Source organism: Enterococcus sp. DIV1083b, from assembly GCF_051713705.1.
Classification (GTDB): Bacteria; Bacillota; Bacilli; order Lactobacillales; family Enterococcaceae; genus Enterococcus_D; species Enterococcus_D casseliflavus.
The window spans coordinates 2188357-2246027 of the sequence record NZ_JBIOQJ010000001.1 but is presented as its reverse complement, the minus strand read 5'-3'; the positions used below and the strand labels follow the sequence as shown (position 1 = coordinate 2246027).

The following is a 57671-nucleotide window of genomic DNA, read 5'->3' as shown; positions in this document are numbered from 1 at the left end:
CGTTGTGGGACTGATAGCCGTTGGAACGGGTGTACTGTTTCATTTAGCTGTTCCCAAAGCGCAACCACTGCTGACCCCTGTGGATAAGCTAGCAGCCAATGATTCGAAAAAATCCGCCATTGAATACCTCGCACTTGGGGATTCATTGACAGAGGGTGTTGGGGATGAAACAGCTCGGGGCGGCTTTGTGCCTATTTTGGCAGGAGATCTAGAGGACCGCTATGATCTGAGCAATTTAGTAACCAAAAATTATGGGGTCGCTGGTGAACGAAGCGACCAGATTTTAAAACGAGTCAAAAATGATGAAGACTTGCGCCAAGACCTTAGTCAAGCGGACCTGATTACTTTGACCGTCGGCGGAAATGACGTCTTAAAAGTGATCCAAAGCAATTTCTTCGGTCTGAGTATCGAGACGTTTACGGAACCGATGGCAGAATATAATGAACGCTTAAAAGATTTATTCGCTCAAATCCGTGAACTAAATAACGATGCCCCAATCTATGTTTTGGGTATTTACAATCCATTTTATCTGAACTTTCCAGAGATCACCGACATGCAGACGATCATTGATAACTGGAATAAACAGACGGAAACGTTCGTCAATCAGCAAGAAAATGCCTTTTTTATTCCTATCAACGATTTGCTCTATAAAGGGTTAAGTGATGAGGTCGGTATTGCGGATACAGAAGAAGACGCAACTGAGGAAACAACACAAACAACCGACACTGGAAGTTTACCTGAGTCATCGGCGCCAAATGCTGATGAGACACAAAGCAGCACGTCGGCGACTACCGACTCATCGCAAGCTGTCGGGAATAATATCACCAACAATGTTTTGTATGAAGGCGACCGCTTCCATCCCAATAATCTTGGGTATCAACTGATGGCGAATGCCGTTCGCGATGAAGTGATCAAAACACAAAACTATTGGTTGCTAGAGGAGGAAGCAAAATGAAACCAAGCGAATCAAAGAAGCAGCTGGAAAAAACAGCTGCAAGCACTAAAAAATCGATCAACTACTGGAAAATTGCTTTTCTAGTTCTGGTCGGCATCCTTTTGGGGACAACGGTTTTCTTTGCTTCAAGAATTTTTCAGCAGCGAGAAACTGGCTTAAATGAAAGTGCTGAACTTGTTCAACGGGAGGGCAGTCCTGTTCTGACCGTTAACAGCAACAAAAGCCAAGTCAATCAATTGATTGATTTTTATCTATCTGATTTTCAAAAGGATCAAGAGGTAAAATATAATTTTGAGCTGAGAAACGAAGCACTCTTAACAGGCGAGTTTCAAGTATTAGGGTTTCCTATCACGTTTTATCTCTATTTTGATCCTTATGTGACAGAAGAAGGCAATGTCCAATTAAAAGCCAAAAGTTTATCGATTGGCACCTTGGATTTGCCCACCAGTGAAGTAATGAAAATGATCAAACGTAGTTTTAAATTTCCCGAATGGATCGATGTCAATGCCGATGAACAAATTATACTGATACGATTGGATCAATTCCGCATGCAAAACGGATTGTTCATCAAGGCAAACAAAATCAATCTTGTAGATGATGAAATTCAAATGAGCTTATATTTACCAGCTGAAACGGAGGATGAATAATGGAACGAGCAATTTTTGCAGGTGGGTGTTTCTGGTGTATGATCCAGCCCTTTGATGAACTCGAAGGGGTGCATTCGATTTTTTCTGGCTATACCGCAGGACATACCGAAAATCCAACCTATGAAGAAGTCAAAAGCCATCAAACAGGGCATACTGAAGCAGTAGAAATCATTTTCGACCCAGAAAAAATCAGTTTTGAAGAGCTCTTGACGATTTATTGGCAGCAAACAGATCCAACGGATGCTTTTGGCCAATTTGAAGATCGCGGCGACAATTATCGTCCGGTTATCTTCTATTTTAACGAAGAGCAGCGAAAAAAAGCCGAAGCCAGCAAAGCAGCACTTCAGGCTTCCGGTCGCTTTACCGATCCGATCGTGACTACGATCGAACCAGCGCAACCCTTTTATTTAGCGGAAGAAGAACATCAAGAGTACTACAAAAAGAATCCTGAAAATTTTGCTCGCAATCATGCCCGTCGAGCAGCCTTTTTAGAAGATCATTGGGAGCAAGAACATGCGTAAAAGTTTTTATAGCTATTTAATGGCAGTCAAAGGTCCGAGTCATACAGATGAGGCTCAGATCTTTGCCACTCATGCGAGTCATGATATTCAGTTTCCAAAGCACAGTGATGATTATGATGAAGTCTCTTCTTATCTGGAACTAAACGTTGATTATTTGCCATCCATGGATATTTTTGATCGTATCTGGGCAGAGTATCTCGAAAATAACAAATAAAAACGTCCTTCGTTTTGCCTGCACAAATGCTCAGAACGAAGTTGTTTTTTCTCAGAGAGGTGTTGTGAATGAAAAATGTAACGACAAGCCGATATATCGTTTCTCTTGTCTGTGTCGCGATTTTGTCGGGAGGCGGTGTCTATTTATGGCAAACAGCCCAGCAAAATCAGCAGACGACACAACCTGCGACAGAAACGACGACAGAAGCCAGCGGGATGGAGAAAATCCAGTCGTTGTATGACAAGATCCTTGCGAATTATTACCAAGAAGTCGATGAGGATGCATTGATTGAGGGTGCTCTTCAAGGGATGACCGATGCGCTTGACGATCCTTACACGACGTATCTAAACCAATCAGATGCGGATAACTTGGATCAGTCCCTCTCAGGAAGTTTTGAAGGGATCGGTGCTACTTTGTCGATCGTGGAAGACTATCCAGAGGTCGCACAAGCGCCAATCAAAAACACCCCTGCAGAAAAAAGTGGTCTGCGCATGAATGATCGAATCGTCAAAGTTGATGGGGAAGATACGCAAGGACAGGAATTGTCTGAAGTCGTGAGTAAGATTCGAGGGGAAAAAGGCACGCAGGTGACCTTAACGATTCAGCGTGGAGCAGATACCTTTGATGTGGAAATCACTCGGGACGTGATCCCAATCGAAACAGTCCATGGTGAACTGGTTGAAAATGATGATACGATTGGTCGAATTGATATTACCTCCTTTGCCGAAAACACAGCAGCTGAGTTGAAAGAAACGATCACCGAGTTGCGGGAAGACGGTGCGAAGTCGTTTGTTCTTGATCTAAGACAAAATCCTGGTGGATTGCTGGATCAAGTCCAGATCATGGCAAGTATGTTTTTAGAAAACGGCCAAACGATCGTGAAGTTTGCCAACAATCAAGGGGTTGTCAGTGAGACCAAAGCGAGCGAAGCATTGGATGAAGGATTCAAAGTCACAGAGCCAGTCGTTGTTTTAGTCGACGGCGGCAGTGCCTCCGCAGCTGAGATTTTTGCCGCAGCCTTGCAAGAATCAGCGGATATCCCAGTCGTTGGTACGGAAACCTTTGGTAAGGGGACCGTTCAAAATGTGAAAGATCTGGGGGATAATAGTGAATTAAAAATGACGGTCATGAAATGGCTGACACCGAATGAAAATTGGGTCAACGATCAAGGTGTGATGCCGGACTATGAAGAGGATAATCCAGAATATGCGTATTTCCCGCCATTACCTCGTGATAATGCCTTAAAAGCTGGACAATCGTCAACGGCTGTCAACAATCTGAATCAATTTCTTAAAGCGTTAGGGTATGCCACGAGCGGAGATACCTTCAATGACGAGACGACTGCAGCTGTGAAAGCCTTCCAAGAAGACCATGACCTAAAGGCAACTGGTGAAGTCGATGCCGACACTGCCCAAGCAATTGAAAAAGAAGTAGCAGAAAAACTCAAAGCAGAGGACCCAGCGTACTTAAAAGCACTGTCCTTGCTTTCAGAAAAATAAGTAAGGAATAAATCGGAGAGGAGGTAGATTTGTGAACGCCAAGAAACAGTGGATTGATCGTTTTTGGCTAGTTGTGAAATATGCCTTGATCGCCTTTGCAACAGCCTTCTTGATTCGGGCATTTTTACTGATTCCGGTTCCTGTTGAAGGGAACTCCATGGAAGGAACGTTGCAACAAGGAGATATGGTAGTCATCGAAAAGATTTCCCCGATCCAGCGTTTTGATGTCGTTGTTTTCCAGCTGCCAGATGGTTCGACCTATATCAAGCGGGTGATTGGCTTGCCGGGTGAGTCGGTAAAATATGTCAATGATCAGCTTTACATTGATGATGAACTGGTAGATGAAGATTTTCTAGTGAAAAACCGCAGCAACGATCATGAGTCTGCCTCTTATACCAATGATTTTGATTTGGAATCTTTATTGGGCGTGGAGAAATTAGGCAAAGACAGTTATTTTGTCATTGGTGATAATCGACGTGCCTCTAAAGATAGCCGATCCTTTGGTCCTATATCAGGCGATGCGATTTTAGGCAATGCCCGCTTTGTTTATTATCCATTGACTCATATTCGGCTGATTTAGACTGAGAAAAATAGAATATTCTTAATAAACATCCCCCCTTGGAATCATCTGTTGATTCCAAGGGGGGATTTTGTATAGCAATGATCCTTTTTCAAAAGGATTTGGTTTGTATCGAGAAAAGGGTGGACTTAGGCGCTATTGGCAGTTATTCTTTGTATTTTTTCATTAAAAGCAGCCAAGAGTTTCTGACATAGATTCGTTTCAAAATCACGGTAGCGGCAAAAATCAATGATCGCCGTGTTTTCCTCGGTTGTAAAAGGAGGTAAAAGCTGTGGGGAACTCAGAATATAAAAATCAAAAGGTTCCTCTGTGGGCAGCGTGATCCGTTCAATTTCAACATAGGGCAATCGTTCACATATATTAAACACTTCCATTGAGACCAAGTAATTGGATACATAGACAAAAGCAACTTTAAGCTTATATTTCTGTTCCTTTTTGATGTAAATGGGGTAAAGCAAACACGCTTGATAAAAAGCAAGATCCGTATAACAGGCTTTTAACCACTCGTAGCCTTTGCGGTTTGCTATTTTACGCCAAAAACTCTGAATCGTATTTGTCAAAATCGTATGTAATGGGTACTTATCTTTGATTATAGTAGCTTCAAAAAAATTTAAAATAGGGACTTTTTGCTTGAATATGCAGAACTTCAGCAATGTAAGATATGTATTCATATAAAGAAACGATTGATGGTCGAAATCAAAATCACAGAGAAATTTTTGGCAGTGTGCTTCAAATTCAGCCATCAGTTCCTTTAACTCCGATTTTTCATGCTTGTAACAGTCTTGAATGATCGGAAGGCGCACGTCTGCTGCTGAAGTTAGCATCGGCCAGTAATAAAAAAGGAAAAACAAAGCATTGATCTCAAGAATATCTATCGCTGAATCAATGATTTCAAAAAAAGCTGAAAAGAAATCAAGATTTTCACCACTGGGAATAAAGGACTGGTTCGTTAACTGATAAAGATTTGTCACGTGGCCATTCTTGATACGAAATAGACAGATTTTGCAATGAAGCAAGGCTTCTTTTTTGCCAATCTCATACTTGCTTTTGTACTTCGTTCCTTCGTAAGTCACAAAAAGCTCTTCGATCTCTTGATCAAATGCCCTCGCCAAACTATCTCCTAAAGAAATGTGCCAGATAAAATTAAATAATAAGATGCGAATTACCATCTCCGAACCTGTAAGTGCCATAGCGGACTGATTTAACGTCACGTTGAATTCTTTCAAATGGTCTTGCAGCTTCTTTGTTTGCCGAAAGCAAGTCGAACGACTGATATAGTTTCTTTGGCAAAATGCCAGTAAATTTTCATCTTGATTGGTCAAGATGCTTAACAATAATTTGTAAGAAATGCTTTCTTGCGCTAAAAATTGCTGATATTGGTTGTATTCAATCAAATTTTTAGGAAGATTCAGGGTGTTTTTATGTAATGAAAGATTTACTGGGGAGAGGTTTTGCAAGTCGAGTTGGATCGAGGAAAGTAAACTTTTCAATCGTGTTGTACTTAAGTGGGTCAGATTTTTCACGAACTCTAGGTTGTATTCACCCGGAGCAATTGATAATAGTTTTCCGTAGAGTCCGATTTTGTCTAACGCTCGGGTATCTAAGAGTATTTTTTCAATCAAATGATCACCTTCTTGTTTTATTAATAACGTATTTATATAACGGTGTAAAGACACGTCTCAAAACTTTTGCTTTTTTTTAGAAAAATTGAGACAAATTTTTCATAGAACTGTCTCATAAAGAACAAAAATAGAAATCGCAGGTGAAAAACGATAGTTTTTTTACATTATTAAATAACGTATCGATAATGAATTAACTTTAAAATAACCAACTTTTTTTTCTTATGAATAACTACAGGTGTGCCAATTGTTTCAATTTTTCAGAAAATAAAAAAAAGAGGTGCCTTTTGCTTCTTTCTTGTATGATCAGCTTGTAATTTTTGATTCTTTGAAAGGAGGTCTTTTTATGTTTTTGACAAAGAGACACCACTGGTTCTCTTTCATTTTCTGTATGTTAGGGGGGATATTATTTTTCATTTATTCGAGTTTGCAAACAAACGGGACTGCAAGTGCACAAGAAGAACATACGATCACTATTGCTGAAACGAAGCAGATCAAACTGACTGGTCACCAAGAGGACCATCAATTTTCTTTATGCTATCAACTACCGCAAAAAAACAAACAGCAGCGTCTCTGGGTACAACTATACGCGATCGATGAAACGAAGGAACAGTCGTTATTAAAAACAAGCAATGAAGAGATGACTCAAGTCAAGGATGATTCCGCACAGTCTTGGCTTACAACCCAAGCTTTCTTGCAAACACCAACGGAACAAGAACTAATCTTTCAGCTGCCTGAAGAAACGAAAAAGCTAAAATTGATGATTCAGATCGAAGAATATGACAAGGAACGTGAAGAATCGTACAACCTACTGTCTTTGAATGAATCAGTTTTTGAAATCCCACTTGCCACAAATTCTGCTTCTTCAGAAACGTCAGAAGTCAATTCTGGCACTGGATCCTCTTCAGAAGCCGTGAGTGAGTCGACCTCGGAGCAAGCGTCGACTGAAAGTTCAAAAGAAGTTTCGAACGAAGAAACGAAGGAAGAGACAAACGAGACAGGAACGGCGACAAGTGCTTCTGAAGAGGAAACGCTCATTGAACCATTTAAACAAGAACGTCTTTATCAAAAAACGACTGTTTCACAAACTTTTGCTTCGATTGAACCAGATTATACGACAGACCAAAGCGGGACGTATCCTGCGGCGAACTGGAAAACTGATGAGAACAGTAACGTCTTAAATCATCAGGGGAACAAGGATGCAGGCGAAACGTGGGACGGCATAACTACATGGAATGGCGATCCAGCAAATTTGACCCATTCATATATTGAATATGGTGGTGTAGGAGACGAAGCAGATTTCGCGCTACGAAAATTTGCCAAAGAGACGAATACCCCAGGACTATTTGATGTCTACCTAAATGTACGAGGGAATGTTCAACGTCAAATTGATCCCATCGATGTCGTGTTGGTAGTGGATTGGTCAGGCAGTATGAATGAGATGGGACGGATCGCAGAAGTGAAAAAAGGCGTGGATCGCTTTTTGAATCAAATTGAAGGAAGCGGCATTCAGGATAGTGTCTACATGGGCTATGTCGGTTATTCCAGTGATGGCAGCAATTATCAAAACAAAACCTGCCAATTAGGAAAATTTTCTGAAGTCAAAGAGACGATCCGAACGATGACGCCAGAAACAGCAGCGGGGGGGACCTTTACCCAAAGAGGGCTGCGCCAAGCAGGGGATATGCTATCGACGCAAAATGGACATAAGAAAGTCATCGTTTTGCTAACGGATGGCGTTCCTACTTACAGTTATCATGTGTCTAAAGTGCATACCCAGGCAGACGGCAGTTATTATGGAACCGCCTTTTCTCTTACTCAAGACCAACCGATGAATACATCGTTTCTCTACAATGGCTATTTTGCGTTTGATCAACAGAACAATTATAAATGGATCAACAATACCTTTATCGCCACGATTGGTGAAGCGATGGCGTTAAAAGAACGTGGTATCGAGATTCATGGGTTGGGGATTCAACTGCAAGGAGATCAAACGGCTGGGTATACAAAGGCCGATGTCGAGAAAAAAATGAGACAGATGGTTTCTGCTGATGAAGACGGCCATCTTTATTATGAGTCAGCGAATGAAGCAGCGGATATTGCCAACTATCTCGAGAAAAAAGCCCTTCATATTTCGGCAACCGTCACCGATGGCGAGATTACTGACCCCATTTCGCAGCCATTTGTCTACGAAGAAAATAGCTTATCCATCAAAAGTGTCGGTTCTGCTGATCTAACGGTGCAGCCTGACATTTCGATATCTGACAATACACTCAACGCTTCTGGTCTTTATTTAGGCGAAGGACAGGAACTGCAAATTCATTATCAAGTGCGGATTCAAACAGAAGCAGCGGATTTTAAACCAGATACTTGGTATCAAATGAATGGTGAAACGGTGTTTTATCCGAATCATCAATCCGATCAAAAGGCATTGTTTGGTGTGCCATCTGCCAAAGCACCTGGGAAGGAGGTGACGATCAAAAAGCACTGGGAAGAATACGATGGCGATACCTCCAGTCGTCCTGAAACGATCTATTTTGAAATAAGCAGGAGTCCTGTCAGCAATGAGAAAAGCTGGCAAACAGGGTATCTCAAACTTACTGAGACCGATGCCCAAGACCAGACAACTTGGGAACGAAGCAAGGTTTACGCGCTTTCTGAAAAGGATGGGGCGGAGTACGAAGAAACCCGTTTACTACCGCTGTATAACAATCAAGGAGAAACTTTTGATTATCAAGTCACAAATGAACGAGCAGTGGCAGGTTATGAAGCGACAAAAGTGGACGCTTATACATGGAAAAACACAAAGGCGTTTGTGCCCTTGGCATTAAACCTGATCAAAAAATCCGCTGTAGGAGAGGTGAAGCTGACAGGTGCCGTTTTTGAATTAACGGGGGCAGGAGAGACAGTGACCCTTGTGGATCAAGGGGATGGAACGTATGGGCTGCCAGCAGATACTGTGTTGCAAAAAGATCAGACCTATCGTTTGGAGGAAGTCACTGCACCGGCGGGACATCATTTGTCTAAGCAGACAGAGTGGCTAATTCATATCGATGCGCAAGGGAATACGACGATCAATGGGCAACCCGTCACAGTGGACGATCATACGATTACGCTGGAGATCACCAATCCGTTTACAGAAATTCCAGTTGCTATTCGAAAATATACGGTACAAAAAGAGCAGCAAGTACTGTTAGCTGGGGCTGTCTTTTCTCTGCAACAAAAAACAGCAGCGGGAGATTATCAAGAAATTGCCTCAGAAACATCGAATGATGTGGGGATGGCTGAATTTACGATTCTTGAGCCGGGCGCTTATCGCATCTCAGAAACAGCTGGTCCGCTTGGATACGATACGATTGCTGGTGATTATGAGTTTGTCGTTGGTTCAGACGGAAAGATCCAGTATCAAGGGGAAAACGTCGCTGCAGATGCCAACTGTTGGACTCTTACCCATGGCAATCAGTTAAAACCTTTTGATTTGGTGGTCAATAAACAGGATGAACTGGGACAAGCGCTTGAGGGAGCAAAATTCCGCTTAAGCGGAAACGGTCAGACGATAGAATTACCAGAATCCCAAGAATCGCTAGCGGTATTTCATTTCCATGATCTAACACCAGGCAGCTATACCTTAGAAGAAATTGTTACGCCTACAGGCTATGCTGGTTTAACAGCACCTGTGAAAATTAGGATCGAAGAGGATGGCAGTGTCTTGATTGACGAAAAATTGCAGCCGAATCTTCTTGTTTCTGGAGAAAAGAACAATCAAATAGAATTGATCGTCACCAATCAAGTGAAAGTGTCTCTTCCTGAAACAGGAGGGAATTGGCATGGGTGGCTGGCGATTCTTTCAGCAGGTCTGCTAGTCCTTTTAGCAGGTAGCTATCTGTACGTTACGCGCAAAGATAAGCCTTCATTAAAGCAATTTGACCGTTCGTGAAATAAACGAAAATATCAAACATAGAAGAGAGGAAAGAACAATGAAAAAGATTTTTAATCATACGAAAATGGTTTGTCTCCTATTTTTACTTCTGCCATTTGTCTTTTTTGGAACGAAAAATCAGCAAGTATCCGCAGAGAGCAATTTGGCACAGGTCCATCTGCATAAAAAGAAAATGGTCAATCTGCCAGGTTCATTGATTCAAAATAGTGGGACTGAGATGGCAGAGTTTGATCAATACCAAGGCTTAGCCGATGTCACTTTTTCTGTCTATGATGTGACCACAGCATTTTATGAAAAACGATCTGCAGGGGCATCCGTTGAAGAAGCTAAGCGTCAAGTCCAAACCTTGACGCCTGGTTCCCCTGTAGCTAGCGGGAAAACAGATGCAGCCGGTGATTTGGTTTTTGAATTGCCGAAAAAACAAGCCGATCGGGATGCAGTTTACACCATTGTAGAAGACCCTAAAGACGGTGTTACCACTGCTGAGAACATGGTGATCGCCTTTCCTGTTTACGAAATGATCCAACAAGCAGACGGGTCGTATGCTTACGGGGAAGAAGAATTAGACACGATTCATCTTTATCCTAAAAATACTGTCACAAATGAAGGAACGCTCCTTGTGAATAAACGAGGAACGGGGGAAAACGAACCACTGAATGATGCGGAATTTGTCATCTCAAAGCAAGAAGGAAACGCACAGACCAAGAAATATATTTTAAGTGCAGCCGATGGACTTTATACGTGGACGACTGACAAACAAGCAGCGTACCGCTTTTTAACAGGTAAACAATATGCTGCTGGAGCAACGACCATCGATGTTGAAGAAAACCAAAAAGGACAGTTAAAAGTTGAGCAGTTAGAAACAGGCACCTATCAATTAGAGGAAACGAAAGCCCCAAGTCAAGCCGCTTTGATCGAACAAGAAACCATCAAGGATTTTTCGATCGCAGCAGGCAATGACGTCACGGTTGAGCTAACAGTCAAGAATGACACGACAAATGTTACCAAAACAACACCACAATTAGACGGCAAAGACGTGGGAATCGGCGAAAGAATTCAATATCACCTAACGGTCAATATCCCATTAGGTATCCAAGACAAAGTAGGAGCAGAAAACAAATACAAACAGTTCCAATTGATTGATGCGCACGATCCAGCGTTGACTTTTGAAAATACAGCAGAGGGAGAAACTGGCTATGCGTTGTATGATGGAGAAAAGAAAATCGATTCAACGAACTATCAAGTAGCGGAAAAAGAGCATGGCTTTACGGTAACCATCAATCCAGAATTTGTGCCGCAATTAACGCCAGGAAATCAATTGCGCTTTGTGTATTATATGTATTTAAATGAACAGGCTATGCCTATCAATGGCTTTAAGAATGAAGCAAATGTAGAAACAGATTTCATGACGGATCAAACGCCGCCAAGCGTGGAAGTTTTGACAGGGGGCAAACGCTTCTTAAAAGTCGATGGGGCTGTGACCACTACCGAAGCGCTGGCAGATGCAGTTTTTGTTGTACGAGATCAAGACCGTGATGATGCCAACTACTTGAAAATCGAAGAGGGAACCAAACAGGTATCTTGGGTGCAAACAGCGGATCAAGCGACGAAATTTACCACAGGAACAGATGGATTAGTTGATATCATCGGGTTAAAATTTGGCACCTACTATTTGGAAGAAGTAAAAGCACCAAAAAATTATGTACTGCTAACAAATCGCATCGCTTTTGAAGTACATGAAACGTCTTATGGAACGAAAGAGCAAATGGGAGATCCAGAAAAAGTCCCTAACCGCCGCAAAGGAACCTTACCAGCAACTGGTGGTGCCGGCACGTATTTAATGGGCGCAATCGGAGTGGTGATCGTTGGTTTAGCAGGGGGTTATTTTGTAAAACGGAAAGGGTAAGTAAATGAGATGAAAAAGCACGATGAGTATCAGACGAAGAAATGGCGCAAAAGCACCAACTAGAAAAGTAACTTTGTTGGATTTTTTGATGGGTATTCTGCTGCTGCTAGGGGTTTTGATCATCAGTTATCCTTTTGTAAGTAATCAGCTCAACACGTTTTTGGATCAACAGTTGATCAGTTACTACCAAAGCCAAGCCAAAAAAATGAGTGAAATAGAAAAACAACAAAAAAGGAACCAGTTGGAACGAGCAAATCAAGAGCTGGCACAGCAGCCCAGCAATCCTGGAATCAAAGAAACGCAAGATTTATCAGAAACAAGGGACTCAGAATCAGTTGATACACCTGATTACTATGAACGACATACGATCGGCGTTTTAAATATCCCCGTAATTGGTGTCGCTCTCCCGATTTTTGATCAAACCACCGATACGTTGTTAAAAAGAGGCGCAACATTATTGGAGGGCGCTTCGTATCCAATAGGTGGTGAAGATACCCATGCGGTTCTTTGTGGGCACCGTGGGTTAACGAGTGCAACGCTCTTTACTGATCTGCCTAAGCTGCAGATCGGTGATGAGTTTTATATCGAAACGTTTGATGATACATTGGCGTATCAAGTAGATCAGATAAAAACGGTCGACCCTGATGATACTCAGGCATTAAAAATTGTGAAAGGCAGCGATTACGTCACGCTGTTGACCTGTACCCCCTATATGGTCAATAGCCATCGTTTATTGGTACGGGGCAAAAGAATTCCTTATGTTGAAGAAAAAGAAACAGCCGCCGCCAAAAAAGCACAGCAGCAAAAAGTAGGATTGATGCTAGGCGTGATCACTGTTCTTATCCTCCTCTTGGTGATTAGTAACAGGATTCAGCGGAAAAAACGTCTTCATTCGAATGCTTCCATTGATGAAAAGTAAGGATCGTTCGTTTTTCTCAATAAGTAGAAGAAAATGACTTTTTAACCTAAGTCAGAATGAAACATGTCGTGTGAAATATGGTACAATAACTAAGATAAAAGATAGCAAAAAAGCAGTCAGACTATTGTGAGTGTGTTAGGAAAACCAAAATAAAGCGGTAAGGATGCTTCATTCAACCACTTCCCCAAAATTAAAAGTCAAGGAGCGTTGAAACAAACGCGCTCGAAGCTTTTCCTATGCATCAGGTTGGAAAAAGAACCTTGATCCGCAAACAGTTCAGCTAGTTTGCTGCACTGATGGGATTCGCTGACTCAAAAAAGCAAGTAGCCTTCGTTCTTGTCACCTATAGACTACACGAATATAAAAACGACTGTCTTTTTTATCAATTCGAAGAAGTACCAAGGAGGAAAACGTTCAAATGACCATTCAATGGTTTCCAGGCCATATGGCGAAAGCCAGACGTGAAGTAAGTGAAAAATTAAAGTTCGTGGATATCGTTTTTGAACTCGTGGACGCACGCTTGCCGATTTCATCCCGCAATCCCATGTTAGATCAATTATTACAACAAAAACCACGATTGATCTTGATCAATAAAGCGGATCTCGCAGATCCCGTTCAAACCAAAAAATGGGAGCATTATTTCCAAGCACAAGGCTATCTAGCACTGGCAATCAACGCCCAAGACAATCAAGGGGTTAAAGCCATTGTTCCTACAGCAAAACAAGTCTTGAAGGAAAAAATTGCTCGCGACAAAGCGAGAGGCTTGAAGCCTCGTGCGATTCGAGCAATGGTGATCGGCATCCCGAATGTCGGAAAATCGACCTTGATGAACCGCTTAGTAGGGAAGAAAATCGCTCAGACGGGCAATAAACCCGGCGTGACGAAAGGGCAGCAATGGCTGCGTTTTGGGACTGATCTAGAGCTTCTAGATACGCCCGGGATCTTATGGCCAAAATTTGAAGATCCTGAGATCGGCAAGAAGCTGGCATTGACCGGAGCGATCAAAGACCAGCTGATCCATTTGGATGATATCGCATTGTATGGACTTGATTTTTTTGCCCGCTACTATCCTGAAAGAATCGCGAATCGTTACCAACTAAAAGCGGAAGAAGAGGCGTTGTTAGCGCCCAATCTGTTGATGAAAATCACGGAAAAACGTGGCTATAAAGACAATTACGATCGAGGAAGCGAACTCGTTGTTTTCGACATTCGGCAAGGGAAATTGGGCCGATATACACTAGATCGAGTGGAGGAAATGGAAAGCCAAGATGAAACAACCGATTAAGACAATCAAAGAGCGATTATTTGATCCAGCTTTCAATGACCAAGCGTATTTGCAGGCGCTGCAAGCAGATGAACGAGCGGGGGTCCAAAAGCTGCTGCAACAATACGAGAAACAGCGAGTGAAACACCAACTATTGCAGGAAAAATACGAAGAAATGATGCGTTTTGAAAACGAAGCATTTCAGCAAGGCGCCCGTTTTATTGCTGGTTTAGATGAAGTGGGGCGCGGACCATTAGCAGGACCCGTTGTGTCAGCTGCGGTCATCTTGCCTAAGGAATGTCAGATCTTAGGTCTAAATGATTCCAAACAGCTTTCTGCGAAGAAAAGAGAAGAGCTGTTTATCGAAATTCAAAACAAAGCCGTTGCTGTCGGTATCGGTGTGGTCAGTCCAGAAGAGATCGATCGGATCAATATCTATCAAGCCAGTCGTCTAGCAATGAAAGAAGCCTTGATCGACTTAGCAGTCAAGCCCGAATATTTACTGATCGATGCGATGACGATCGATACGGAAATCCCTCAACAAAGCTTGATCAAAGGAGATGCCCGTTCCATTTCCATTGCCGCAGCAAGTATCATCGCCAAGGTATATCGAGACAATTTAATGAAAGATTTTCATGATGTCTATCCTTTTTATGGGTTTGATCAAAATGCTGGGTATGGAACCAAAGTCCATTTAGAAGGGCTAGCTGCCCATGGAATTTGTCCCATTCATCGAAAAACATTTGCGCCAGTAAAACAATATCTATAAATTTCATCCATCCCTCTTTTTTTAGCGAATCTTATAAGTAAGATTACTAAGAAAAGAGGGCTTTGTTTATGAAGTATCAACAAGCAACAGATTTTGAAAAACAGTTGATAAAACTGTACTACTGTCAGGGAATTGGTCTGCAAGGTTGTTGGAAGATCATTTGGCATTGGTTGGAAACAAAAGAGATGAATTGTTCGCTGGAAGAGATGATTGCCATCGGGGTCCTTCCACAGCACCGTGCGATTTTTCGGCGATCATGGGAGCGATTGACGGACGAACACATCGCACAAAAGATGGGCGCACAAAACTACCTCACTTTCTTCTCGGCGGAGTATCCGATGCTTTTACGACAAATCGCGGACCCGCCATTGATGCTTTTTTATGAAGGGAATCTGCAATTGCTACAAACGACCATGATTGGCTTTGTTGGTGCAAGAACGGCGTCCTTATACGCACGAAAAGTTTGCGAAAAGCTGATTCCACCTCTAGTGACGGAAAATTATACCATCGTTAGCGGATTGGCCAATGGTGTCGACAGCTTTGCCCATGAATCAGCCATCAGAAATCGTGGACAAACCATTGCTGTGATTGCTTCTGGGATGGACCATTGTTATCCGTCATCTTCCTACCGTTTGTTCCAGCAGATCCGTCAAGAACATCTGGTGCTAAGCGAATATCCGCACGATACCAAACCGCAAAGATACCACTTTCCGCTGCGCAATCGCATTATTGCGGGGATCTCAAAAGGGGTCTGCGTAATTGAAGCCAAGGAAAGAAGCGGTTCTTTGATTACGGCACAGTTAGCGATGGAAAACGGACGAGAAGTTTTTGCAGTACCTGGTGAAATGATTTCGGATCAGTCAAAAGGTTGTCACCGCTTGATTCAAGATGGTGCAAAATGTACGATTAGTGTGTCGGATATTTTACAAGAGTTAGCCTTTTTTTAATTTTTCCAATCAACCTTCCTTGACAAACCTTTTCTTGAAAGCTATGATAAGCTACGATTTGTATGTTTCATCTGCATACGATAGGTTCACTGATTGATAGAATATAATAGTAGGAAAAATTCAGGAAGGAGCCATTCTTTATATGGCATATAAATATTTAGTAATCGTGGAATCGCCAGCAAAGGCGAAGACCATTGAAAAATACCTTGGACGAAATTACAAAGTCGTCGCAAGTGTCGGTCATATTCGTGATCTCCCTAAAAGTAAAATGGGGATCGATGTCGAAAATGACTATGAACCGCATTACATTTCGATCCGCGGAAAAGGTGACGTGATCAAAAGTCTCCGTTCCGCTGCGAAAAAAGCTGAAAAAGTTTACCTCGCAAGTGACCCGGATAGAGAAGGAGAAGCCATTGCTTGGCATTTAGCTTTTCTACTTGGACTAGATTTAAAAGATAAGAATCGGGTCGTCTTTAATGAAATCACCAAAGATGCGGTCAAAGCAGCCTTCAAAGAGCCAAGAACGATCGATGTGGATCTCGTCGATGCCCAACAAGCACGGCGGATCTTAGACCGATTAGTCGGGTATTCATTGAGTCCGATCCTTTGGCGCAAAGTCAAAAAAGGATTAAGTGCTGGCCGTGTTCAATCGGTGGCGCTTAAGATCATTATTGATCGTGAAAAAGAGATCCGTGATTTTGTTCCTGAAGAATATTGGAGCATTGATGGAAACTTTAAAAAAGCCACGAAGAAATTCAAAGCCAATTTTTGGGGCTTAGATGGCAAAAAGAAAAAATTACCGAATGCTGAAAGTATTAAAGAAGTCACCGATCGCCTTTCTGGTAAAGACTTTCAAGTGACAAAGGTTGAAAAGAAAGAACGCAAACGGAATCCAGCTGCACCATTTACCACCAGTAGTTTGCAACAAGAAGCAGCCCGTAAACTGAACTTTCGAACGCGGAAAACCATGATGGTTGCACAGCAGCTCTATGAAGGGATCGCCCTTGGCAAACAAGGCACCGTCGGTTTGATCACCTATATGCGTACCGACTCGACGCGAATCGCGGACACAGCCAAAGGCGAAGCAGCAGAATTTATCGAAAACACCTATGGTTCAGAGTTCTCCGCTCACGGTGGCAAAAAACGCGCCAATGCACAAGGGGCACAAGATGCCCATGAAGCGGTAAGACCAACCAGTGTGATGCGTACGCCAGAAGACATGGAGAAATTCTTAGACAAAGACCAACTAAAATTGTATCGCTTGATCTGGTCTCGCTTTGTGGCTAGTCAAATGACGCCTGCTATTTTGGATACGATGAAAGTTACTTTGGATCAAAATGGTGTCATCTTTATTGCCAATGGTTCAAAGATCAAATTCAAAGGATTTATGCAGGTCTATGTGGAAGGTCGCGATGATGGCAAAGAAGACAAAGAGAACATCTTGCCAGAGTTAGTCGAAGGAGATGTCGTTCAATCCGTATCGATCGAACCGAAACAGCATTTCACCCAACCACCTGCTCGTTACAGCGAAGCAACGTTGATCAAAACCCTTGAGGAAAACGGTGTGGGTCGTCCTTCAACCTATGCACCGACGTTAGAAACCATTCAGCGGCGTTATTATGTGAAATTGACGCAAAAACGTTTTGAGCCAACTGAACTTGGTGAGATCGTCAATTCGTTGATCGAGGAATTCTTCCCGCAAATTGTTGATATGCATTTTACTGCTGAAATGGAAAATAGCTTGGATAGCATTGAAGCTGGGAAAGAAGAATGGGTCAAAGTTGTCGATCAGTTTTATCGCCCATTTGAAAAAGAATTGACAACTGCAGAAGAAAGTATCGAAAAAATTCAAATCAAAGATGAACCTGCAGGCTTTGATTGCGATCTTTGTGGTCATCCGATGGTGATCAAATTAGGCCGCTACGGAAAGTTTTATGCTTGCAGTAATTTCCCAGATTGCCGCAACACAAAACCAATCGTGAAAGAAATCGGCGTTGAGTGCCCTGTCTGTCATCAAGGGCAAGTCGTTGAACGCAAATCGAAGAAAAACCGGTTGTTTTATGGTTGTACCCGCTACCCTGAATGTGACTTTACTTCTTGGGACAAACCAGTGGGTCGTAATTGTCCGAAGTGTGATAATTATTTAGTCGAAAAGAAAGTCAAAGGCGGGAAACAAGTCGTTTGTATCAAAGGCGACTATGAAGAAAATGTGCAAAAATAACTAGCAGGATATCCTGTTAAAAAAGAATCGGCGTATTCTCTTGAACGGTCAGCCTCATCGTTGGCTGACAAAAGAAAGCGCCGGTCCTTTTGATTAATACAAGCTGTTTCTTATGAAAAGAGACGAGCTTTTGAAATAAAAGGAGAGCACTATGAAAGAAATCAATGTTATTGGTGCCGGTTTAGCCGGAAGCGAAGCTGCTTGGCAAGCAGCGCAAGCAGGTGTCGCAGTAAAGCTTTATGAAATGCGTCCTAAGAAATCGACAGAAGCCCATCACACAAATAATTTTGCTGAACTTGTTTGTACGAATTCACTTCGGGGCAACAATTTAACGAATGCGGTCGGTGTTTTGAAAGAAGAAATGCGCCGCTTAGATTCAGTCATTATTACCTCTGCAGACAAAACAGCTGTTCCAGCAGGGGGTGCTTTAGCTGTGGATCGTGATGATTTCTCAGAGTTAGTAACCAAACGTGTAAAAGAACATCCTTTAGTCACTGTCATCGAAGAGGAGATCACTGAAATTCCAGAAGGGATTACCGTGATTGCAACTGGACCTTTGACTTCTGAACCTTTATCAAAAGCGATCCAAGCTTTTAACGGATCAGAAGGATTTTATTTCTATGACGCAGCAGCACCGATCGTCGATAAATCCACCATCAATATGGATAAAGTTTATTTGAAATCACGCTACGACAAAGGCGAAGCAGCCTATCTGAACTGTCCAATGAACGAAGAGGAGTTTTATGCGTTTCGTGAAGCTTTAGTCAATGCGGAAGTGGCCCCTTTGAAAGAATTCGAAAAAGAAAAATTCTTTGAAGGATGTATGCCAATCGAAGTTATGGCTGGCCGTGGACCGAAAACTATGTTGTTTGGTCCGATGAAACCCGTTGGTTTGGAAGATCCGAAAACCGGCAAGCGTCCTTATGCAGTGATTCAGCTGCGGCAAGACAATGCAGCTGCTTCTCTGTACAACATCGTTGGTTTTCAAACACATTTGAAATGGGGCGAGCAAAAGCGGGTATTCCGGATGATCCCTGGTTTGGAAGAGGCAGAATTTGTGCGCTACGGCGTGATGCATCGGAATAGTTTTATGAATTCACCAGAGTTGTTACAACAAACGTACCAATCGAAAAAACGTGAAGACCTCTTTTTTGCTGGTCAGATGACAGGCGTTGAAGGGTATGTTGAAAGTGCAGCCAGTGGATTGATGGCCGGGATCAACGCTGCCAAACTTGCAAAAGGGGAAGCGCCGATCATTATGCCACAAGAGACGACAATTGGCAGTATGGCGTATTATATCACTCATGCAGAAGGCAAACACTTCCAACCGATGAATGCCAACTTTGGTTTGCTGCCAGAACTTCCAGAACGAATCAGAGATAAAAAATCTCGTTATGAAGCATTGGCAAACCGGGCATTAGCTGCCTTAGAAGAAGCCAAAGAACAACTATAAGAGCGATGAGTCATCACCTTCTTACTAATAAATGGTAAGAAAGTTTTTTTTTAATTTGTCTTGAAACTTTAATCAAGGTGACTTATGATAGACAGTAACAATGACAGAAGGTGGTGAAGATGGTGATCGGAGAATGGATTCATTTGATTCAAAACTATTTACAGCGTTTTCCTACAGTGATCCAATTTTTAGGTTGGCTGATCCTCTTAGTCGGGGTCATTTTCGTTGTCTTTGTTGCATTTAGTTTGCTGTTGGGGCCCTTTATGTGGCTCTACAATCGCATCACAGACAAAAACCGCAGCAATGTCATTAGCCGCAATGAGTTTGTGATCGGCGAACTGACGGAAAAGATTGTCGGAGATACAATCGGCGAAGTCATGGAAATAGGGAGTCAAGGTGCACGTTCTGTTTATCCTGCTCGTTTTTTTCGAGAAGAAGATCGTAAGAACAATGTTCGATTGCCAGTCGGCACCAAAGTCATCATTGTCGATTTTGATAAAAAAGGGATCGCGTTGGTGGTTGAAAGTAAAAATTTTATAGAATAGGAAGTGTTAGGTTATGGTGGATACAGGATCAGCAGTTGATTTTTTAAGTAATCCGATTTTATGGGGCGTTGTCCTCGTAGTTTTATTGATCGCCTTTTTGATGATACGCTACCGAATCGGAAAACCCGATGAAGCGTTGATCGTCACGGGGTCGTTTTTAGGAAAAGAAGGCATCAAGATTTTAAAAAACAGTGGGACGTTTGTGATTCCTATTGTTCAAAAGGCACATAAATTAAGTTTACTGACCCACAAGTTAGAGATTGGGACACCAGAAGTTTATACAGAACAAGGCGTACCGATCAAAGCCAGTGCCACGGTGTTAGTGAAAGTCGGCAACAGTACCGAGTCGATCAAGACAGCCGCTGAACAATATTTGGGTAAATCCACTGGTGAACTGGAAGATGAAGCGCAAGAAGTCTTAGAAGGTCACTTACGGGCGATTCTAGGTACGATGACGGTGGAAGCCATCTACAAAAACCGCGATGATTTTGCGGAACAAGTACAAGAAGTTGCCTCTACGGATTTGAAAAAAATGGGGCTGGAGATCGTTTCATTCACGATCAAAGACGTTAGCGACAGCAATGGGTACCTCGATGCTTTAGGGCGTCCCCAGATTGCTGAAGTGAAGAAGAATGCTGAAGTAGCAGAATCCAATGCCTTAAGAGAAACGCGGATCAAGCAAGCCGAGAATGAACAGTTGGCACAGCATGAAGAGATCCGTCGCCAAACAGAAATCGCAGAAGCGACAAAAGATATGGCATTGAAACAAGCGCAGTACAAACAAGAACGTGAAGTTGCGGATGCGAAAGCAGAGCAAATCGCGGTCGGTGAGCAAATGAAAGTACAATTGATCGAGCAAGAAAAAAATATTGAGATTCAAGAGAAACAAGCGGAATTGACAGAAAAAGAATTGAATGCAACTGTCCGTAAAAAAGCCGAAGCAGATAAATATGTCGTTGAACAAAACGCATTAGCAGACAAAGCCCGTGAAATCGCCCGAGCACAAGCCGAAGCGGAAAAAGTCAAATTGGCTGCACAAGCGGAAGCGGAACGAATTGAAAAATTAGGTAGTGCCGATGCGGAACGAATCGCAAAAGTTGGTCAAGCCGAAGCGGAAAGCCGAGAAAAAATGGCGATTGCTTTGACCAAACTGAACGAAGCTGGTATTTTGATGGAGTTCATCAAAGTGCTGCCTGAAATTGCGAAAGAAGTCAATGCGCCCCTTAGCAATATCGATAAAGTGGTCAGCTTTGGCGGCAACGATGGGCTTCAATCAATGGGGGAAGCTGGTTTAGCGCGAACCTTTGATACGATCAAAGAAACCACCGGATTAGACTTAGTGGCGTTGATCAATGACACGATGTCCACAAAACAAGGAAACAAAGAGCTAGTTCAAGCTGTTTCAAAAAGCAATGGTTCGCCTCAGCCAACAACTGGTCCAATCGAATAAAAGCAAATAAGTGGAAACGTATCAGTCCCTCTCTATTTTGAGAAAGGGATTGGTACGTTTTTATGGCTCTTTTGAGTGATCTTTCTGAAGAATGATAAGAATCTTACGAAGATTCTTAGAAAGTTTTCACAATTATGTCTAAACTTTGAAATATTGATTAAATTCTGACAATTCATTTGTTTTTTTTTGTGGTCTATGCTAAAGTTATTTCGAATCATGAAAAGGGGGGTTACTTTGCAAACGGATCAATTACAAGAAGAGTTTTTTCGTTATCTTATTGTTGAAAGAGGGTATTCGGAAAAGACAAAAAAAGCGTATCAAGAAGATATGAGCGATTTTTTTCACTTCTTGAAAGAGTCTGGCAATGAAGACCCGTTAGCGGTGGAGTATCGTGATGTTCGTGTCTATTTGAGCTATTTGACGGAACGAGGGTATAGCCGTAATTCCATCAGTCGGAAAATGGCTAGCTTGCGTTCATTCTACCAATTTCTAACCAAGCATGAGATCGTCAAAGAGAATCCCTTCGCCTACATTCATTTAAAAAAGAAAAACGCTAAATTGCCGCGTTTTTTTTATGAAAAGGAAATGGATGCTCTTTTTCAAAGTGTCGCTGGTGATGAGCCATTACAACAGCGCAATCAAGCATTGTTAGAAGTCCTTTACGGTTCAGGTCTGCGGGTCAGCGAGTGTAGCAGTCTGACGCTGGGCGCGATCGATTGGGAAAGCGGCGTTTTGCTGATCCACGGAAAAGGCAACAAAGATCGCTATGTTCCTTTCGGCAGTTACGCACAAGCGGCAGTCAAGCGCTATCTTACCTCAGGACGCAAGCAGCTGATGGCAAAGCAGAACAAGGAACACGAGGTTCTCTTCGTGAATCATCTTGGTGATGGGATCACTGCAACTGGGATCGAGTATGTATTGAATCAAATCATCCGAAAAAGCAGTTTAGACAGTAAAATCCATCCTCATATGCTGCGGCATACGTTTGCGACCCATCTATTAAACAACGGCGCCGATATGCGGACCGTTCAAGAATTGTTGGGGCATGCCAATCTATCGACGACACAGATTTATGCGCATGTCACCAAAGACAGTTTACAAAAAAATTATCGCCAATTTCATCCACGTGCGTAAAATTGGTACAGGAGGAACGTAAATGAAGTCAGAATTTCATTCAACCACCATCTGTGCGGTTGAAAAAGATGGCAAGTTTGCCATGGCCGGTGACGGACAAGTAACGATGGGAGAACAGGTCGTTATGAAAGGAACCGCTCGGAAAGTCCGTCGAATATACAACGGTGAAGTGATCGTTGGCTTTGCCGGTAGTGTGGCAGATGCCTTTACCTTGGAAGAAAAATTTGAAGGTAAACTAAATGAATACAACGGAAACTTGCAACGAGCTGCAGTAGAGTTGGCACAAGAATGGCGGACGCAGCAATCGATGCAAAAATTAGAGGCGATGCTGATCGTCATGAATGACAAGGAGATGCTCTTAGTCTCTGGGACAGGTGAGGTCATTTCGCCAGATGAAGGGATTTTAGCTATCGGTTCAGGTGGAAACTATGCCTTGGCGGCAGCCCGTGCGATGAAACGTTATGGCGGTGAACTATCTGCCAAAGAAATCGCTGAAGGTGCCTTGAATATCGCAGCAGACATTTGTGTCTTTACGAATCACAATATCATTGTAGAAGAGTTTTAAAGAGGGATGACGATATGACAAACCAAAACAAATCACCACGAGAGATCGTGAAAGAATTAGATGAATACATCGTTGGACAAACCAATGCCAAAAAATCAGTGGCGGTTGCTTTAAGAAATCGTTACCGCCGTCTGCAATTAGATGAAAAAATGCAGCAAGATGTCACACCAAAAAATATTTTGATGATTGGACCAACGGGCGTTGGGAAAACGGAAATTGCGCGACGCTTAGCAAAGATCGTTGATGCACCTTTTGTTAAGCTAGAAGCAACGAAATTCACGGAAGTCGGCTATGTCGGTCGAGACGTAGAATCGATGGTACGTGACCTCGTTGAGAATGCGATCCAAATCGTGAAAAAAGAACAATATAAAAACGTGCGGATCCAAGCAGAGAAAAAAGCCAACCGTCGTTTAGTAAAAGTCTTAGTCCCTGGTATTAAAAAGGAACAGAAAAAGAATACCAATCCTTATGAACAAATGATGAATATGTTCAACGCCGCACAACAACCAGAAGAGCCAAAAGAAGAATTGACGGATGAGATTCGCAGCAACCGTCAAGCCATTTTTGAGCAATTAGAAAAGGGCCTTTTAGACAACCGAGAAGTGACGATCCAAGTCGATGAGCCGAAAAATCAAGCACCAATGATGAACAATGGCTTAGAACAAATGGGTATTGATTTAAATGAAACATTGGGTGCATTGAAACCGCAAAAGAAAATTGAACGCACAGTAACCGTGAAAGAAGCGCGGGAATTGTTGATTCAAGAAGAATCCTCCAAACTGGTCAACGACGCGGATATTCATAGCGAAGCATTACGCTTAGCGGAATCTAGCGGCATCATTTTTCTTGATGAAATCGACAAAGTATCTTCGAAATCGCAGCAATCAGGAGAAGTTTCTCGTGAAGGGGTGCAAAGAGATATCTTGCCGATCGTTGAAGGCTCACAAGTCAATACGAAATATGGCACGTTACAAACCGACCATATTCTCTTTATCGCTTCAGGCGCATTCCATCTATCAAAACCAAGCGATTTGATCCCTGAGTTGCAAGGACGTTTCCCGATCCGCGTGGAACTGGATGACTTGACGAAGGAAGACTTTGTTAAGATTTTAACGGAACCAAACAATGCCTTAGTCAAGCAATACGTTGCCTTGTTAGGAACCGAGAATGTCAAAGTAGTCTTTACGATGGAAGCCATCGAAAAAATTGCCGAAATCGCATATCAAGTGAATCGCGATACCGACAATATCGGTGCCCGTCGTTTGCATACGATTCTAGAGAAACTACTTGAAGATCTATTGTTTGAAGCATCTGAGATGCAAATGGGGGAAATCACGATCACAGAAGCGTATGTGGAAGAAAAACTTGCGTCAATCGCAAAAGATGAAGACTTAAGCCGGTATATTTTATAAAGGGAGCGGACCAATGAAAACATTATTAGAAAAGACAAGACAAATCAACGAATTATTGCAACAAAAAAACACCTTTAATTTAGCTTCTGATTTGCCTTACGACAAAATGGCTGTCATTTTAGGAAACATCCTAGACAGCAATGCGTATATTATTAGCGTCGATGGTAGCGTGTTAGGTTTTGTTGAGAACCATGATGTCAATAATGAGCGCATCAAAAAAATGTTTGTCGAAAAACAGTTTCCTAAAAATTATACAGATTTAGTCGATCATCTGACTTCCACAGAAGCCAATGTGCCGATCAGTGACGATATGACCGCTTTTCCTGTGGAAGGCCGTGAGTTGTATCCTAACGGACTAACAACCATCGTACCGATTTACGGTGCAGGAGAACGCTTAGGGACGATCATTCTTTCCAGAATTGATAAGTCCTTTGATGATGATGATTTGGTATTAGCAGAATACAGTGCGACAGTTGTTGGTATGCAATTCTTGTACCAAAAATCCCGAAGTATCGAAGAAGATGTTCGCAGTACCACAGCTGTTCAAATGGCGATCAACACGCTTTCTTATAGTGAGCTAAAAGCTGTTCAAGCAATTTTTGAGGCATTAGAAGGAGACGAAGGTCGTTTGACCGCATCAAGTATCGCTGACCGTATCGGTATCACCCGTTCGGTGATCGTGAACGCTTTGCGTAAATTAGAGTCTGCCGGTATTATTGAATCCCGCTCTTTGGGGATGAAAGGCACCTACTTAAAAGTGCTTAACAGCCGCTTTAAAGAGGAATTGACGAAACATCAATATTAGGAGATGAGACCATGACAGTTACCATCACGGCCGGTCATCTGCAAGCAAAGATTGCAGAAAAAGGGGCTGAGCTGCAAAGCTTAGTCGATACGAGCAATGACCTTGAATATATTTGGCAAGCTGATCCAAACCACTGGGGAAAGCATGCACCGATCTTATTTCCGATCGTGGGTGCGTTAAAAGAGGACACCTATCAACATGAGGGCAAGAGTTATCATTTGCCTCGTCATGGATTTGCCAGAGACATGTTATTTACTGTCGTTGAACAACGCACAGATTACGCTTTGTTTTTACTAGAAAGTTCGACTGAAACCAAAGCAAAGTATCCGTTTGATTTTCAGCTGTATGTCAGTTATGAATTAGGCGGTGATGGTTTAGTCGTCAAATACCAAGTGAAGAATAGCGGTCAAAAAGAACTATTCTTCTCCATTGGTGGACACCCTGCATTCAACGTCCCACTTGAAAAAGGGCTGACTTTTGAAGACTATTATCTTTCTTTTTCTCCAAAGAAATCACGAGTGAAATTGCCATTAAAAGGCAATTATATTGATTATGAACAACGCACACTCGGTCAAACGAATACGGATTTGCGCTTGACCCACGATATGTTTGCAAATGATGCACTGGTTTATGAAACGAAAGGATTACATTCCTACTCGATTCGCAGTGAGAAATCGCCTCATAGTGTTACGTTAAGCTACAATAATATGCCGTATGTCGGTTTTTGGTCCACGTATCCCGTAAAATCGCCGTTTCTATGTATAGAACCATGGTGCGGTATCGCAGATACACTGGAAGCTTCCGGTGAGCTTTCAGAAAAATTGGGTATTCAAGCACTTTCGCCTGAGGAGTTATTTGAAACAAAGTACTCGATCACAGTCAAATAAAAGCAGGCAAAAAGAAGCTGAGAAAAGTCATTGCACTTTTCTCAGCTTCTGCTTATTTGTTCGCTTGACGCTTATTCAGACCAAACGGTACCCGACTTTCAGTCCCGTCTTTAATACGTGAAATATTTTCGCGATGGCGAATAAAGATAAAAATCGTTACGCCGATCGCGATGAAGGTCAGCAACCAGTTTTGCTCAGGCAATATCGCAGGGGCGATAAAAGGCAAAACGACCGTCGATAAGGTGATCAAACACGCCGCGATCATACTGGTCAGGCTTACCATACTTGTCACATAAAGACAGATAACAAAAATCAATGAAGAATAAATGAAAAAGAGCGGATTGTATCCTAAGAGCATCCCAGCACTTGTCGCCACCGCTTTGCCGCCTTTAAACTTGGCAAAGATCGGAAAGGTATGACCTAAGATCGCGCAGACCCCAAACCAGAGCGGATTGACGGTATGGAGACCAAAGAGGACAGGCAAACTGGTTGCCAAAGTTCCTTTTAAGATATCCATCAATAAAACAACGATCCCGGCTTTCTTTCCTAAAACGCGAAATGTATTGGTCGTTCCCGTATTGCCGCTGCCGAATTGGCGAATATCTTTTTTGAAAAACAATTGGCCAATCCAAACACCCGAGGGGATCGAACCTAAAAGGTAAGCAACAATAAATAAAAGAATCGTATTCATAATAACCAACTTTCTTTGCAAGGCTAGGGCAATTTTAGCATGAAAACGCCTTTCCAACAATAAGAAAATCTTTCGCTAGTCAGGGAAAGAAGAAAAACAGCTTTCCTCGGAGCTGTGAAACACAAACAAGCCATTTTGTGACTCTAGCTTGTGCAAACAAAGGAAAAAGGATAAGATAGTTTAGAAAAATGTTCGCTTGAAAAAAGCGTATTTTGTGTTAAGATTTTTTTTGCAGTCCTTTCAGCAGTAAAAAAGGACTGATCAAGATTAAAGGAGCGGTGGGTTTGGCAAAGAAAACCACAGAATATAATGATGCTTCCATTCAGGTCTTAGAGGGCCTAGAAGCAGTAAGAAAACGGCCAGGAATGTATATCGGCTCGACCGATAGCCGCGGCTTACATCACTTAGTGTATGAAATCGTCGATAATGCGGTTGATGAGGCACTCTCTGGATACGGCAATGAATTCGATGTTACGATCCACAAAGACAATAGTATCAGTGTTCGAGACAATGGGCGAGGAATGCCGGTCGGGACACATGCATCGGGAATCCCTACTGTTGAAGTGATCTTCACAGTGCTACATGCCGGCGGGAAGTTTGGCCAAGGAGGCTACAAAACTTCTGGCGGCCTTCATGGGGTTGGTGCCAGTGTTGTAAATGCTCTATCCAGCTGGCTGGAAGTAGTCATCGTTCGTGATGGCATCGAATACAAACAGAGCTTCAAAGACGGTGGGAAACCAGCTGGTACTTTGAAAAAAATCGGCAAAACTCGTAAACCAACTGGAACCACAGTCACCTTTAAACCTGACGACACGATCTTTTCAACAACCAAATTCTCCTATGAAATTCTCGCAGAACGTTTAAGAGAATCGGCTTTCTTGCTAAAAGGGGTCAAAATCTCCCTGACGGATGAACGTGGGGAAGAACCAATTCATGAAGTTTTTTTATATGAAGAAGGCATCAAAGAATTCGTTGATTATTTAAATGAAGAAAAAGATACCTTGACCCAGGTGGTTTATTTTTCTGGCACGAAAGAAGCCATCGAAGTAGAGCTTGCCTTTCAATACAATGATGGGTATTCAGAAAATGTCTTGTCCTTTGTCAACAATGTACGTACCAAAGATGGTGGTACCCATGAAGTTGGGATGAAAACATCAATGACGAAAGCTTTCAATGAATATGCCCGCAAGGTCAATTTGTTGAAGGAAAAAGATAAGAACCTTGAAGGTAGTGATTTTCGTGAAGGCTTAGCGGCCGTGCTGTCGATCCGTGTTCCAGAAAATCTTTTGCAATTTGAAGGACAGACCAAAGGGAAATTAGGAACACCCTTAGCAAGAAATGCTGTAGACAATGTGATTGGCGAGCAACTAGGCTATTACCTGCAAGAAAACAGTGAAATGAGTCAAATGCTGGTTCGTAAAGCGATCAAAGCAAGAGAGGCCCGTGAAGCTGCCAGAAAGGCGAGAGAAGAAAGCCGCACAGGAAAGAAACGCAAAAAAGGTGAGTCACTGCTTTCTGGAAAATTAACGCCTGCTCAGTCTCGTAATCCTAAGAAAAATGAATTGTATTTGGTGGAGGGGGACTCAGCCGGCGGGTCAGCGAAGCAAGGCCGTGACCGCAAGTTCCAAGCGATTTTACCGTTACGAGGCAAAGTTATCAATACAGAAAAAGCCAAGATGCAGGATATTTTGAAAAATGAAGAGATCAATACCATGATCTATACTATCGGTGCCGGTGTTGGCCCAGAGTTTTCGATTGAAGACTGCAATTATGACAAAGTCATTATCATGACCGATGCGGATACCGATGGGGCGCACATCCAAGTGCTGCTTTTAACGTTTTTCTACCGGTATATGAAACCTTTGATCGAAGCGGGAAAAGTATACATTGCTTTGCCACCTTTGTATAAAGTGTCTAAAGGGTTAGGGAAAAAGGCAGTAGTCGAATATGCTTGGACGGATGATGAACTAAGCAAACTGACCCAAAAAATCGGTAAAGGCTATATGCTTCAGCGCTACAAAGGGTTGGGGGAAATGAATGCCGATCAATTGTGGGAAACGACGATGGACCCAGAAACGCGGACGCTGATTCGGGTACGGATCGATGATGCGGCTCAAGCAGAACGTCGCGTCACCACTTTGATGGGGGACAAGGTAGAACCTCGTCGGAAGTGGATCGAAAACCATGTTCAATTCAGTTTAGAAGAAGATGGCAGTATTTTGGATAAAAAAGAAGATACGGTACCGGAATTAGTTGATGAAAAGTTAATGGATACCGAACAAGCAGAAAGCAAACAGTTAGTTAAGGAATAGGAGGTGGTCTCTTGGAACACAGAAGCAATATACAAGAATTGACATTGGAAGAAGTGATGGGAGATCGCTTCGGTCGATATTCCAAATACATTATTCAAGAACGGGCATTGCCAGATATTCGTGATGGGTTAAAACCGGTTCAGCGGCGCATCTTGTTTGCCATGAACCAAGACGGCAATACGTATGACAAAGGCTTCCGCAAATCAGCGAAATCAGTCGGGAATATCATGGGGAACTTTCATCCCCATGGTGACTCGAGTATCTATGAAGCAATGGTCCGCATGAGTCAAGACTGGAAGCTACGTCAGATTTTGATTGAAATGCACGGGAACAACGGGAGTATGGATGGTGATCCGCCGGCTGCCATGCGTTATACCGAAGCACGACTTTCAGAATTAAGCGGTGAGCTATTAAAAGATATTGAAAAAAACACCGTCGAATTGGTTTGGAACTTTGATGATACCGAAAAAGAACCAACTGTCTTACCAGCAAAATACCCGAATCTGTTAGTCAATGGGTCAACGGGGATCTCAGCTGGCTATGCAACAGAGATACCTACCCACAATTTAGGGGAAATCATCGATGGAACGATCTATTTGATCGACCATCCGCAAGCTTCTTTGGATCAGCTGATGAAGTACATTCCTGGCCCTGATTTTCCAACAGGGGGCATTTTACAAGGGAAAGAAGAAATCAAAAAAGCTTATGAAACAGGCAAAGGCAAAGTGATCCTGCGTTCGAAAACCAAGATCGAAGACATCAAAGGCGGCAAACAGCAAATCGTCATCAATGAGATCCCATATGAGGTCAATAAAGCCAACTTAGTTAAAAAAATGGATGAGATCCGTTTGAATAAACGCATTGATGGGATTGCTGAAGTACGGGATGAAACAGACCGTACTGGACTACAGATCGTTGTCGAGCTGAAAAAAGAAGCGAATGCGCAAGGGATTTTAAATTATTTATTTAAGAATACCGAATTGCAGATCAACTACAACTTCAACATGGTGGCAATCGACAATATGCGTCCTCAGCAAGTCGGATTAAAGCGGATTTTAGAAAGCTACATCAAACATCGCCGTGAAGTGATCGAAAAACGCAGTCGTTTTGAGCTGCAAAAAGCGCAAAAAAGACAGCATATCGTTGATGGGCTGATAAAAGCTTTGTCGATCCTTGATGAGGTGATCGCTACCATTCGCGGTAGTAAAGACAAAAAAGATGCCAAAAATAATCTGGTGGTTCAACATGGCTTTACCGAAGAGCAAGCAGAAGCCATTGTGAACTTACAGTTGTACCGCTTGACCAATACGGACATCACACAATTGCAAGCAGAAGCAAAAGAACTTTCAGAAACGATTGCTGAGTTGACAACGATTTTGAATGAAGAAAATGAGTTGCTGAAAGTGATCAAGAAAGAACTGCGGGAAATCAAGAAAAAATATACGACGCCGCGGTTGACTGAGATCGAAGCAGAAATTCAAGAAATCAAGATCGAAACACAAGTCTTGGTCGCCCAAGAAGAAGTCGTCGTGACGGTCACAAGAGACGGCTATGTCAAACGCAGCAGCTTGCGTTCTTACGGTGCTTCAAAACCAGAAGAAATCGGGATGAAAGAAGGCGACTCTTTACTTTACAGTAGCCAAATGAACACGTTGGATCATCTGTTGTTGGTTACCAATAAAGGGAACACGATCTATCGACCGGTCCATGAATTACCTGATTTAAAATGGAAAGATTTAGGGGAACATATTTCGCAAACAGTCATGACACTGACGCAAGATGAAATGATTATTGGGGTCTTTGCCTACAAAGAGATCGATCCATTGAAAAATTTCGTGCTGATCAGTAAAAACGGCATGATCAAACAGACACGAATGACGGAATTTGAACCTTGGCGCACTTATAAAACACGGCCAATGACGATCATGAAACTGAAAGACGAATCCGATGAATTGATCAACGTCTTTTTGACGGATCAAACGGAAGAAATGGATGTATTCTTAGTCAGTCATCTTGCCTTTGGCTTGCGCTACCCGCTTAATGAAGTGCCTGTTGTGGGACCAAAAGCAGCTGGGGTCAAAGCGATGAATCTTAAAGCGGATGATTATCTTATCAATGGGTTGCTCGTTTATTCAGAAGGCGATACACCAATCGTTTTAATCACCCAACGTGGCGCAGCAAAACGAATGTTGGCTCAAGAAATCAACCAATTAGGTCGGGCGAAGCGCGGATTGATGGTCTTGCGGGAATTGAAGAAAAATCCTCATCGCGTCGTCTATATGGGCAGTGGGGAAAATCAGCAACTGCTAGTGACTAATCAAAAAGGACAATCCTTTGAAGTGATCACCAATCAAATCCCGATCAATGATCGGACCTCCAACGGCTCATTTATCATGGATGAGAAAACAGGGGGACAAATCTACGAAGTGAAAACTCAAATCAGTCCTGCAATCGCAGAGGATTCTGTATTATAAATTATAACAAAGCAACCGTTCTGTACCAGTACAGAATGGTTGTTTTTTGTCTCATAATTAATCTTTCACATTCGCAAAAAAGGTACTTTAATAAAAGGTTCACATTTGATAAATACCTATAAATCAACGTTTTTAGTAAATAATATCTTGAAAAAGAATAAATTGTTAAAAATAATTCTTGAAAATGCTTGCAATCATTAGGGTGTGTGTTATACTGTTCACGTAAAGCTGTTACATTAGTGAACAGAAAATTTAAGGAGGTCCATCAAATGGAACAATGGAATGGATTTAAAGGAAAAACTTGGAAAGAAGAAGTAAACGTACGCGACTTCATCCAAGAAAACTACACACCTTATGACGGAACAGATGAATTCCTAGCAGATGCTACTGAAGCAACGACGAAGCTATGGGATCAAGTCATGGAACTGAACAAGCAAGAGCGTGAAGCTGGCGGCGTATTGGATATGGATACAAAAGTCGTTTCAACGATCACTTCTCATGGACCTGGCTACTTAGACAAAGACTTAGAAACAGTTGTTGGTTTCCAAACGGAAAAACCATTTAAACGCAGCTTGCAACCATTTGGTGGCATCCGCATGTCAGAACAAGCAGCAGAATCTTATGGCTATGAAATTGATGCGGAAGTTTCTCACATTTTCCGTGACTACCGTAAAACACATAACCAAGGAGTTTTTGATGCTTATACACCTGAAATCAGAGCAGCGCGCCGTTCTGGTGTAATCACAGGTCTTCCTGATGCTTACGGCCGTGGCCGAATCATTGGTGACTACCGTCGTGTGGCATTATACGGTGTGGACTTCTTGATCAAAGAAAAACAACAAGACCTATTGTATTGCGGAAACGGAACGATGTCCGAAGACATTATCCGCCAACGTGAAGAATTAAGTGAACAAATTCGTGCGTTAAGCGAATTGAAAGAATTAGGAAACATTTACGGATTTGATATTTCTAAACCAGCTCAAACGGCGAAAGAAGCATTCCAATGGTTATATCTTGGTTACTTAGCAGCTATCAAAGAGCAAAATGGTGCGGCAATGTCATTGGGACGTACTTCAACTTTCCTTGATATTTATGTTGAACGCGATTTGAAAAATGGCGTGATCACTGAAGAAGAAGCACAAGAAATCGTTGACCATTTCGTCATGAAACTACGTCTTGTGAAGTTTGCTCGGACGCCTGATTACAACGCATTGTTCTCTGGGGACCCAACTTGGGTAACTGAATCAATCGCTGGTATGGGTGAAGACGGACGTCACATGGTAACGAAAAACAGCTTCCGTTTCTTACACACTCTAGCAAACTTAGGTCCAGCACCAGAACCAAACTTGACTGTTTTATGGTCAACACGTTTGCCTCATAACTTCAAAACATTCTGTGCGAAAATGTCGATCCAAACATCAGCGATCCAATATGAAAACGATGATGTGATGCGTGGACATTGGGGCGATGACTACGGAATCGCTTGTTGTGTATCCGCAATGCGCATCGGGAAACAAATGCAATTCTTTGGTGCTCGTGCCAACTTAGCGAAAACATTGTTGTATGCAATCAACGGTGGGGTCGATGAAAAATCAAAAGCACAAGTTGGACCAAAATTCCAACCAATTACTTCTGAATACTTGGATTACAATGAAGTAATGGAAAAATATGACACAATGATGGACTGGATTTGTGATCTGTATGTGAACACATTGAACATCATTCATTACATGCACGACAAATATTCTTATGAACGCATTGAAATGGCGCTACAAGATACAGACATTCTACGTACGATGGCTACTGGTATCGCTGGTTTCTCTGTTGCAGTTGATTCATTATCAGCAATCAAATATGCGAAAGTTCGTACGATCCGTGATGAAAACGGCATTGTTGAAGATTACGAAATCGAAGGCGATTATCCTAAATACGGAAACAATGATGACCGCGTAGATGATATCGCAGTCAACTTGTTGAAAGCCTTCATGAAAAAAGTAAAACGCACGAAAACATACCGTGATTCAAAACACACAACGTCGATCCTTACTATCACTTCTAACGTGGTTTATGGTAAGAAAACAGGAAACACGCCTGATGGCCGTCGTGCAGGTGCACCATTTGCTCCAGGTGCAAACCCAATGCATGGTCGCGATACGCATGGTGCTTTGGCAAGTCTTTCATCAGTTGCGAAATTACCATATGATTACTCTTTAGATGGTATTTCAAACACCTTCTCAATCGTACCTAAAGCATTAGGACGTGACGACGAAACACAACAAGAAAACCTAGCAACAATGCTAGATGGCTATGCAGCAAAAGGTGGTCACCACTTAAATATCAACGTATTTAACCGTGACACATTGCTTGATGCGCAAGCTCACCCAGAAAAATACCCACAATTAACGATTCGGGTATCTGGCTATGCAGTAAACTTCATTAAATTAACAAAAGAACAACAAGATGACGTGATTGCTCGTACAATGCACGAAGCAATGTAATAAGCAACAACTTCAGGCGGCGGACGGGAAAATCCGCCGCCTCTTGTTTTGAAAGTATCAGACGGAGCGTGGTCATCCGTCGTTTCGAAGAAAGGAAGAGCATTATGGCAGTAACAGGACAAGTACATTCAACAGAAAGTTTTGGATCAGTAGATGGACCAGGTATCCGTTTTATTGTATTCATGCAAGGATGCCGCATGCGTTGCCAGTTTTGTCATAATCCAGATACATGGAAGATTGGCACCGGTGTCGAACGAACGACTGATGATGTCTTAGAAGAGGCATTGAAATATCGCGAATTCTGGGGACAAAAAGGTGGGATCACCGTCAGTGGTGGGGAACCATTGCTTCAGATGGACTTTCTGATCGATCTGTTTCGTAAAGCCAAAGCAGAAGGTGTCAGCACGACATTAGATACTTGTGGAAAACCATTTACACGGGAAGAACCATTTTTTAGCAAGTTTCAAGAGCTGATGACCGTTACTGACTTGTTATTGTTTGATATCAAGCACATCGATAACAAAGCCCATAAAGAGTTGACTACCCAATCGAACGATAATATTTTGGATATGGCGAATTATCTTTCAGAGATCAATCAGCCTGTCTGGATTCGTCACGTGCTGGTTCCTTTTAGAAGCGACTATGATGAATTTTTGATCCGTTTGGATGAGTTTATCAAAACACTGAAGAATGTCGATAAAGTAGAGATCTTGCCTTATCACACGATGGGGAAATACAAGTGGGATGAGCTTGGTTTGAAATATCCCCTTGAAGGGATCGAACCACCAACAGAAGATCGGGTGAAAAATGCCAAGCGTTTGCTTCATGTAGACGACTATAAAGGTTACTTAACCCGTTGATCAAAACAGGAAAGAAGAGATTGCTATTGCTTCTTTCCTGTTTTTTTACTATGATTAGAAAGTGAATATCAATTGAAATAGGAGCGATGAAGAAATGTCGAAAATATTAGTATTCGGTCATCAAAATCCTGATACCGACGCCATTGGTGCAGCAATTGCCTTTGCAAATTTACAAAATCAACTTGGAAAAGATTGTGAAGCAGTAGCGCTTGGTACACCGAATGAAGAGACACAATTTGCGTTAGATACCTTTGGCCTAACTGCCCCTCGGGTGATCGATTCAGTGGCAAAGGAAACCCAAGAAGTAATGTTAGTGGATCATAATGAATTTCAGCAAAGTGTAGCGGATATTGCGGATGTCACTGTGTTGGCAGTTGTTGATCATCATCGTATCGCTAACTTTGAAACGGCAAATCCACTGTATTATCGTGCAGAGCCGGTCGGTTGTACAAGTACGATCGTGTTGAAATTATACAAAGAAAATCAAGTGGAAATTCCAAAAGCGATCGCAGGAATCATGCTCTCAGCGATCATCTCTGATACATTGTTGTTTAAATCACCAACATGTACCGACGAAGACGTAACAGCAGCCAAAGAACTAGCCGTTATAGCAGATGTAGAACTGGAAGTCTATGGATTAGATATGTTAAAAGCTGGTACGAATCTTGGAACGAAATCAGCAGCAGAATTGCTGGACCTAGATGCCAAAAGCTTCCCAATGGGTGCTAAAAACATCCGTATCGGACAAGTCAACACGGTTGATCTAAAAGAAGTCTTTGACCGTCAAGCAGAGTTGGAAGCGGCTATGAAGGATTCAATGGCAGCAAATGGCTATGATCTGTTCTTGCTGGTTGCCACTGATATCTTAGATAGTAATTCTGAGCTGCTAGTCGTTGGTGAACCAACTGCCCCAGTAGAAGCAGCCTTTAAAACGACATTAACCAACAATCGTGCGTTTTTACCTGGTGTCGTTTCTCGTAAAAAACAAATCGTACCTCAATTAACAGAGGTTTTTGAAGGATAATTAAGCTAACTGTCTGAATGCTGGTGAGATCTGTTTTGGTAGATCAAGCCAGCATTTTTCATGATTGTTTGGATAAGGAGTACACACAGTGAAATTTTTTTATAGTCCCCACTTTCGCTCATTGCAACCGATACTGGAATCTTCGAAATTCCATGAATTGGTAGAGGAGCTATTAAATAGCCAAGAGCCGCCGACACTACGAGCATTAAAAGCGAAGTTTACAGATGGTTCTTTTGATAAAATTCTTGACCGCTTGATCGCAGAAAAGTTGATCATTCGTCAAGAACGACGCTATTTTTTAGGCTTCCCCATCTATACTGAACATGATCAACAGCAGATACAAGTAAGTGATGATTTCTATCAAGCAGCGCGCAATTGGTCAACACAAGAAGTCGCTGGTTTTATCAAAAGTTTTGCTGAGTCAAGTGTTGAAAATAAATACTTTTACGGTTGTCAGCAAGGAGTTGAACAAGGAGCGGTCTATGCATTGAGTCATGAACAATTTCAGTTGATCTCTTACTCAGAAACACAGTGGCCACCAACACTGCCTGCTTTTTTTGAAGCGAATGAACAGTTGCGCACCCTTGCGATCTATGATGAATTAATGGATTTGATCGGTGATGTCGATCCAGTCTATTACTTAGACCAAGTGAGTGTGATCCTTGAACGCATTCGTAAAAATAAAAAAGTCCGTCCGAGTATTTTTCTGGAATCACTTCAACGGGTCGAGATCATAAGCCCTGAGCTACATTTGTTGCTGGAAGAAATAAATTGTGATAATCTAAAAAACGAGCGTTATCCATCTTCTGAAAAGGATCTGTTCGTCCAACGCCTTGTGATCGCTCACTTGGCAAACAAATCAGGTTCATACAATACACTTTATTTCAATAATAATTAAAATTTCTAATAATTATGTTATTTGTTTTAAATTTTCTGACTTTTAAAAAGTTGCTAGATTCGATTCTAGCAGCTTTTTTTCTTATTTCTTCAAATGATAATTTGATGAATAAAAATTAAAAAACAACAATCGTTTTGTTTGGAGTTTTGATTTCTTGATGATATGATGATTCTAGAACTTTGAAAGGGGATATAAAAATGGAAGGATATAAAACGGTTGATTTTGAACAGTTGGAACAAAACAAAACGAAAGCAGAAATGATCACGTTCGTATCAATGTCAGAAATAGAAGCTGCTCGGCAAGCAATTACAAAAGCGGGGATCGATGAAACGCGTTTTTCTGATGGCGATCTCATTCTTGCGTTAAAACAACAGGAACGGTTTGGGGCAAATACGATCGTTTCCGTGATCATTGATTGGCTCATCAATCAAAACTATCTGGTGAATCCAGCTCATGCCATGCGTTACTTAGCAAAGAAAATGGCAAATGGGCCAGTGACGAGTTACAAATTATTAAGTGAGGGTGAGTTTGATTGTGACGGGAACTATTACTTGATTGCTCGAACAAACACATCCTCATCGGCAAATAAAGTCTATAAAGTTTACACGGATGGACAAGTAAAAGAGCTTTGGCAGGCAAAATAAGTACAGATGATTTCGGCTCTAGTGAATAAGGAAAACGGCTGTGTAAGCAGTAGTTAGCGGAAAAAGGATTTTTTTAGATTGAAGGTTGTGAAAGACGCGTGAAACTAAACATTCGAATCGGCTTAGCTGGCAGTCATCTTCTGATTGGTGCATTCAGCTTGCTCGGCGCTCTGCTGACGCTTTATAAAGTACCGACAAGTTTTGGTGCGATCCAAGCCTTGTTAGGTGAAATTTATTATACCGATACGGTATTTGACCGATTTACTCAGCTCTTCTTGTTGGGGATCATCAGTCTTTATACCGTGGTGACCAGTTTTTATGGGTTTCGATTTTGGTGTTTTTGCTCCGCCTCTTCTGCATTTGGGACACTGTTGGCATATTTTGAATTAACTGAAACACTTCCAGTGATGGTAGTTTTCATTCTTGTTTTAGCAAGTTTGTTTCAGTTATGGGTAGTCACATACTTCATTTTCCAAAAGCTAAAAAGTAGAGCTGAAACAGGTTGAACAGATACGTTCAAGCTGTTTTTTTCTGTCAAAGATTATTTGCTGGCAACTAAGGTTATTGCGTTACTAGCGCAGTGTTTTATGCTATGCTAGATAGAGAGATGTAGTTGATTTTGAAACGATTTCTAAAAGATGAAAGAGCGTAACAAGTTCGTTGGCATTTCAGTCAACGATCAAAATGAATTTGAGGAGGACTGATGAGAGAATGGTTACCAAACAACAGGTACTGACTGCGGAAAAAGACTTTCTGAGTGGTGAAAATTTTTATGTACAGCATTTCTTAGGCGCCCATCAAGTAGATGATGGCTACGTGTTTCGCGTTTGGGCACCAAATGCTCAGCAAGTTTGGCTTGTTGGCGACTTCAACCAATGGACGGATACCTTGCCGATGAACAAAAGGACGGAATCCGGTGTTTGGGAAATTGAGACCAACCAAGTAAAAGAAGGACAGCTTTACAAATACAAAGTAAAACAATCAAATGGACGAGAAGTATTGAAGATCGATCCTTTTGCTGTCCATTTTGAAGCTCGACCAGGAACTGCTGCCGTGTTGCATTCGATCCCACAAAAAAAATGGCGGGATGGGTTATGGCAAGGACGGAAAAAAAGACAAAAAACATTTAATCGACCTCTTAATATTTATGAAGTTCATGCCAGCTCCTGGAAGCACCACGAAGATGGCACCCCTTATCGCTTCTCCGAATTAAAAGATGAACTTATTCCTTACGTGAAAAAAATGGGCTACACCCATATCGAATTTATGCCTTTGATGGAACATCCCTTAGGAACCTCCTGGGGCTATCAATTGACTGGTTACTTTGCACTTAGCTCCTATTATGGGACACCAGAAGAATTTCAAGACTTTGTAGAGGCTTGTCATTTGGAAAATATAGGTGTCTTCGTTGATTGGGTGCCAGGACATTTTTGTGTCAATGATGACAGTCTTGCCTATTATGATGGCACGCCGACCTTTGAATACATGGATGAAAACCGTGCGAAAAATGTTCGCTGGGGTGCGATCAACTTTGATCTAGGCAAACCGCAAGTCCAAAGCTTTCTGATCTCAAGTGCATTGTTCTGGATCGAATTTTACCACATTGATGGTATTCGGGTAGATGCCGTTTCCAACATGATCTATCGCGATTATGATGAAGGTCCATGGGAACCGAATCACGAAGGGGGCAATCGGAATTTTGAAGGGTACTATTTCTTACAAAAGCTCAATTCAGTCATCAAGTTAGCCCATCCTGCAGTTGTCATGATTGCAGAGGAAAGTACTTCCGAGACCAAAATAACAGGAATGGTCGAAGGAGGCGCTCTCGGGTTTGACTACAAATGGAATATGGGCTGGATGAATGATGTCCTGCGTTTTTACGAAATGGACCCGATTTTCCGTAAAGATCATCTAAGTCTTTTATCTTTTTCTTTCATGTATCGGATGCAAGAAAATTATATCTTGCCACTCTCCCATGACGAAGTGGTTCATGGCAAAAAAAGTTTGATGCACAAAATGTGGGGAGACCGCTACAAACAGTTTTCACAACTACGAAATCTCTATACGTACATGATGATGCATCCAGGGAAAAAACTGTTATTCATGGGTAGTGAATGGGGGCAGTTTTTAGAATGGAAATATGATCATGGGCTTGAATGGGTCGATTTAAACGACGCATTCAATGCAAAAATGCAGTTCTTCACCCAGACCTTGAATGAATTATACAAAGAAGAACGAGCCCTTTGGGAATTGGATGATCAAGAAGATTCATTGATGGTGATCGATGCAGACAACTTAGATGAAACGACATTGACTTTCTTACGACAAGGAAAAACGAAAAAAGATTTCTTGATCGTGGTTGTCAATCTGACACCAGTGGAGCGTCACGATTTTGCGATCGGCGTGCCATACGAAGGAACGTATCGCGAGATTTTAAACACGGAACGGGATGTATTTGGTGGAACTTGGGTGGCGAATAACCCAGACTGCCAGACCAGTAATACCCCTTTTAAGCAATACGACTATCAAATCAAAACAATTTTGCCTGCACTTGGGGCTTTAATCATCAAACCAGAAAAAATCAAAATGACTCGAAAAAAAGCAGTAAAGATAGCACAAAAAAAAGAGTAGAGGGGGAACGGTGAGTAGATCACCAAACAAAATGAAAACAGAGATGTTAGCAATGATCCTCGCAGGGGGACAAGGGACTCGGTTAGGGAAATTAACAAAGAATATTGCTAAACCAGCGGTTCCATTTGGTGGCAGATATCGGATCATCGATTTCACGTTGAGTAATTGTGTCAATTCAGGAATCAAAAATGTGGGTGTTGTCACTCAGTACCAGCCATTAGCACTAAACAACCATATCGGAAATGGTGCAAGCTGGGGATTGGATGGAATTAGTACCGGTGTGACGATCTTACAGCCATATTCAAATTCAGAAGGCGAAAAATGGTTTGAAGGAACCGCCCATGCGATCTATCAAAACATCGCTTATATCGATGAGATGGACCCGCAATATGTCTTGATTTTATCAGGGGACCATATCTACAAAATGGATTATGAAGAAATGCTGGAAAAACACAAAGAAAATGATGCTTCATTGACGGTTGCAGTTCTCGAAGTACCGATGAAAGATGCCTCGCGTTTCGGAATCATGAACACCGATAAAAATGACCGTATCATCGAATTTGATGAAAAACCAGCCGAACCAAAAAGCAATCTCGCTTCAATGGGGATCTATATTTTCGATTGGAGTCGTCTGCGCAGTATGCTGTTGAGTAACTATACAAAAGACGGCGAAATGGTCGATTTTGGGAAACATGTCATTCCTTCTTATCTCGAAAGCGGCGACAACGTTTTTGCCTATCGCTTCTCTGGCTATTGGAAAGACGTAGGAACGATCGATTCATTGTGGGAAGCCAATATGGAATTTATTGATCCAGCAATGGAGTTGAATATTCGGGATAAAAGTTGGCAAGTATTTTCTAAAAACCCAATCGCACCACCACATTTTGTGACTGAGACCGGGGCTGCGAGAAACTCTCTCGTGATGGATGGCTGTTATGTTGCAGGGGAAATCGAGCACAGTATTTTATCAGAAAATGTGCAGGTGAAAGAAGGATCGACGATCAAGGACAGCGTGATCATGCCTGGAGCGGTGATCGGTAGAAATGTTAAATTAAACCGAGTGATCGTTGGGGAAAATGCAGTGATTGGTGACGATGCAGAGATCGATGGAACAGACGAAATTGCCGTAGTCGGCTATTCTGAAATTTTAGGGGTGACGATTGATGAGAACTAATAAAATGTGTGCGATTTTAGGGAATCTGCAACGATACCAAGACTTGATGCCATTAACAGAAAACCGTCCGCTGTCGACTTTATTGTTTGACTGCAAATATCGCTTGTTAGATTTTAATCTTTCAAGTATCGAAAATGCCAATATCAAACAAGTCTATATGATTTTCAATGAAGGAGAAACGCAGTCGGTCTTCGATCATATCGGTGGCGGAAAAGAGTGGAACTTGGACGGCGTACAAAATCGTTTCTTTATTCACCTGTTCCAAGACTCATTGAAAAAGCAAGCAGAAGGACAAGAGTATTATTATAATGTCATCGACTATTTGGAAAAATCCAAATCGGATCATACCGTATTTATGGGCAGCAAAGTTTTATGCAACATTGATTTGCGTGCCTTGCTGAAAATCCATCAGCTACAAGGCAATGAAATGACCGTCGTATACAAACGCATCAGCAGTGACAATGTTTGCGAAAGTGATCTGTTGTTCAATGTAGACAGTGAAGGTCACTTAGAAGAAGCGATCCAAGCGAAAAAAGGTGAGGTCAGTGACCTTGTCAACTTATGTACGGATATTTTTATCATTCAAACAGATCGTCTGATCGCTGCGCTAAAAGAGGGGCAAAAAGTTGGCGCAACGGCAGACCTCGGTCAATTTTTACGAGAAATGATCGCTGTTGAAAATACAGGTCTATATGAGTACACTGGTTACTTAAGTAACATTTATGATATCTCTTCTTATTATCAAACAAATATGGACATGCTAGATGTGCATAAATTCACCTCATTGCTTTATTCGAATCAAAAAATCTATACCAAATTGAAGAATGAAGTACCAACCTATTACTCGGAAACGTCTGAGGTGAAAAACAGCCACTTTGCTTCTGGTTGCATCGTGGAAGGTATGGTCGAACAGTCACTGGTTGCTCGCCGTACGAAAATCCATCCTGAGGCAAAAGTCAAAGGTGCGATCATTTTCGGGAATAACGAAATCAAAGCAGGTGCCGAAGTCTCTTATGCGATCTTAGATAAAAATGTAACCATCGCAGAAGGTGTAAAAGTGCAGGGAACCAAAGAAACGCCGATTGTCATTAAGAAGAATTCTCATGTGACAGAAGATGTAATCGGAGGAGCAAGCGCATGAAGGTTTTGTTTACAGCAGCAGAATGCGCTCCGTTTTTTAAAACAGGCGGATTAGGGGATGTTGCAGGTGCATTGCCAAAAGAGTTGGTCAAAAAAGGCGTCGAGACAGTTGTCGTCTTACCTTATTTCACGAAAATGCCTGCCGAATACCAAGACCAAATGGAAGATTGTTTTTCCTTTGAAGTGGCGGTCGGCTGGCGCAAGCAATATTGTGGAATCAAAAAATTAGTTCTAGGCGCTGTGACTTATTATTTCATAGACAATCTCTACTATTTTGGTCGCGAACGGCTCTATGATTTTTATGATGATGGGGAACGCTTTGCTTTCTTCCAATTAGCCGTGATCGAAATGATGGAACGCATTGAATTTATTCCAGACATCGTACATGTCAATGATTACCATACGGCGATGATTCCGTTCTTGATCAAAGAAAAATATCATTGGATCCAAGCGTATCAAAACATACGCACCGTTTTGACGATCCATAACATTGGGTTTCAAGGGTGGTATAGTCGCGATATTTTACCGGATCTTTTTGGGATGGGTACGGAAAGATATGATGATGGAACCTTGCGTTTAAACGATTGCTTGAACTTTATGAAAGCAGGAATCTTGTATGCGGACCGCATCACGACCGTCAGTCCTTCCTATAGTGAAGAAATCAAAACAGCTGAGTTTGGTTGTGGTCTTGAAGTCATTTTACGCATGGAAAGTGGCAAGCTAAGCGGTATCTTGAATGGAATTGATTATGAAATGAATGATCCAGAAACCGATCCTCATTTGGACTATCCTTTCAGTGTCGAGGATTTATCAGGAAAAGCTAAAAACAAGCGAGCGCTACAAGAACAATTTGGTTTGCCTACCCGTAAAGATGTCCCGTTGATTTCTGTTGTTAGCCGTTTGACCACTCAAAAAGGGTTCCATTTGGTCCTTGAAGAAATGGAAAATCTCTTGCAATTTGATGTTCAGTTCATCTTACTAGGGACTGGCGAACATGATTTTGAAGAAGGCTTTCGCTATTTTGCTCAAAAATATCCTGACAAATGTGCTGCCGCGATTTCTTTTAATATTGCATTGGCGCAAAAGTTATACGCAGCAGCGGATCTTTTCTTGATGCCTTCCGCCTTCGAACCATGCGGACTGTCACAGATGATCGCGATGCGTTATGGTACATTACCGGTCGTTCACGAAATCGGTGGCTTGAAAGATACGGTAGATTCCTATAATCCGATCACGAAACAAGGTACCGGCTTTGGCTTTCAAGAGTTTTCACCATTTTACTTGATGAATGCCTTGAAGCAAGGGATCGAATTGTATCAATCTGATCAGGCAACGTGGAACGTATTGGTCAAGCAAGCAATGGCAAAAGATTTCAGCTGGAATCAAAGTTCCGATCTTTATATCCAGTTGTATAATACTATCAAAGTTTGATTGTTTTAAGACAGAAGAATCCTTGTCTGCAACAGAACTGCTAGTTGTAAGACTAGCAATTTTGGCGGCAAGGATTCTTCTTTTTTATAAATTGAATGCAAAAAGGAGTGTAACCCTATGACAAAAGAACGATTGCGTGAACTGCTAGAAATCAGTGTTCATGAACTCTTTGCGATTGAAGTGGATGAAGCTTCACCGCAGGAATTGTTTCAAGCACTAGCCAATGTGGTGAAGCAAATGTATTCAGAAGACTGGCGTCAAACCAGAAAAAATCTCTTGCTGGAGGATCAAAAACAAGCGTACTATTTTTCAATCGAATTTTTGCCTGGCAAAATGCTAAAAAGCAATTTGTTGAATATGCAGCTGTTGGAGCAAGCGGAAGCCGTTTTTGAAGAGTTAGGCGTTTCCCTTGATGAGGTTGCGGATACAGAAAAAGACATGGCTTTAGGAAACGGGGGCCTCGGTCGTTTGGCCTCTTGTTTTATGGACTCGCTGGCTTCATTAAGCTTGCCGGGAAATGGGAACGGGATTCGCTATCGCTATGGATTATTTAAACAAAAATTTATTGACGGCCATCAAGTAGAATTACCAGATGATTGGTTACGCTCTGGGAATGTCTGGGAAGTCCGCAAAGAAAGCAAAGCGGTGCCTATTCGATTTGGTGGGCAGGTCTATCTCGTTACGGGAGAGGACGGAAAACTAGCGCCGGTCTATGAAGGCGGCTTTACCTGGCGGGCAGTTCCGTATGACACCGCGATGGTTGGCTATCAGAATCAACACATCAACACACTGCGCTTGTGGAGTGTCGAAGTGCCTGCTGAAGATGAGGCGCATTATGCGACATTGGAATCACGGCAAGCCTTAGAAAATTTGACTGCTGTTTTATATCCAGATGACTCAAACGAGATCGGCAAACGCACACGATTGATGCAAGAATACTTTTTTGTTTCTGCAGGCATTCAAAGTATCATTCGCTATTATAAAAAATCGAATCTGCCTTTAGCGATGCTCAGTGAACGAGTAGCAATCCATATCAACGACACGCACCCAGCGCTTTGTGTCCCAGAACTGATGCGTATTTTAGTTGATGAAGAAGGCCTTGCTTGGGAACAAGCGTGGGCGATCACCGTGAAAGTCATGAGTTATACGAACCATACGATCATGGCGGAAGCCTTAGAAAAATGGCCAGTTCGCATGATTGAAGAAGTGTTGCCGAGAATGGATCAGATCATCAAAGAAATTGATCGGCGCTTTGTCGAAGGAATGCAAGGGGTCCATCCGCAAGCCTTACTGGATCGGACGCGAATCATTATTGATGATCAAGTCCATATGGCACATCTAGCCATCATCGGCAGCCATAGTGTCAATGGGGTAGCCAAGCTCCATTCTGATTTACTAAAATCAGTGGTACTCCATGACTTCTATCTCATTTATCCTGCCCGTTTCAACAATAAAACCAACGGCATCGCACAACGGCGTTGGCTTCAGCTAGCCAATCAACCATTAGCCAAAGTGCTGGATCAGTCGATCGGTACGAGTTGGCGCAATGACCCCTTGGATCTGCAGCTGCTCAAAAATTATTATGATGACGAAACCGTTCTGCAACAAATTGCCGACGCAAAAATGAGTAACAAGCGTGCACTGGCACAGTACATTCAAAAAGCAACGGGCATTACAGTAGATCCAACGGCAATTTTTGATGTGCAGATCAAACGCCTGCATGCGTACAAACGACAACTGCTGAATCTAATGCATATCTTGAAGCTCTACTTTGAGGTCAAAGACGATCCGACTGCAGCGTTTCATCCAAGAGTCTTTATTTTTGGTGCCAAAGCAGCACCAAGCTATCACTACGCAAAATCGATCATTAAAGTCATCAATGAAGTGGCGAATCTGATCAATCATGATGAAACCATCAATGATAAAATCAAAGTTATATTTTTAGAAAATTACAACGTTTCATTAGCAGAAAAAATCATTCCAGCAGCGGATGTCAGTGAACAAATCTCATTGGCCTCTAAAGAAGCGTCAGGGACAAGCAATATGAAGTTGATGCTAAATGGGGCAGTAACGATCGCGACTTTAGATGGTGCCAATATTGAGATTCGAGATGCGATCGGTGATGAAAACATTGCGATCTTTGGGTTGACGGAAGAAGAAGTGTATCAGTATTACGCCCAGCATAATTATTCTGCTTACACCTACTATGAGTCAGATCCAGTCTTGCAACGGGTGGTCAATGCCTTTATTGATGGGACGATCCCGAATATTCAAGTTGAAGGTCGGGAAATCTTTGATTCCCTTTTGAAATACAATGATGAATACTTTTTATTAAAGGATTTTCATGCCTATTGTGACGCGCAGCATCGGGTAGATAGTGCCTATCAGGATACGCAACGTTGGCGTAAAGTCAGCCTAATGAATATTGCGAATGCAGGCAAATTTTCGGCTGATGAAACGGTGCGAAATTATGCTGCAGATATTTGGCAGATCGATCCATTATTTGCCCATGTCAAAGAACCAAATGCAGCAAGCTTGACTGAGACGGTGCCTCCAGCCGAATTTAGCTGAAGTGTCCTCATCTGAAATGGTGTAGTCTTTCGTGAAATTCTCCTTAATTTATGGTATGATGAAAAAAATGCATGTAAGAGGATGAGTACAGTGGCAAATTATTTAGATGTGAAACGAAAACACTTCCGTTTTCCTGCTTATGATGATACAGATGGTGTGAAGCTGCAATCCGAGCATCGCCCCGCATTCAGTAAAGCAGATGATTGGATTTTAACCGAAATCAAAGATCCCGTGAGTCATTCTCACAAGGATGAAAATCAATCTTTACAGCGCAAAGTGCAGTCCAGCCAACGGGATCGGGGGCACAATGTTCGTCAAAAAGAAGAGCTTGCCAATCACCGTGCCAACTTGCCTCAGTACGGAAAACGTCCAGTGAAAGAGCAAATGCCAACAGGAAAAACCAACTTTTTTGGCAAAGAGGCGAACCATTCTTCTTATCAAGTGACTAGTAAGAAGGAAAAAGCTGAGGTTCCTGTTTCTTCGAAAAAAGAATATTCGGGGCGCTCTTATTTCGTGCCTAAATATATTCCTGCATCGATTATTCCAGATGAGCAAAAACCTGAAATTACACCGAACGATTTGATGGATGCAATGGCAAAAAAACAAGAAAGTTATTTGTTGTTTGATACTGAACCAGCAGCTTATCAAGTCAAAGAAGAAAATGATCCGACCGTCAAAAAATTCAATCGCCACCCCTCTGTTGGGATGACACGCAGTGAGTTTCGAGCCAGCAATAAAAAAAATGGTGAAAAAAGACGTTCCGTTTTAGATCGATCATTAAAAGGAATGATTGAAGACGATCAACAAGAAGAATCTTCAAATGGCTATTTTCGTTCTAAATAGCAGTGACAGTTACTCTTAATAGAAGTGGTCCTTTGAGCATAACGATGAATGATTTCAGCTAGATGGCTAACATCTAGCTGTTTTTTTTGTGTGCCGAAACTATCGATTTCACAAAGTGATTAGTTGAAATACATTTTTCACCGCCTGAGGAATATTCTGATTTTACTAAGCAATAGCGTGGGCTATAGAATAAAGTGAAACGATCAAAACCATCGTTATTTATAATGTTTGTTATTTTAATTGGCGATTTCTTTTGTCATTTAAAATCGATGGCAGGTCAAACGGTAACAGGATTGTGGTTTTCTGATCAGCTGCAATTGAAAAAGGGAAGCAAGCGTCCTGATGGCTAAAGCTGCTCTTTGGGAAGGACTGATCCATGATCGATTTCAAGGGAAAGATACGCTGAAAGGTGGGGCATCAACAAATGAACAAGAAAAAGAGAAAGGTATATTTCACTATCATTATTGGCTTACTTGGAGGACTCTACTTTTTTTCAACCATGAGTGTGTTTTCTTCAAACATTTTCTTTGCTGCTCAGCTGGAGGAAAAAACGGTTGCGAGTGAAGCATTTGAACCGATACGAGAGCAAGAGGCCGAGGAAAGAGTTGCCATTTATTTTGATGAATCAACGAAAGCTGGGACTGTAGGAGACATGTTGCTAGTCGCATTTCATACGGACCGTCCCATTAGTGAAATAGCGATCCGATTGCCGCAATCTGCGGTTATTGCTGAAGAGGAGTTGCCAAAGGGAGTCAAAATTACACCAACCACTGAAGAGAATGGGTGGAAACTAACGACCGATACCCCTAGAAGTGATTTCTCGGTTCCAGTGGTAGTTGATACAGCAGGGTCGTTTCCATTTGAGGTAGCAGAATCAATGATAATACTTGAGATAAAAGAAGCACGGGAGACAAACCCTACGGATACACAAGAGGATGACCAAACTGATTCGAGTGACTCCACTGATCAATTGGATCATTTGGATCAATTGGATCAAGAGGATCAAGTAGCAGAAGAGAAGGAAATAGAAAGTCAGCTTCCTGAGGCATCAGATTCTGATCCTGGCAATCTGTATCTTTTAGGCGACGACGTAAAAAAGAGAGGGGTTGCTAACTGGGTCGAATTTATGGCTGCAATGGTCGATCCGACGGTCAATTATATTTATTTGACAGCCAGTTTTCAAACGAACGATAATCCTCGTTTAGGTATTACGGGAATTGACGGCTGGAGCAGCAGCGCCAATCCTAATGGCGGATTAGCCTATGTTTATATCAATGCCTCGAGAGTTTCAAGAACGTTAATCATTGATGGTCTCGACACCTATCAGATGGATCTTAGAGCCGTTGCGATCTGTTTCCGCGATTCGAGTGTCAATCCTGATTCCCCATGGGACATTACCTTGCAAAATTTGGAACTCTACCATGGAAACTTTTGGGGGGCAATTGAATACCATGATTTGAACATGACAAATCAGCAGCGTTCAATCATTCGGTACCACAATCTCAACCATACTGGCAATCAGTTGTTTTACGGTTTGCACTCTCGAGCAAGCTTTTCTGGACATTCGGTTTCACACCAAACGCCTAGATATACATCAGACTTCAATGCTTCTTGGATGATTCACTCGAACACCCAAGCGAATTTTGAAATCAACCAAATAGAGCTTCGTGAGGGAGCAAACGTCGAAATGTCGACGATCAGCTCAGGAAATCTTGATTTTTATAATACAAATGCGCGTCTCGTATTAGGGGATAATGCCCGACTATCATTAAATGCCAACGGTTCAGCTGGTGAAGCAGGCGGTGCTAATATTCGCTTTGTCGCTGGCAATGGACGCATTGAGTTAGGAAAAGGCGCGGAATTGGCATTAAATACACAAAACAACAGCCCGGCAGTCATCACATTAGGCACGCCCCATGATATTCGCTTAATGGAAAAAAGTCGCTTGTCGGTTACTGCTGCAAACCGAACGTTGTACAGTCATATTTTCTGGTTAAGTGCCAATACGCATGTCACCTTAGAAGACAGTAGCACCTTAGAGGTTGAAGCAACAAATCAAAATACAACCGCAAATATTTTCCACTTCTCTGGCACGACTGGCAATCTCAACGTAGGCAAAGATGCTACCTTAGATATTCGTTCGGACAGCCCACAGGCTGTCCAACGGCTACTTTTCTTTACCGGTGCCAACAATCCCGCAAGATTGACGATCGACGATGCCAAGCGTGTCAATTTGCAAAGAACCCGCGCCATAACGACCACAACAAATGGTCTAATTGAAGGGGGAGGAATCACTGCAAAGAACCAGGCGATTCGCCAGTGGCGGCATGGAAATACAGGAGAGACAGTTGATTTTCAGTGGCAACCGATTCTGTCCATGACTGCGGCGATTTCAGGAACCAATACCAATGTGACCAATGTATCTTCGCTAAATGAGGAAACAAGTCGAGGGTTTGCCGCGCAGTTTGCTTCTCGTTCGCAACGGCTATTGTTTGAGAACATACCAGACGTCACGGTGACCATCGATCCTTTGACAGAAGATAGAACCTTACCTAATGCCTATACGATTTCGGGAACCGCCAATCCTGGTAGCTACCTTCGATTCCAAAGAGAGGGACGGATGCCAGAACCGACGCTTGAAACGACAGTCGATAGTGCTGGCAATAGCACGTATTTTCACACCCAAGCGGATGAAAACGGGCATTATTTACTTGATCTATCTGATTTAGAACCTTTCCAGTATTTTACTCAAGGTGAGGTGGTCACCGCTCAGGCATTTCTTGATGGCAAATGGGCAGAAGCATCAACCACTGTGGAACCCATTGGTGACGTAGACCCAAAAGATCCCCTTGATCCTGATCAACCGATTCTACCTGAGAATCCACCCTTGATACCAGAAAATCGCGGGTTTATCAGTATAGACTTTGTTTCACAATTCGATTTTGGTACAGTACCGATTCGCTCGTCGACAAGCCGCTATCCGGCGCGTCCGCAACGAATTTCTTTAGTGGATGATCATGAATCAACCGAACGACCAAACTACATTCAGGTTTCCGATCGTCGATTTCTTCAAAAGGGCTGGATCTTGAGTGCCCGATTATCAGAGGAAGGGTTCGTTAGCACGGATGCGTTTAAGCACCACTTAAAAGGAGCGAGTGTGCATTTGACGAATATTGAAATGGTTACCTCTAGAGAAAATCCCTCTGAAGCACCAGACTACTTTGATGCAATCGAGCTGGGACCGCAGAACCAAGTGATTGCACGTGCCAATGAAAAGCAAGGGGCGGGAACTTGGATTCAACGCTATGGAAACGAGGATACCATGCAAAAAAGTGTCGAGTTGGAAATCCCTATTGGCGCAAGGCCACAAGCAACAAGTTATCAAGGAACCATCCATTGGGAGCTGAGTTTCGTACCTGGTGCTGACGAATAACCCCTTGGAAAACAAGTAAGCATGTTCTGCAATCGTGAATATGATCGAACACTGTAAAAGTTGATCAGACAAAAAGAAGTCCATTTGCCATTGGACTTCTTTTTTGTCTGAAACAAACGAGTAGTGGTTTACACTACTTTTCCCACTTTGGTGGATATGCTTTTCAATCAATAGAAGTGAGTGAAACCACAGGTAGTGTATCGATGAGCAAAATCATAACATGGTAGTCATCAACAAAATCACCTAAGCACTGTGTCTTCTCCAGCATAAATTTTATTTAGCTATTTTAGTAATTAAATCCTGCTCAAATATTTTAATTTTCGCTTGCCTTTTGATATGCTAAGAACAAGGGGGAATCAAAGATGGAAGTTGATCTACAAATGCTGGCGATGATTTTCTTTATCAATCTCGCCTATGTCACATTGAACACACTGCGATTTTTATTGACAATGAAAGGGTATCGCGTGATTGCCCCATTAGTGAGTATGATCGAAATCACGATCTATATTTTAGGCTTATCTATGGTATTGGATCGTTTGGATAACCCGCTGAATCTCTTGTTCTATGCACTAGGCTATGCTGCAGGAGTCAGTATCGGGATCAAAATCGAAGATAAGCTGGCTCTGGGCTATACAATGGTCACAGTGATCCTACCTAGTAATACGGATGAAGAAAAGAGTTTGCCGAAGATTTTGCGACAAGAGGGTTATGGTGTGACACAAAGCTTTGGTGAAGGATTGGAAGGCCCGCGACTGATTTTAGAGATTCTTTCCCAAAGAAAAAGTGAGAAAAAGCTCTATCAAACGATCAAAGCGGTGGAAGAGCGAGCGTTTATCATCAGCTATGAACCCAAGTATATCTCGGGCGGTTTTTGGACCAAAAAAATCAGCCGTAGAGAGGCGAAGTTGAAAAAGCAAGCACCTGTTGATTGAGGAACTAGAGGCAGCTTGATCCATTCTTGAAGAATAGTTGCATAATAAGCAGGGAGTTTATTGATGAGAGGAAGCGTTAGGTGTGGAAAAGAAAGCAAATGGCATGATGGCGGTCATCGCTGCACTGATCTCAAACATTTTGGTGGCGATCAGTAAGTTTGTCGGTTATGCCTTGAGCGGTAGTGCGGCCATGCTGAATGAAAGCATTCATAGTGTCGTGGATTGCAGCAATCAGATCTTTTTATTGATCGGTGATAAACGGGCAACAAAGGGACAAAGTGAGCTGCATCAGTTTGGTGAAGGTCGGGCGAAATATTTTTTCAGCACGATCGTTGCGATGATGCTCTTCTTTGGTGGGGGCGCACTAGGCGTGATGGAAGCAGTGGAAAAGCTGCTGCATCCCGCCCATGAAGTCGGCAATACTTGGTTAGTGATCGCTATCTTGATCTTCGGGATGATCGTTGAAGGAAGTTCGTTGTGGATCGCAATCAAGGAGATCCGCGAGCTAAACGTCGAACGTCAACCAATCTATCGTTTTTTGAAAGAAAGTCGGCATAGTGAGATTTTGATCATTTTCACAGAAGACTTTTGTGCGGTGATCGGTCTGATGATCGCACTGATCGGAACGGTTTTAACAATGATTACCGGGAACGCATTTTTTGATGCCTTCAGCGGCTTATTGATTGGTCTTTTATTGATGGTAGCAGCGATCTTCTTAGCCCGCGAATTTTACAGTCTACTGATTGGGGAAAGTGTTACTAAACGTGATTTAGCGGTGATCAAACAAGCGTTTGAACGTCCCGATGTTGATCGCTTGATCGATGTGAAAACAGTCCATTTAGGGCCAGCAGAAATTTTGATTGCAGCGAAAGTCGATATTGCTGCAAAACAAGAAGAGGTCGGCTATGAGATCATTAATGAGATCGAAGCCGAGATTCGACATCAAATGGCAGATAAAAAAGTCTATATTTATATTGAAACGGATGAGTACGATCCTCACTACATGGAGAAGCGGCGCAAACTTGTGCGACCTTCCCACTGATTTAGCTAGAATAAAGCTGTTTTTTTTGATACAATAGACAAGGATTATCACATAGTGAAGGAGATTTCAAAATTATGATCAATGCAAGTGACTTAAGAGCTGGAATGACGTTTGTTCAAGACGGCAAACTTATCAAAGTATTAGATGCCAGCCACCACAAACCAGGTAAAGGAAATACGGTTATGCGTATGAAATTACGTGACGTTCGGACTGGTTCGACTTACGATACAACCTTCCGTCCAGAAGAAAAATTTGAAAAAGCGCATATCGATACGAAAGCTGTACAATACCTATATACAATGGACGATACCGCATTCTTTATGGATCTGGAAACCTATGAACAATATGAAATTCCAGTTGAAGTGGTTGAAGAAGAAATGAAGTTCATTCTAGAAAACATGGAAGTAAAAATTCAATTCTTCGGCAGCGAAGTGATTGGCGTGCAATTACCTTCAAGTGTAATCTTGAAAGTTGTTGAAACACAGCCATCGATCAAAGGGGCAACTGTGACTGGTTCTGGTAAGCCAGCAACGATGGAAACGGGCTTAGTTGTCAATGTTCCTGACTTTGTTGAAGAAGGCGAAATGCTAGAAATCAATACAGCTGAAGGTACTTATTTAAAACGTGCAAAATAGCAAAAAAACCGCGACTTGTTCGCGGTTTTTTCTTTGCTCTTGTCGTGTTCAGAAGTGGCTCATTGTCCCTTTGCCGATCTTTTTTGTAACGGATAGATACTATAAGGTTTACTGATAAAGTAGGCGACGGAGCAGACGATCACAAAGAAGGGTAGATTTTGAAAGCCAAAGACTTCTCCACCAATAAAGATCGGTGCAAATAAGGTGCTAGTGGCGCTGCCAAAAACACTGGCATAGCCTAGTGCTGCTACCAGTTCGATAGGCAGTCCGAACAGTGGTGCCAACACGACCCCCAAAGAAGAGCCAATCGCAAACAAAGGGGTGACTTCTCCACCCAAAAAACCAATGCTGATAGTTAATACGGTCAACACCAACTTAAGCAGCCAATCATAAGAATAGATCGGTTGCTTCGTGAAACTCGCGCTGATCAAATTTGTTCCTAAGCCTGAATAACGCCCTTGATACAACAAAACAAAAAGCAAGACTAACGCCAATGCGCCAATCCCAATACGCCACAGTGGATTCGGGAAGCGCCGCTTCATGATGCGTTTCATCGTTTCTAAACAGCCCGCAAAGCTGCCGCCAACCATACCAAAAATCAACCCAATCACAAGTAATTTCAGAAAAACAGGTATCGTCAAATCGACGGATTGAGGCAACATAAGACTAAATTTTTCTAAGCCTAACCATTGAGAAGTCTTACTAGCAGTGAAAGCAGCCAGCAAAGCAGGTAAGAGGGCATGATGACTGAATTTACCGATGACAAGCACTTCCAATGCAAAGAACGTCGCAGCGATGGGGGTTTCAAATAAACCAGCAAATCCCGCAGCCATCCCAATCATGATAAGGGTGCTGGCGTACTTTTCTAGTCGCAGCCAATTTCCTAAACGATTGGCGATGGTGGCACCTAACTGAACCGCAACTCCTTCTCTGCCTGCACTTCCTCCAAATAAATGCGTCAGCCAGGTTCCCACCATTACAAAAGGAATCAAACGCAGCGGAATATCTTTTTCTTCTTCCTGCCCGACTAAAAACACTAAGTTCATTCCTTGAGGACTCCGATCGCCATACTTTTGGAAAAGGTAAGTAAAGCAAATACCGATAATTGGTAAGAAGAGAATCAATGGCAAAAAATGACTTTCACGGAAGGCACTTAAGAACAGCAAAATTTTGCCAAAGAAAGTGTCAACAGCTCCAGCAAGCACCCCAATCACCAGACTGAGCAAACCTAATGCAGTCAGTTCAAAATACGTTGTTTCTTGTTTCTTCATTTCTATCACGATCCTTTAAAAAAGATAGGAATAATGCTCTTGCAACTATGACGAACGAGTGAAAATAAAAAATGACTACTACACACTAAAAAAAAGTGGTAGAAGTCATTAGCAAAATTGCGGTTTCAGTAAGAACTGAGGGAGACATTCATTCCCTATTAGCATCAATATTATCTGATAAAACCCTCGTTTTGTCAATGGATGCTGGTCGTGAAAAGCAATCCAACGAATACTTATCTTTTATACATACTTATGGTAAAATTAATTTCATAAGAATTTACATGTGAATTGAGCGTCGGAAGAGTCGCTGGCAAGAAAAGGGATGAAAGGACGATCCTTCTACTGGTTGACCAAGGGAAAAACAGTAGGTAGTGAGGAATCGGAGGGGAAGAAAGAATGATTGCATTTATGACGATCGAAAAATGGCTGCAAAGTGAGCGTTTTTACTATGTGATCCTACCAATTCTCATGGTGGTTGGTCTGATCGCATTATTAGGGTTCCTGATGGTTCTGCTTTATCGAGAAAACCGTAACCCAAAAGTGACGCTATTGCTTGGCGGCATAGTCGTTGCGTGTCTGCTAGGCTTTTTTATTGGAGATCAAGTGTATGGTGAATTCAAAACGTACAATGCGCTGATCACACCAAATATCCGAGACCGCGAAAAAATGTTTTTAGGCTATAAATATTACGAATCTGATACTACAGCAGTTTATCAGCGCATCCAAAGCAATGAAGCGATTGAAACTTTAGGGATCTATCAAGCAGTACCAGTGGAACGGGCGATTGAATTTCTTGGATCTGCTCATAACTCCGTATATTTTAAAATGGGCGCCCAGGTTTACTATGCTCGCTATCAACCGACATTTGTGGAAGAGGAAACAACGGCTAAGCTGCAGGGGGTTCAATACCATTTGATTGATCCTTCCTTTGAAACGATCGGCTTCTATTCCGAAACCAACAACTATTTGACGGCAATTACGATTCCAAAGTCTCAAGAAACCCTCGAATATCAATCCGTCGATTCTGTGATCCCGAAAGAATTTGGGAAAAGTCAAACCCAATGGGCGTTACCAAATAGGAATGAATAACCATAAAAGAAAACTACCTAAGTCACGAAAGAAAGCTCCTTCAAGCAGGAATCTTCCGTGCGCAGGTAGTTTTTTGTATGCTTGGTCAGATAACATTACTCTCGCTATGGCTGCTCAGGTAGTCCTCTTTCTTTTTGCGAGACAATTTTTTGAAGGCGGCTTCTGCTTGAGTGGCTTCACTGCGAGTGGAAAAGCTTTCCGCATGGATCATTTGTAATGGTCTGCGACTAGCAGGACGGGTATATTTTGCTCCGATCCCTTTGTTGTGCTCTAATAAGCGGCGGCTCAAATCAGTGGTATAACCACCGTAGAAGGATTGATCGTTGCAACGCAAGACATAAAAATAATGATTCTCAGCAGCCATAGAGCATCGCCTTCACTTCGGGACTATAGGCACCCGTTTCATCATAGGTAATGAGAGGGGAATCAATTTTAAAGCCATCCGCCTTGCCATCCTTGATTCCTTCAATCAATAAAATATTGGCCTCTTTGCCTACTTTCGGATAGACGAAGCGGACGCGCTTTGGTGCGATTCGATGGGCGCGCATATGGTCCAAAATATCGAGAAAGCGATCCGGGCGATGAACCATCGCAAACCGTCCGTTCATTTTTAACGCTTTGCTAGCGGTTTGGATCACTTCATCTAAAGTTGTGGTGATCTCGTGCCGAGCGATCGCTAAATAGGGATTCGGGTTTTTGATCGCCGTCGGTACATTTTTAAAATAAGGGGGATTGCAGACCAATAGATCGACGGAATCAGGCTTGATTTTTTGAAAGAGGTTCTTCAAGTCCAAAGGATAGACCGTCAGCTGGTCTTGCAAGTCGTTTAATTCGATACTGCGCTGCGCCATATCCGCTAAGCGTTCTTGCAATTCGATTTGATAAATATGAGCGGTCGTTTTTTTGCTGATAAATAAACCGACTGCGCCATTCCCTGCACAAAGGTCAACGATTACGCCTCTTTTTGGCACTCTAGCGTAATTTGCTAATAAGACAGCATCTAATGAAAAAGAAAAAACTTCGGAACTTTGAATGATCTTGATGTCATCGGCATACAATTGGTCGATGCGTTCGTTCGGTTGCAACATGAAGCATACTCCTGTTCTAAATTCATTTCAATGTATTATACTACGATTAAGAATAATGGGAAACGCTAAAAAATGCTTGTCATTTAAACCGTTTTTTTGCATACTTGAATAGGAGAGAAATAGAAAGGAAAATGAGTATGTTTTTTCGCTTTATGCGCGGTGTGGTTCGCGTAGTATTATTTTTGATCAACGGCAATGCTCGTTATCAAAACAAAGAGGTTTTACCTAAAAATGAAAACTACATTTTAGTGGCTCCTCACCGAACCTGGTGGGATCCATTGTACCTAGCAGTGGCTGCTCGACCAAAGAAATTTAGTTTTATGGCGAAAGAAGAGCTGTTCAAAAACCCGATTTTACGGTTCATTTTGATCCATGCCAATGCTTTTCCAGTTAAACGAGACAAACCGGGACCGAGCGCGGTAAAGACGCCAGTCAAAATTTTGAAGGAAACGGATCTTAGCTTGATCATGTTTCCAAGTGGTACGAGACACGCAACGGCTTTAAAAGGCGGCATGGCGTTGATCGCAAAAATGGCTAAGGTCAAGATCGTTCCCTCTGTTTATCAAGGACCGCTGACGTTAAAAGATCTTTTTAAACGCAAGCGAGTAACCGTCCGCTTTGGGGAGCCCATTGACATCAGTGACATCAAAAAGATGGACAAAGAGGGCTTGGCGGAAGTCGAACGGCGCATCCAGGGTGCATTTGACACACTGGATCAAGCGATTGATCCGTCATTTG

The 57671-nt window shown here is 42.3% G+C and carries 46 protein-coding genes and 1 riboswitch (2 of these 47 only partly in view); of the genes, 41 read left to right on the top strand and 5 right to left on the bottom strand.

From position 1 onward, the window contains the following. The 6 genes from IGI69_RS10330 to lepB form a co-directional block, all read left to right on the top strand. Positions 1-955: the 3' portion of an SGNH/GDSL hydrolase family protein gene (locus tag IGI69_RS10330; RefSeq protein ID WP_438740749.1), read on the top strand. 32 nt of this gene lie to the left of the window's left edge; only the last 955 of its 987 coding nucleotides appear in the window; its start codon lies beyond the left edge, outside the window; it ends in the stop codon at positions 953-955. After that, positions 952-1602 carry a YpmS family protein gene (locus IGI69_RS10325; RefSeq protein WP_005229598.1) on the top strand — a complete coding sequence of 217 codons (651 nt, stop codon included), beginning with the start codon at positions 952-954 and terminating at the stop codon, positions 1600-1602. The genes IGI69_RS10330 and IGI69_RS10325 overlap by 4 nt, the downstream gene beginning before the upstream one ends. Further along, positions 1602-2123: a peptide-methionine (S)-S-oxide reductase MsrA gene (msrA, locus tag IGI69_RS10320; RefSeq protein WP_005229599.1), complete on the top strand. Its 522-nt coding sequence runs from the start codon at positions 1602-1604 to the stop codon at positions 2121-2123. Before IGI69_RS10325 ends, msrA begins: the two co-directional genes overlap by 1 nt. Beyond that, positions 2116-2337, top strand: a complete 222-nt coding sequence (locus IGI69_RS10315; RefSeq protein WP_005229600.1) for a YozE family protein — start codon at positions 2116-2118, stop codon at positions 2335-2337. The genes msrA and IGI69_RS10315 overlap by 8 nt, the downstream gene beginning before the upstream one ends. Before the next feature lie 68 nt (positions 2338-2405). Beyond that, entirely contained in the window at positions 2406-3836 is a 1431-nt protein-coding gene (locus IGI69_RS10310; RefSeq protein WP_438740746.1) for a S41 family peptidase, read from the top strand. Positions 3837-3867: 31 nt separating this feature from the next. After that, positions 3868-4416 carry a signal peptidase I gene (gene lepB, locus IGI69_RS10305; protein WP_266167313.1) on the top strand — a complete coding sequence of 183 codons (549 nt, stop codon included), beginning with the start codon at positions 3868-3870 and terminating at the stop codon, positions 4414-4416. A gap of 128 nt (positions 4417-4544) precedes the next feature. Here lepB and IGI69_RS10300 read toward each other — a convergent pair whose 3' ends face one another. Continuing rightward, positions 4545-6038 (bottom strand): helix-turn-helix domain-containing protein, encoded by a 1494-nt coding sequence (locus IGI69_RS10300; RefSeq protein WP_438740744.1) that lies wholly within the window; start codon positions 6036-6038, stop codon positions 4545-4547. A gap of 343 nt (positions 6039-6381) precedes the next feature. On the opposite strand from IGI69_RS10300, the gene IGI69_RS10295 reads away from it, so the two are divergent. The 15 genes from IGI69_RS10295 to IGI69_RS10225 all read left to right on the top strand — a co-directional run bounded on the left by IGI69_RS10295 (position 6382) and on the right by IGI69_RS10225 (position 26252). Then, positions 6382-9972, top strand: coding sequence for a SpaA isopeptide-forming pilin-related protein (locus tag IGI69_RS10295; RefSeq protein ID WP_438740742.1), 3591 nt, complete (start codon positions 6382-6384; stop codon positions 9970-9972). A 40-nt stretch (positions 9973-10012) separates the two neighbouring features. After that, positions 10013-11881: a SpaH/EbpB family LPXTG-anchored major pilin gene (locus tag IGI69_RS10290; protein ID WP_438740741.1), complete on the top strand. Its 1869-nt coding sequence runs from the start codon at positions 10013-10015 to the stop codon at positions 11879-11881. 22 nt (positions 11882-11903) lie between these two features. Next, entirely contained in the window at positions 11904-12800 is an 897-nt protein-coding gene (locus tag IGI69_RS10285) for a class C sortase (RefSeq protein WP_438740739.1), read from the top strand. Positions 12801-13218: 418 nt separating this feature from the next. Continuing rightward, on the top strand, positions 13219-14085 hold the full coding sequence (ylqF, locus tag IGI69_RS10280) for a ribosome biogenesis GTPase YlqF (RefSeq protein WP_118215443.1): 867 nt from the start codon (positions 13219-13221) through the stop codon (positions 14083-14085). After that, a complete protein-coding gene (locus IGI69_RS10275) occupies positions 14069-14833 on the top strand; it encodes a ribonuclease HII (RefSeq protein WP_438740736.1) in 765 nt (254 codons plus the stop codon). The genes ylqF and IGI69_RS10275 overlap by 17 nt, the downstream gene beginning before the upstream one ends. A gap of 68 nt (positions 14834-14901) precedes the next feature. Further along, positions 14902-15780, top strand: coding sequence for a DNA-processing protein DprA (gene dprA / locus IGI69_RS10270; protein WP_438740734.1), 879 nt, complete (start codon positions 14902-14904; stop codon positions 15778-15780). A 142-nt stretch (positions 15781-15922) separates the two neighbouring features. Beyond that, on the top strand, positions 15923-18001 hold the full coding sequence (topA, locus tag IGI69_RS10265; protein ID WP_438740732.1) for a type I DNA topoisomerase: 2079 nt from the start codon (positions 15923-15925) through the stop codon (positions 17999-18001). A gap of 151 nt (positions 18002-18152) precedes the next feature. Then, entirely contained in the window at positions 18153-19454 is a 1302-nt protein-coding gene (gene trmFO, locus IGI69_RS10260; protein WP_016613226.1) for an FADH(2)-oxidizing methylenetetrahydrofolate--tRNA-(uracil(54)-C(5))-methyltransferase TrmFO, read from the top strand. Between the two features lie 119 nt (positions 19455-19573). Next, complete coding sequence (locus IGI69_RS10255; RefSeq protein ID WP_142968269.1) at positions 19574-19999, top strand: hypothetical protein; 426 nt, start codon at positions 19574-19576, stop codon at positions 19997-19999. A gap of 13 nt (positions 20000-20012) precedes the next feature. Then, positions 20013-21449 (top strand): flotillin family protein, encoded by a 1437-nt coding sequence (locus IGI69_RS10250; RefSeq protein ID WP_010749391.1) that lies wholly within the window; start codon positions 20013-20015, stop codon positions 21447-21449. Positions 21450-21644: 195 nt separating this feature from the next. Continuing rightward, positions 21645-22583 (top strand): tyrosine recombinase XerC, encoded by a 939-nt coding sequence (xerC, locus tag IGI69_RS10245; protein WP_081091721.1) that lies wholly within the window; start codon positions 21645-21647, stop codon positions 22581-22583. 22 nt (positions 22584-22605) lie between these two features. Continuing rightward, entirely contained in the window at positions 22606-23148 is a 543-nt protein-coding gene (hslV, locus tag IGI69_RS10240; protein ID WP_005229630.1) for an ATP-dependent protease subunit HslV, read from the top strand. A gap of 14 nt (positions 23149-23162) precedes the next feature. Beyond that, positions 23163-24560: an ATP-dependent protease ATPase subunit HslU gene (gene hslU, locus IGI69_RS10235; protein ID WP_010749393.1), complete on the top strand. Its 1398-nt coding sequence runs from the start codon at positions 23163-23165 to the stop codon at positions 24558-24560. A 13-nt stretch (positions 24561-24573) separates the two neighbouring features. After that, the gene (gene codY, locus IGI69_RS10230; protein WP_010749394.1) at positions 24574-25365 is read left to right on the top strand and encodes a GTP-sensing pleiotropic transcriptional regulator CodY; all 792 of its coding nucleotides are present in this window, start codon (positions 24574-24576) and stop codon (positions 25363-25365) included. A gap of 11 nt (positions 25366-25376) precedes the next feature. Further along, entirely contained in the window at positions 25377-26252 is an 876-nt protein-coding gene (locus tag IGI69_RS10225) for an aldose 1-epimerase family protein (protein WP_438740729.1), read from the top strand. A gap of 52 nt (positions 26253-26304) precedes the next feature. Here the strand turns inward: IGI69_RS10225 and plsY are convergent, their stop codons facing one another. Beyond that, positions 26305-26943, bottom strand: coding sequence for a glycerol-3-phosphate 1-O-acyltransferase PlsY (plsY, locus tag IGI69_RS10220; protein ID WP_008379676.1), 639 nt, complete (start codon positions 26941-26943; stop codon positions 26305-26307). A gap of 284 nt (positions 26944-27227) precedes the next feature. On the opposite strand from plsY, the gene parE reads away from it, so the two are divergent. From parE to efp, 18 genes are all read left to right on the top strand, one after another. Next, a complete protein-coding gene (parE, locus tag IGI69_RS10215) occupies positions 27228-29255 on the top strand; it encodes a DNA topoisomerase IV subunit B (protein WP_438740727.1) in 2028 nt (675 codons plus the stop codon). A gap of 11 nt (positions 29256-29266) precedes the next feature. Then, positions 29267-31729: a DNA topoisomerase IV subunit A gene (gene parC / locus IGI69_RS10210; protein WP_438740725.1), complete on the top strand. Its 2463-nt coding sequence runs from the start codon at positions 29267-29269 to the stop codon at positions 31727-31729. A 269-nt stretch (positions 31730-31998) separates the two neighbouring features. Then, positions 31999-34227 carry a formate C-acetyltransferase gene (gene pflB / locus IGI69_RS10205; protein ID WP_010749399.1) on the top strand — a complete coding sequence of 743 codons (2229 nt, stop codon included), beginning with the start codon at positions 31999-32001 and terminating at the stop codon, positions 34225-34227. A gap of 104 nt (positions 34228-34331) precedes the next feature. Next, positions 34332-35087 carry a pyruvate formate-lyase-activating protein gene (gene pflA, locus IGI69_RS10200; RefSeq protein ID WP_010749400.1) on the top strand — a complete coding sequence of 252 codons (756 nt, stop codon included), beginning with the start codon at positions 34332-34334 and terminating at the stop codon, positions 35085-35087. 94 nt (positions 35088-35181) lie between these two features. Continuing rightward, complete coding sequence (locus tag IGI69_RS10195) at positions 35182-36111, top strand: manganese-dependent inorganic pyrophosphatase (protein WP_074932983.1); 930 nt, start codon at positions 35182-35184, stop codon at positions 36109-36111. 88 nt (positions 36112-36199) lie between these two features. Then, positions 36200-37009 (top strand): DUF1803 domain-containing protein, encoded by an 810-nt coding sequence (locus IGI69_RS10190; protein ID WP_115232527.1) that lies wholly within the window; start codon positions 36200-36202, stop codon positions 37007-37009. A gap of 197 nt (positions 37010-37206) precedes the next feature. Next, positions 37207-37653, top strand: a complete 447-nt coding sequence (locus IGI69_RS10185; RefSeq protein WP_005229648.1) for a hypothetical protein — start codon at positions 37207-37209, stop codon at positions 37651-37653. A gap of 98 nt (positions 37654-37751) precedes the next feature. Further along, positions 37752-38159: a hypothetical protein gene (locus IGI69_RS10180; RefSeq protein ID WP_005229650.1), complete on the top strand. Its 408-nt coding sequence runs from the start codon at positions 37752-37754 to the stop codon at positions 38157-38159. A 178-nt stretch (positions 38160-38337) separates the two neighbouring features. Then, the gene (gene glgB, locus IGI69_RS10175; RefSeq protein WP_438741526.1) at positions 38338-40284 is read left to right on the top strand and encodes a 1,4-alpha-glucan branching protein GlgB; all 1947 of its coding nucleotides are present in this window, start codon (positions 38338-38340) and stop codon (positions 40282-40284) included. Between the two features lie 31 nt (positions 40285-40315). Continuing rightward, positions 40316-41458: a glucose-1-phosphate adenylyltransferase gene (locus IGI69_RS10170; RefSeq protein ID WP_016610807.1), complete on the top strand. Its 1143-nt coding sequence runs from the start codon at positions 40316-40318 to the stop codon at positions 41456-41458. Further along, positions 41448-42599: a glucose-1-phosphate adenylyltransferase subunit GlgD gene (gene glgD, locus IGI69_RS10165; protein ID WP_438740722.1), complete on the top strand. Its 1152-nt coding sequence runs from the start codon at positions 41448-41450 to the stop codon at positions 42597-42599. The genes IGI69_RS10170 and glgD overlap by 11 nt, the downstream gene beginning before the upstream one ends. Continuing rightward, positions 42596-44029, top strand: coding sequence for a glycogen synthase GlgA (gene glgA, locus IGI69_RS10160; protein WP_115232524.1), 1434 nt, complete (start codon positions 42596-42598; stop codon positions 44027-44029). Before glgD ends, glgA begins: the two co-directional genes overlap by 4 nt. A 117-nt stretch (positions 44030-44146) precedes the next feature. After that, positions 44147-46600: a glycogen/starch/alpha-glucan phosphorylase gene (locus IGI69_RS10155; RefSeq protein ID WP_438740720.1), complete on the top strand. Its 2454-nt coding sequence runs from the start codon at positions 44147-44149 to the stop codon at positions 46598-46600. 81 nt (positions 46601-46681) lie between these two features. After that, a complete protein-coding gene (locus IGI69_RS10150) occupies positions 46682-47443 on the top strand; it encodes a hypothetical protein (protein ID WP_438740718.1) in 762 nt (253 codons plus the stop codon). 424 nt (positions 47444-47867) lie between these two features. Continuing rightward, positions 47868-50876 (top strand): WxL domain-containing protein, encoded by a 3009-nt coding sequence (locus IGI69_RS10145; protein WP_438740716.1) that lies wholly within the window; start codon positions 47868-47870, stop codon positions 50874-50876. Between the two features lie 362 nt (positions 50877-51238). Then, positions 51239-51808, top strand: coding sequence for a DUF2179 domain-containing protein (locus tag IGI69_RS10140; protein ID WP_005229664.1), 570 nt, complete (start codon positions 51239-51241; stop codon positions 51806-51808). Positions 51809-51911: 103 nt separating this feature from the next. After that, positions 51912-52850: a cation diffusion facilitator family transporter gene (locus tag IGI69_RS10135; protein WP_005229666.1), complete on the top strand. Its 939-nt coding sequence runs from the start codon at positions 51912-51914 to the stop codon at positions 52848-52850. Positions 52851-52924: 74 nt separating this feature from the next. After that, positions 52925-53485: an elongation factor P gene (gene efp / locus IGI69_RS10130; protein ID WP_005229668.1), complete on the top strand. Its 561-nt coding sequence runs from the start codon at positions 52925-52927 to the stop codon at positions 53483-53485. 59 nt (positions 53486-53544) lie between these two features. Here the strand turns inward: efp and IGI69_RS10125 are convergent, their stop codons facing one another. Further along, positions 53545-54756, bottom strand: a complete 1212-nt coding sequence (locus IGI69_RS10125) for a chloride channel protein (RefSeq protein WP_115232521.1) — start codon at positions 54754-54756, stop codon at positions 53545-53547. Between the two features lie 92 nt (positions 54757-54848). Then, positions 54849-54921, bottom strand: a riboswitch (Fluoride riboswitch). A gap of 231 nt (positions 54922-55152) precedes the next feature. Between IGI69_RS10125 and IGI69_RS10120 the strand changes: the two genes are divergently transcribed. Further along, positions 55153-55845 carry a hypothetical protein gene (locus tag IGI69_RS10120; protein WP_438740713.1) on the top strand — a complete coding sequence of 231 codons (693 nt, stop codon included), beginning with the start codon at positions 55153-55155 and terminating at the stop codon, positions 55843-55845. Positions 55846-55930: 85 nt separating this feature from the next. Here IGI69_RS10120 and IGI69_RS10115 read toward each other — a convergent pair whose 3' ends face one another. Both IGI69_RS10115 and IGI69_RS10110 read right to left on the bottom strand, forming a co-directional pair. Further along, the gene (locus IGI69_RS10115) at positions 55931-56209 is read right to left on the bottom strand and encodes a GIY-YIG nuclease family protein (RefSeq protein WP_005229675.1); all 279 of its coding nucleotides are present in this window, start codon (positions 56207-56209) and stop codon (positions 55931-55933) included. Beyond that, the gene (locus IGI69_RS10110) at positions 56199-56933 is read right to left on the bottom strand and encodes a tRNA1(Val) (adenine(37)-N6)-methyltransferase (protein ID WP_005229677.1); all 735 of its coding nucleotides are present in this window, start codon (positions 56931-56933) and stop codon (positions 56199-56201) included. The genes IGI69_RS10115 and IGI69_RS10110 overlap by 11 nt, the downstream gene beginning before the upstream one ends. 137 nt (positions 56934-57070) lie before the next feature. Here IGI69_RS10110 and IGI69_RS10105 point away from each other — a divergent pair, with 137 nt between their 5' ends. Beyond that, on the top strand, positions 57071-57671 hold the 5' portion of the coding sequence (locus IGI69_RS10105) for a lysophospholipid acyltransferase family protein (protein ID WP_005229679.1). The gene runs 35 nt beyond the window's last position; only the first 601 of its 636 coding nucleotides appear in the window; the start codon lies at positions 57071-57073; its stop codon lies beyond the right edge, outside the window.

Coding starts and splice junctions, on each gene's coding strand:
- IGI69_RS10225 (WP_438740729.1), top strand. CDS start 25,377: ATGACAGTTACCATCACGGCCGGTCATCTGCAAGCAAAGATTGCAGAA.
- ylqF (WP_118215443.1), top strand. CDS start 13,219: ATGACCATTCAATGGTTTCCAGGCCATATGGCGAAAGCCAGACGTGAA.
- IGI69_RS10290 (WP_438740741.1), top strand. CDS start 10,013: ATGAAAAAGATTTTTAATCATACGAAAATGGTTTGTCTCCTATTTTTA.
- glgD (WP_438740722.1), top strand. CDS start 41,448: ATGAGAACTAATAAAATGTGTGCGATTTTAGGGAATCTGCAACGATAC.
- IGI69_RS10125 (WP_115232521.1), bottom strand. CDS start 54,756: ATGAAGAAACAAGAAACAACGTATTTTGAACTGACTGCATTAGGTTTG.
- codY (WP_010749394.1), top strand. CDS start 24,574: ATGAAAACATTATTAGAAAAGACAAGACAAATCAACGAATTATTGCAA.
- IGI69_RS10140 (WP_005229664.1), top strand. CDS start 51,239: ATGGAAGTTGATCTACAAATGCTGGCGATGATTTTCTTTATCAATCTC.
- msrA (WP_005229599.1), top strand. CDS start 1,602: ATGGAACGAGCAATTTTTGCAGGTGGGTGTTTCTGGTGTATGATCCAG.
- IGI69_RS10120 (WP_438740713.1), top strand. CDS start 55,153: ATGATTGCATTTATGACGATCGAAAAATGGCTGCAAAGTGAGCGTTTT.
- hslU (WP_010749393.1), top strand. CDS start 23,163: ATGACAAACCAAAACAAATCACCACGAGAGATCGTGAAAGAATTAGAT.
- IGI69_RS10115 (WP_005229675.1), bottom strand. CDS start 56,209: ATGGCTGCTGAGAATCATTATTTTTATGTCTTGCGTTGCAACGATCAA.
- IGI69_RS10150 (WP_438740718.1), top strand. CDS start 46,682: ATGAGTACAGTGGCAAATTATTTAGATGTGAAACGAAAACACTTCCGT.
- IGI69_RS10195 (WP_074932983.1), top strand. CDS start 35,182: ATGTCGAAAATATTAGTATTCGGTCATCAAAATCCTGATACCGACGCC.
- IGI69_RS10295 (WP_438740742.1), top strand. CDS start 6,382: ATGTTTTTGACAAAGAGACACCACTGGTTCTCTTTCATTTTCTGTATG.
- efp (WP_005229668.1), top strand. CDS start 52,925: ATGATCAATGCAAGTGACTTAAGAGCTGGAATGACGTTTGTTCAAGAC.
- hslV (WP_005229630.1), top strand. CDS start 22,606: ATGAAGTCAGAATTTCATTCAACCACCATCTGTGCGGTTGAAAAAGAT.
- trmFO (WP_016613226.1), top strand. CDS start 18,153: ATGAAAGAAATCAATGTTATTGGTGCCGGTTTAGCCGGAAGCGAAGCT.
- IGI69_RS10110 (WP_005229677.1), bottom strand. CDS start 56,933: ATGTTGCAACCGAACGAACGCATCGACCAATTGTATGCCGATGACATC.
- IGI69_RS10315 (WP_005229600.1), top strand. CDS start 2,116: ATGCGTAAAAGTTTTTATAGCTATTTAATGGCAGTCAAAGGTCCGAGT.
- IGI69_RS10325 (WP_005229598.1), top strand. CDS start 952: ATGAAACCAAGCGAATCAAAGAAGCAGCTGGAAAAAACAGCTGCAAGC.
- IGI69_RS10170 (WP_016610807.1), top strand. CDS start 40,316: ATGAAAACAGAGATGTTAGCAATGATCCTCGCAGGGGGACAAGGGACT.
- xerC (WP_081091721.1), top strand. CDS start 21,645: ATGCTAAAGTTATTTCGAATCATGAAAAGGGGGGTTACTTTGCAAACG.
- IGI69_RS10185 (WP_005229648.1), top strand. CDS start 37,207: ATGGAAGGATATAAAACGGTTGATTTTGAACAGTTGGAACAAAACAAA.
- topA (WP_438740732.1), top strand. CDS start 15,923: ATGGCATATAAATATTTAGTAATCGTGGAATCGCCAGCAAAGGCGAAG.
- IGI69_RS10285 (WP_438740739.1), top strand. CDS start 11,904: ATGAGTATCAGACGAAGAAATGGCGCAAAAGCACCAACTAGAAAAGTA.
- glgA (WP_115232524.1), top strand. CDS start 42,596: ATGAAGGTTTTGTTTACAGCAGCAGAATGCGCTCCGTTTTTTAAAACA.
- glgB (WP_438741526.1), top strand. CDS start 38,338: ATGAATTTGAGGAGGACTGATGAGAGAATGGTTACCAAACAACAGGTA.
- IGI69_RS10155 (WP_438740720.1), top strand. CDS start 44,147: ATGACAAAAGAACGATTGCGTGAACTGCTAGAAATCAGTGTTCATGAA.
- IGI69_RS10310 (WP_438740746.1), top strand. CDS start 2,406: ATGAAAAATGTAACGACAAGCCGATATATCGTTTCTCTTGTCTGTGTC.
- IGI69_RS10145 (WP_438740716.1), top strand. CDS start 47,868: ATGAACAAGAAAAAGAGAAAGGTATATTTCACTATCATTATTGGCTTA.
- IGI69_RS10255 (WP_142968269.1), top strand. CDS start 19,574: ATGGTGATCGGAGAATGGATTCATTTGATTCAAAACTATTTACAGCGT.
- IGI69_RS10275 (WP_438740736.1), top strand. CDS start 14,069: ATGAAACAACCGATTAAGACAATCAAAGAGCGATTATTTGATCCAGCT.
- IGI69_RS10135 (WP_005229666.1), top strand. CDS start 51,912: ATGATGGCGGTCATCGCTGCACTGATCTCAAACATTTTGGTGGCGATC.
- IGI69_RS10250 (WP_010749391.1), top strand. CDS start 20,013: ATGGTGGATACAGGATCAGCAGTTGATTTTTTAAGTAATCCGATTTTA.
- pflA (WP_010749400.1), top strand. CDS start 34,332: ATGGCAGTAACAGGACAAGTACATTCAACAGAAAGTTTTGGATCAGTA.
- dprA (WP_438740734.1), top strand. CDS start 14,902: ATGAAGTATCAACAAGCAACAGATTTTGAAAAACAGTTGATAAAACTG.
- plsY (WP_008379676.1), bottom strand. CDS start 26,943: ATGAATACGATTCTTTTATTTATTGTTGCTTACCTTTTAGGTTCGATC.
- pflB (WP_010749399.1), top strand. CDS start 31,999: ATGGAACAATGGAATGGATTTAAAGGAAAAACTTGGAAAGAAGAAGTA.